The 54,837-nt window shown below is 64.1% G+C and carries 55 protein-coding genes and 1 riboswitch; of the genes, 37 read left to right on the top strand and 18 right to left on the bottom strand.

Annotation, left to right across the window (positions count from 1 at the left end):
• Positions 1 to 12 precede the first annotated feature (12 nt).
• Positions 13 to 810 carry an IclR family transcriptional regulator gene (locus APH33_RS13240; RefSeq protein ID WP_054885585.1) on the top strand — a complete coding sequence of 266 codons (798 nt, stop codon included), beginning with the start codon at positions 13 to 15 and terminating at the stop codon, positions 808 to 810.
• 255 nt (positions 811 to 1,065) lie between these two features.
• On the opposite strand, the gene APH33_RS13235 is transcribed toward APH33_RS13240, so the two are convergent.
• A complete protein-coding gene (locus tag APH33_RS13235; protein ID WP_054885584.1) occupies positions 1,066 to 2,316 on the bottom strand; it encodes a ribonucleotide-diphosphate reductase subunit beta in 1,251 nt (416 codons plus the stop codon).
• A gap of 586 nt (positions 2,317 to 2,902) precedes the next feature.
• On the bottom strand, positions 2,903 to 5,782 hold the full coding sequence (locus APH33_RS13230; RefSeq protein ID WP_054885583.1) for a ribonucleoside-diphosphate reductase subunit alpha: 2,880 nt from the start codon (positions 5,780 to 5,782) through the stop codon (positions 2,903 to 2,905).
• A gap of 662 nt (positions 5,783 to 6,444) precedes the next feature.
• Here APH33_RS13230 and APH33_RS13225 point away from each other — a divergent pair.
• Together APH33_RS13225 and APH33_RS13220 are read left to right on the top strand one after the other, a co-directional pair.
• Positions 6,445 to 7,143, top strand: coding sequence for a response regulator transcription factor (locus APH33_RS13225; protein ID WP_054885582.1), 699 nt, complete (start codon positions 6,445 to 6,447; stop codon positions 7,141 to 7,143).
• Positions 7,140 to 8,741 (top strand): ATP-binding protein, encoded by a 1,602-nt coding sequence (locus tag APH33_RS13220; RefSeq protein WP_054885581.1) that lies wholly within the window; start codon positions 7,140 to 7,142, stop codon positions 8,739 to 8,741. The genes APH33_RS13225 and APH33_RS13220 overlap by 4 nt, the downstream gene beginning before the upstream one ends.
• Before the next feature lie 3 nt (positions 8,742 to 8,744).
• On the opposite strand, the gene APH33_RS13215 is transcribed toward APH33_RS13220, so the two are convergent.
• On the bottom strand, positions 8,745 to 9,446 hold the full coding sequence (locus APH33_RS13215) for a 4'-phosphopantetheinyl transferase (protein WP_054885580.1): 702 nt from the start codon (positions 9,444 to 9,446) through the stop codon (positions 8,745 to 8,747).
• Between the two features lie 66 nt (positions 9,447 to 9,512).
• On the bottom strand, positions 9,513 to 10,307 hold the full coding sequence (locus APH33_RS13210) for a dienelactone hydrolase family protein (protein ID WP_054885579.1): 795 nt from the start codon (positions 10,305 to 10,307) through the stop codon (positions 9,513 to 9,515).
• A 128-nt stretch (positions 10,308 to 10,435) separates the two neighbouring features.
• On the opposite strand from APH33_RS13210, the gene APH33_RS13205 reads away from it, so the two are divergent.
• The 4 genes from APH33_RS13205 (at position 10,436) to APH33_RS13190 (ending at position 14,948) form a co-directional block, all read left to right on the top strand.
• Positions 10,436 to 11,041: an outer membrane protein gene (locus tag APH33_RS13205; protein WP_054885578.1), complete on the top strand. Its 606-nt coding sequence runs from the start codon at positions 10,436 to 10,438 to the stop codon at positions 11,039 to 11,041.
• Between the two features lie 150 nt (positions 11,042 to 11,191).
• Complete coding sequence (locus tag APH33_RS13200; RefSeq protein ID WP_054885577.1) at positions 11,192 to 11,869, top strand: response regulator; 678 nt, start codon at positions 11,192 to 11,194, stop codon at positions 11,867 to 11,869.
• Positions 11,866 to 13,212: an ATP-binding protein gene (locus tag APH33_RS13195; protein ID WP_054885576.1), complete on the top strand. Its 1,347-nt coding sequence runs from the start codon at positions 11,866 to 11,868 to the stop codon at positions 13,210 to 13,212. The genes APH33_RS13200 and APH33_RS13195 overlap by 4 nt, the downstream gene beginning before the upstream one ends.
• Positions 13,213 to 13,625: 413 nt before the next feature.
• Positions 13,626 to 14,948, top strand: coding sequence for a dicarboxylate/amino acid:cation symporter (locus tag APH33_RS13190; RefSeq protein ID WP_054885575.1), 1,323 nt, complete (start codon positions 13,626 to 13,628; stop codon positions 14,946 to 14,948).
• A 53-nt stretch (positions 14,949 to 15,001) separates the two neighbouring features.
• Here APH33_RS13190 and APH33_RS13185 read toward each other — a convergent pair whose 3' ends face one another.
• Together APH33_RS13185 and APH33_RS13180 are read right to left on the bottom strand one after the other, a co-directional pair.
• On the bottom strand, positions 15,002 to 15,496 hold the full coding sequence (locus tag APH33_RS13185; RefSeq protein WP_054885574.1) for a SprT family zinc-dependent metalloprotease: 495 nt from the start codon (positions 15,494 to 15,496) through the stop codon (positions 15,002 to 15,004).
• Positions 15,497 to 15,641: 145 nt separating this feature from the next.
• A complete protein-coding gene (locus APH33_RS13180; protein WP_054885573.1) occupies positions 15,642 to 16,241 on the bottom strand; it encodes a Yip1 family protein in 600 nt (199 codons plus the stop codon).
• Positions 16,242 to 16,504: 263 nt separating this feature from the next.
• Between APH33_RS13180 and ttcA the strand changes: the two genes are divergently transcribed.
• Together ttcA and APH33_RS13170 are read left to right on the top strand one after the other, a co-directional pair.
• Positions 16,505 to 17,329, top strand: coding sequence for a tRNA 2-thiocytidine(32) synthetase TtcA (ttcA, locus tag APH33_RS13175; protein ID WP_054885572.1), 825 nt, complete (start codon positions 16,505 to 16,507; stop codon positions 17,327 to 17,329).
• 4 nt (positions 17,330 to 17,333) lie between these two features.
• Positions 17,334 to 18,005 (top strand): DNA-3-methyladenine glycosylase I, encoded by a 672-nt coding sequence (locus APH33_RS13170; protein ID WP_054885571.1) that lies wholly within the window; start codon positions 17,334 to 17,336, stop codon positions 18,003 to 18,005.
• An 84-nt stretch (positions 18,006 to 18,089) separates the two neighbouring features.
• Here APH33_RS13170 and APH33_RS13165 read toward each other — a convergent pair whose 3' ends face one another.
• From APH33_RS13165 to arsC, 3 genes are read right to left on the bottom strand one after another with little or no spacing between them, the layout of a single operon-like run.
• Positions 18,090 to 18,503: a DUF2069 domain-containing protein gene (locus APH33_RS13165; protein ID WP_054885570.1), complete on the bottom strand. Its 414-nt coding sequence runs from the start codon at positions 18,501 to 18,503 to the stop codon at positions 18,090 to 18,092.
• Positions 18,496 to 19,101 carry an NAD(P)H:quinone oxidoreductase gene (wrbA, locus tag APH33_RS13160; RefSeq protein ID WP_054885569.1) on the bottom strand — a complete coding sequence of 202 codons (606 nt, stop codon included), beginning with the start codon at positions 19,099 to 19,101 and terminating at the stop codon, positions 18,496 to 18,498. The genes APH33_RS13165 and wrbA overlap by 8 nt, the downstream gene beginning before the upstream one ends.
• Complete coding sequence (gene arsC / locus APH33_RS13155; protein WP_054885568.1) at positions 19,098 to 19,451, bottom strand: arsenate reductase (glutaredoxin); 354 nt, start codon at positions 19,449 to 19,451, stop codon at positions 19,098 to 19,100. Before arsC ends, wrbA begins: the two co-directional genes overlap by 4 nt.
• 85 nt (positions 19,452 to 19,536) lie before the next feature.
• On the opposite strand from arsC, the gene APH33_RS13150 reads away from it, so the two are divergent.
• Positions 19,537 to 20,001 carry a TlpA disulfide reductase family protein gene (locus APH33_RS13150; protein WP_054885567.1) on the top strand — a complete coding sequence of 155 codons (465 nt, stop codon included), beginning with the start codon at positions 19,537 to 19,539 and terminating at the stop codon, positions 19,999 to 20,001.
• Between the two features lie 117 nt (positions 20,002 to 20,118).
• Here the strand turns inward: APH33_RS13150 and APH33_RS13145 are convergent, their stop codons facing one another.
• The 4 genes from APH33_RS13145 to APH33_RS13130 form a co-directional block, all read right to left on the bottom strand.
• Entirely contained in the window at positions 20,119 to 20,523 is a 405-nt protein-coding gene (locus APH33_RS13145) for an META domain-containing protein (RefSeq protein WP_054885566.1), read from the bottom strand.
• Positions 20,520 to 20,957 (bottom strand): hypothetical protein, encoded by a 438-nt coding sequence (locus APH33_RS13140; protein WP_054885565.1) that lies wholly within the window; start codon positions 20,955 to 20,957, stop codon positions 20,520 to 20,522. Before APH33_RS13140 ends, APH33_RS13145 begins: the two co-directional genes overlap by 4 nt.
• Positions 20,958 to 20,988: 31 nt before the next feature.
• On the bottom strand, positions 20,989 to 21,978 hold the full coding sequence (locus tag APH33_RS13135) for a 2-hydroxyacid dehydrogenase (RefSeq protein WP_054885564.1): 990 nt from the start codon (positions 21,976 to 21,978) through the stop codon (positions 20,989 to 20,991).
• 71 nt (positions 21,979 to 22,049) lie between these two features.
• Positions 22,050 to 24,809 (bottom strand): response regulator, encoded by a 2,760-nt coding sequence (locus APH33_RS13130; RefSeq protein ID WP_054885563.1) that lies wholly within the window; start codon positions 24,807 to 24,809, stop codon positions 22,050 to 22,052.
• 191 nt (positions 24,810 to 25,000) lie between these two features.
• Between APH33_RS13130 and APH33_RS13125 the strand changes: the two genes are divergently transcribed.
• From APH33_RS13125 to APH33_RS13095, 7 genes are all read left to right on the top strand, one after another.
• Positions 25,001 to 25,717 carry a response regulator transcription factor gene (locus APH33_RS13125; protein ID WP_054885562.1) on the top strand — a complete coding sequence of 239 codons (717 nt, stop codon included), beginning with the start codon at positions 25,001 to 25,003 and terminating at the stop codon, positions 25,715 to 25,717.
• Between the two features lie 3 nt (positions 25,718 to 25,720).
• A complete protein-coding gene (locus APH33_RS13120) occupies positions 25,721 to 27,088 on the top strand; it encodes a sensor histidine kinase (protein ID WP_054885561.1) in 1,368 nt (455 codons plus the stop codon).
• Between the two features lie 94 nt (positions 27,089 to 27,182).
• The gene (gene cysM, locus APH33_RS13115) at positions 27,183 to 28,082 is read left to right on the top strand and encodes a cysteine synthase CysM (RefSeq protein WP_054885560.1); all 900 of its coding nucleotides are present in this window, start codon (positions 27,183 to 27,185) and stop codon (positions 28,080 to 28,082) included.
• Complete coding sequence (gene rlmD / locus APH33_RS13110; RefSeq protein ID WP_054885559.1) at positions 28,083 to 29,441, top strand: 23S rRNA (uracil(1939)-C(5))-methyltransferase RlmD; 1,359 nt, start codon at positions 28,083 to 28,085, stop codon at positions 29,439 to 29,441.
• A 96-nt stretch (positions 29,442 to 29,537) separates the two neighbouring features.
• Entirely contained in the window at positions 29,538 to 31,778 is a 2,241-nt protein-coding gene (relA, locus tag APH33_RS13105; protein WP_054885558.1) for a GTP diphosphokinase, read from the top strand.
• Positions 31,779 to 31,903: 125 nt separating this feature from the next.
• Positions 31,904 to 32,737, top strand: coding sequence for a nucleoside triphosphate pyrophosphohydrolase (mazG, locus tag APH33_RS13100; protein WP_054885557.1), 834 nt, complete (start codon positions 31,904 to 31,906; stop codon positions 32,735 to 32,737).
• A 26-nt stretch (positions 32,738 to 32,763) separates the two neighbouring features.
• Entirely contained in the window at positions 32,764 to 33,303 is a 540-nt protein-coding gene (locus tag APH33_RS13095; protein ID WP_054885556.1) for a DUF2058 domain-containing protein, read from the top strand.
• 45 nt (positions 33,304 to 33,348) lie between these two features.
• Here APH33_RS13095 and APH33_RS13090 read toward each other — a convergent pair whose 3' ends face one another.
• From APH33_RS13090 to purM, 4 genes are all read right to left on the bottom strand, one after another.
• Positions 33,349 to 33,531, bottom strand: coding sequence for a hypothetical protein (locus APH33_RS13090; RefSeq protein WP_054885555.1), 183 nt, complete (start codon positions 33,529 to 33,531; stop codon positions 33,349 to 33,351).
• 169 nt (positions 33,532 to 33,700) lie between these two features.
• Positions 33,701 to 34,411, bottom strand: coding sequence for a DUF3108 domain-containing protein (locus tag APH33_RS13085; RefSeq protein WP_054885554.1), 711 nt, complete (start codon positions 34,409 to 34,411; stop codon positions 33,701 to 33,703).
• Between the two features lie 8 nt (positions 34,412 to 34,419).
• Positions 34,420 to 35,073: a phosphoribosylglycinamide formyltransferase gene (purN, locus tag APH33_RS13080; protein ID WP_054885553.1), complete on the bottom strand. Its 654-nt coding sequence runs from the start codon at positions 35,071 to 35,073 to the stop codon at positions 34,420 to 34,422.
• Positions 35,073 to 36,131 carry a phosphoribosylformylglycinamidine cyclo-ligase gene (gene purM, locus APH33_RS13075; RefSeq protein ID WP_054885552.1) on the bottom strand — a complete coding sequence of 353 codons (1,059 nt, stop codon included), beginning with the start codon at positions 36,129 to 36,131 and terminating at the stop codon, positions 35,073 to 35,075. The genes purN and purM overlap by 1 nt, the downstream gene beginning before the upstream one ends.
• A 255-nt stretch (positions 36,132 to 36,386) precedes the next feature.
• Between purM and APH33_RS13070 the strand changes: the two genes are divergently transcribed.
• The 5 genes from APH33_RS13070 to APH33_RS13050 all read left to right on the top strand — a co-directional run bounded on the left by APH33_RS13070 (position 36,387) and on the right by APH33_RS13050 (position 40,840).
• On the top strand, positions 36,387 to 37,457 hold the full coding sequence (locus tag APH33_RS13070; protein WP_054885551.1) for a DUF2066 domain-containing protein: 1,071 nt from the start codon (positions 36,387 to 36,389) through the stop codon (positions 37,455 to 37,457).
• A 12-nt stretch (positions 37,458 to 37,469) separates the two neighbouring features.
• Entirely contained in the window at positions 37,470 to 38,543 is a 1,074-nt protein-coding gene (locus APH33_RS13065) for an AI-2E family transporter (protein WP_054885550.1), read from the top strand.
• Between the two features lie 153 nt (positions 38,544 to 38,696).
• On the top strand, positions 38,697 to 39,404 hold the full coding sequence (gene hda, locus APH33_RS13060; protein ID WP_008092169.1) for a DnaA regulatory inactivator Hda: 708 nt from the start codon (positions 38,697 to 38,699) through the stop codon (positions 39,402 to 39,404).
• A 127-nt stretch (positions 39,405 to 39,531) separates the two neighbouring features.
• Positions 39,532 to 40,170 carry a C40 family peptidase gene (locus APH33_RS13055; RefSeq protein ID WP_054885549.1) on the top strand — a complete coding sequence of 213 codons (639 nt, stop codon included), beginning with the start codon at positions 39,532 to 39,534 and terminating at the stop codon, positions 40,168 to 40,170.
• A gap of 136 nt (positions 40,171 to 40,306) precedes the next feature.
• The gene (locus APH33_RS13050; RefSeq protein WP_054885548.1) at positions 40,307 to 40,840 is read left to right on the top strand and encodes a C40 family peptidase; all 534 of its coding nucleotides are present in this window, start codon (positions 40,307 to 40,309) and stop codon (positions 40,838 to 40,840) included.
• Positions 40,841 to 40,879: 39 nt separating this feature from the next.
• On the opposite strand, the gene APH33_RS13045 is transcribed toward APH33_RS13050, so the two are convergent.
• The gene (locus APH33_RS13045) at positions 40,880 to 41,458 is read right to left on the bottom strand and encodes a hypothetical protein (RefSeq protein WP_054885547.1); all 579 of its coding nucleotides are present in this window, start codon (positions 41,456 to 41,458) and stop codon (positions 40,880 to 40,882) included.
• 166 nt (positions 41,459 to 41,624) lie between these two features.
• Positions 41,625 to 41,844, top strand: a riboswitch (cobalamin riboswitch).
• A gap of 117 nt (positions 41,845 to 41,961) precedes the next feature.
• On the opposite strand from APH33_RS13045, the gene cobO reads away from it, so the two are divergent.
• The 15 genes from cobO (at position 41,962) to APH33_RS12975 (ending at position 54,467) form a co-directional block, all read left to right on the top strand.
• Positions 41,962 to 42,573 carry a cob(I)yrinic acid a,c-diamide adenosyltransferase gene (gene cobO / locus APH33_RS13040; RefSeq protein WP_054885546.1) on the top strand — a complete coding sequence of 204 codons (612 nt, stop codon included), beginning with the start codon at positions 41,962 to 41,964 and terminating at the stop codon, positions 42,571 to 42,573.
• A complete protein-coding gene (locus APH33_RS13035) occupies positions 42,570 to 43,865 on the top strand; it encodes a cobyrinate a,c-diamide synthase (protein ID WP_054885545.1) in 1,296 nt (431 codons plus the stop codon). The genes cobO and APH33_RS13035 overlap by 4 nt, the downstream gene beginning before the upstream one ends.
• Positions 43,862 to 44,512 (top strand): 5,6-dimethylbenzimidazole synthase, encoded by a 651-nt coding sequence (gene bluB / locus APH33_RS13030; RefSeq protein WP_054885544.1) that lies wholly within the window; start codon positions 43,862 to 43,864, stop codon positions 44,510 to 44,512. The genes APH33_RS13035 and bluB overlap by 4 nt, the downstream gene beginning before the upstream one ends.
• The gene (gene cbiB, locus APH33_RS13025; protein ID WP_054885543.1) at positions 44,509 to 45,417 is read left to right on the top strand and encodes an adenosylcobinamide-phosphate synthase CbiB; all 909 of its coding nucleotides are present in this window, start codon (positions 44,509 to 44,511) and stop codon (positions 45,415 to 45,417) included. The genes bluB and cbiB overlap by 4 nt, the downstream gene beginning before the upstream one ends.
• Positions 45,410 to 46,402: a threonine-phosphate decarboxylase CobD gene (gene cobD / locus APH33_RS13020; RefSeq protein WP_054885542.1), complete on the top strand. Its 993-nt coding sequence runs from the start codon at positions 45,410 to 45,412 to the stop codon at positions 46,400 to 46,402. Before cbiB ends, cobD begins: the two co-directional genes overlap by 8 nt.
• The gene (locus APH33_RS13015; protein WP_054885541.1) at positions 46,399 to 47,853 is read left to right on the top strand and encodes a cobyric acid synthase; all 1,455 of its coding nucleotides are present in this window, start codon (positions 46,399 to 46,401) and stop codon (positions 47,851 to 47,853) included. The genes cobD and APH33_RS13015 overlap by 4 nt, the downstream gene beginning before the upstream one ends.
• 1 nt (position 47,854) lies before the next feature.
• Positions 47,855 to 48,376 carry a bifunctional adenosylcobinamide kinase/adenosylcobinamide-phosphate guanylyltransferase gene (gene cobU / locus APH33_RS13010; RefSeq protein ID WP_054885540.1) on the top strand — a complete coding sequence of 174 codons (522 nt, stop codon included), beginning with the start codon at positions 47,855 to 47,857 and terminating at the stop codon, positions 48,374 to 48,376.
• Positions 48,373 to 49,428 (top strand): nicotinate-nucleotide--dimethylbenzimidazole phosphoribosyltransferase, encoded by a 1,056-nt coding sequence (gene cobT, locus APH33_RS13005; protein ID WP_054885539.1) that lies wholly within the window; start codon positions 48,373 to 48,375, stop codon positions 49,426 to 49,428. Before cobU ends, cobT begins: the two co-directional genes overlap by 4 nt.
• A complete protein-coding gene (locus APH33_RS13000) occupies positions 49,425 to 49,982 on the top strand; it encodes a histidine phosphatase family protein (RefSeq protein ID WP_054885538.1) in 558 nt (185 codons plus the stop codon). Before cobT ends, APH33_RS13000 begins: the two co-directional genes overlap by 4 nt.
• Before the next feature lies 1 nt (position 49,983).
• Entirely contained in the window at positions 49,984 to 50,712 is a 729-nt protein-coding gene (locus APH33_RS12995; protein ID WP_054885537.1) for an adenosylcobinamide-GDP ribazoletransferase, read from the top strand.
• Between the two features lie 212 nt (positions 50,713 to 50,924).
• Complete coding sequence (locus APH33_RS12990; RefSeq protein ID WP_256218652.1) at positions 50,925 to 52,037, top strand: glycoside hydrolase family 5 protein; 1,113 nt, start codon at positions 50,925 to 50,927, stop codon at positions 52,035 to 52,037.
• A gap of 42 nt (positions 52,038 to 52,079) precedes the next feature.
• Positions 52,080 to 52,484 carry a MarR family winged helix-turn-helix transcriptional regulator gene (locus tag APH33_RS12985; RefSeq protein WP_054885535.1) on the top strand — a complete coding sequence of 135 codons (405 nt, stop codon included), beginning with the start codon at positions 52,080 to 52,082 and terminating at the stop codon, positions 52,482 to 52,484.
• Between the two features lie 63 nt (positions 52,485 to 52,547).
• Positions 52,548 to 53,750 carry an MFS transporter gene (locus APH33_RS12980; RefSeq protein WP_054885534.1) on the top strand — a complete coding sequence of 401 codons (1,203 nt, stop codon included), beginning with the start codon at positions 52,548 to 52,550 and terminating at the stop codon, positions 53,748 to 53,750.
• Positions 53,747 to 53,869: a hypothetical protein gene (locus APH33_RS27655; protein ID WP_256218651.1), complete on the top strand. Its 123-nt coding sequence runs from the start codon at positions 53,747 to 53,749 to the stop codon at positions 53,867 to 53,869. Before APH33_RS12980 ends, APH33_RS27655 begins: the two co-directional genes overlap by 4 nt.
• A 46-nt stretch (positions 53,870 to 53,915) precedes the next feature.
• A complete protein-coding gene (locus APH33_RS12975) occupies positions 53,916 to 54,467 on the top strand; it encodes a glutathione peroxidase (protein ID WP_054885533.1) in 552 nt (183 codons plus the stop codon).
• Positions 54,468 to 54,837 lie beyond the last annotated feature (370 nt).

Raw genomic sequence — 54,837 nt, 5'->3', positions numbered from 1 at the left:
TAAAGGCAGCACATGCTGGAAGACCCCGCAAAAACCGCCCCCACCGGCACCCAGACCCTGCTGCGCGGCCTGGCCGTGGTGCAGGCCGTGGCCGCCGGCGCGCGCGACCTCAAGGACATCGCCCAACACATCGGCACCACCCGCAGCACCACCCACCGGCTGGTCAGCTGCCTGGTGGACGAACGCTACCTGCGCGTGGTGCCTCAGGTTGGTTATCTGCTCGGCCCCAAGCTGATCGAACTGGGCTTTCAGGCCCGCGAAGAGCTGCCCCTGGTGACCCTGGCCGGTCCTTATCTGGATGAGCTGTCGGCGCTGACCGGCGACACCATCCACCTGGCGATCCGCGAAGGCGACGAGGTGCTGTACTTGCACAAGACCCCGGGGCGCAACGGCCCGGAGATGCGCTCGCGGGTCGGCCACCGCATGCCGCTTGCCCGCACCGGCATCGGCAAGGCGCTGATGCTCGACGACACCCCGGCCGAATGGCAGCGCCTGTATGAAACCAGCCTGCCGACGGGTGGCAAGAGCGCGTTCTGGCCGCACCACAGCGAGCAGACCTGGGCGCAGTTCGAGCAGCGCATGGTCGAGTATGTGGAGGGCGGGTATGCCTTCGACCTGGAGGACAACGAACCGTCGATCCGCTGCGTGGCGGCGCCGGTGCGCGATGCCAGCCGCCGGATCGTGGCGGGGATCAGTGTGGCGAGTACGGTGCCGTACATGCCTGAGCAAAAGATGCGTGAGCTGGTGCCGGTCATGAAGGATGTGACGGCTAGGCTGTCCGCCGAGCTCGGCCTGAAGCAACGCGTGTAGGAAGATTCCCCGTACGGTCGTGGTTTGGCGACTTCAGAATAGAACCAATGGCATCCTTCTGGTCACCGTGCTCTCGCGCAACCAGGCGCTCGCCCCAGCCATCAGGGGCCGCATCCCACCTGCCCATCACGCAGCACCGTCACCACCTCGTGGGTCAGCCACCAGCCGTAGTTTGTAGGACACTTCCTGTTCTGATTTCGTAGGCAATAAAAAAGGCTGCCGTTCGGCAGCCTTCTCGATATTCAGCCCGGACGATCAGTCCCAGCTCAGCGCCCCACCAGTCTGATACTCGATCACGCGAGTCTCAAAGAAGTTCTTCTCCTTCTTCAAGTCCATGATCTCGCTCATCCATGGGAACGGGTTGGTAGTCCCCGGGTACTCTTCCTTCAGGCCAATCTGGGTCAGGCGACGGTTGGCGATGAACTTGAGGTAGTCCTCCATCATCGCCGCGTTCATGCCCAGCACGCCGCGTGGCATGGTGTCACGGGCGTATTCGATTTCCAGCTGGGTCCCTTGCAGGATCATCTGGGTCGCTTCTTCCTTCATCGCCGCGTCCCACAGGTGTGGGTTCTCGATCTTGATCTGGTTGATCACGTCGATACCGAAGTTCAGGTGCATCGACTCGTCACGCAGGATGTACTGGAACTGCTCGGCAACACCGGTCATCTTGTTGCGGCGGCCCATCGACAGGATCTGGGTGAAGCCGCAGTAGAAGAAGATGCCTTCCAGTACGCAGTAGTAGGCGATCAGGTTGCGCAGCAGCTCTTTGTCGGTTTCGACGGTACCGGTGTTGAATTCCGGGTCGGAGATGGCGCGGGTGTACTTCAGGCCCCAGGCGGCTTTCTTCGCGACCGACGGGATCTCGTGGTACATGTTGAAGATCTCGCCTTCATCCATGCCCAGCGATTCGATGCAGTACTGGTAGGCATGGGTGTGGATCGCCTCTTCGAAGGCCTGGCGCAGGATGTACTGGCGGCACTCCGGGTTGGTGATCAGGCGGTACACGGCCAGGGCCAGGTTGTTGGCAACCAGGGAGTCGGCGGTGGAGAAGAAGCCGAGGTTGCGCATGACGATGCGGCGCTCGTCTTCGGTCAGGCCGTCCATGCTCTTCCACAGGGCGATGTCGGCGGTCATGTTGACCTCCTGCGGCATCCAGTGGTTGGCGCAGCCGTCGAGGTACTTCTGCCAGGCCCAGTCATACTTGAACGGTACCAGCTGGTTGAGGTCGGCGCGGCAGTTGATCATACGTTTTTCGTCAACGGCGACGCGGGCCGAGGAGCCTTCCAGCTCGGCCAGGCCTTCGGCGATGTCGAGGGCGTCGAGGGCGGCCTTGGCACGCTTCACGGCGTCGGAGTCCGAGGCGGTGGCGGCACGGGCTTCCAGGGCGGCGGCACCGCCGGCGCTGTCGAGCTTGTCGAGGGTGGCGGCGGCAGTGGCCTGCGCAGGGGTGTTGCCTTTGGCGGCTACTTCGCCGTCTTCCTTGTCGAATTCGTCCCAGCTCAGCATGGTGATTGGCTCCTGCTTGAGGGTTGCCCTGGGGCAACCGGTTGGATTTTAAGAATGTGATGCCTGACGCAAGGCCGTTACGGCGAATGGACAGCTCGAGAGGCTGACTCTCGTTACATCGGGTTCGTGCCTGGCCAGGCCTTGGGGAGGGGCCAGGGACGTGAATGGGTGCCCTTTTCAGAGGGGGCGCAGTATAACGGAATTCGCTTTCGATCGGGGCGCGTGTCTTGCGGGCGAGGGTAAATTTTCGACCGGTTTTGTGCGCGTCCGTTCAGGGAATCTCGTGTCGTCTTTTCCGGGGAAGGAGTTTAGCCGCAAACGGCGCGAGGCACTACATGTTGTGGGTTTTTATTTTTACATCACAAGATGATGGGTTGCAGAAACCCTTGTGGGAGCGGCCTTGTGTCGCGAAAGGGCCGCGCAGCGGCCCCGGCAATCTCGCACTGGAGCAGAGATCCCGGGGCCGCTGCGCAGCCCTTTCGCGACACAAGGCCGCTCCCACAAGGACAGCATTCCTGTGGGCCATTCTGCGGATACAAAAATGCCGCGAGGGGCACCCATGGGGCACCCCGCGCGGCATCAGGCCTTACTGGCAGGCTTCGCAGTCAGGCTCGTCGATCGCGCAGGCCTTCGGCACTGGCGCTGGGCCGGCGGCCTGGACCGGGGCGCTGTCGCCGCCGCTGGAAACGGCGTTGAGCTTGCCGGTGTTGATGGTCGACTTCTCGGTGCTGGTCGCGGCCAGGGCACGGAGGTAGTAAGTGGTCTTCAGACCACGGTACCAGGCCATGCGGTAGGTCACGTCCAGTTTCTTGCCCGAGGCGCCGGCGATGTACAGGTTCAGCGACTGGGCCTGGTCGATCCACTTCTGGCGACGGGAGGCGGCGTCGACGATCCACTTGGTCTCGACTTCGAACGCGGTGGCGTACAAGTCCTTCAGCTCTTGCGGGATACGCTCGATCTGCTGCACCGAACCGTCGTAGTACTTCAGGTCGTTGATCATCACCGAGTCCCACAGACCGCGGGCCTTCAGATCGCGGACCAGGTACGGGTTGATCACGGTGAATTCGCCCGACAGGTTCGATTTCACGTACAGGTTCTGGTAGGTCGGCTCGATCGACTGCGACACGCCGGTGATGTTGGCGATGGTCGCGGTTGGCGCGATGGCCATGATGTTCGAGTTACGAATGCCTTTCTGCACGCGGGCACGGACCGGCGCCCAGTCCAGCGACTCTTCCAGGTTGACGTCGATGTACTTCTGGCCACGGGCTTCGATCAGGATCTGTTGCGAATCCAGCGGCAGGATGCCCTTGGACCACAGCGAACCCTGGAACGTCTCGTAGGCGCCACGTTCGTCGGCCAGGTCGCAGGAAGCCTGGATCGCATAGTAGCTGACCGCTTCCATCGACTTGTCGGCGAACTCGACGGCAGCGTCGGAGCCGTACGGGATGTGCTGCAGGTACAGCGCGTCCTGGAAGCCCATGATGCCGAGGCCGACCGGGCGGTGCTTGAAGTTCGAGTTACGCGCTTGCGGCACCGAGTAGTAGTTGATGTCGATCACGTTGTCGAGCATGCGCACGGCGGTGTTCACGGTGCGTTGCAGCTTGGCGGTGTCCAGCTTGCCGTCGACGATGTGGTTCGGCAGGTTGATCGAGCCCAGGTTGCAGACCGCGATCTCGTCCTTGTTGGTGTTCAGGGTGATCTCGGTGCACAGGTTCGAGCTGTGGACCACGCCCACGTGCTGCTGCGGCGAACGCAGGTTGCACGGGTCCTTGAAGGTCAGCCACGGGTGGCCGGTCTCGAACAGCATCGACAGCATCTTGCGCCACAGGTCTTTGGCCTGGATGGTCTTGAACACCTTGATCTTGTTGTACTCGGTCAGGGCTTCGTAGTACTCGTAGCGCTCTTCGAAGGCCTTGCCGGTCAGGTCGTGCAGATCAGGCACTTCCGATGGCGAGAACAGGGTCCACTTGCCGTCATCGAAGACGCGCTTCATGAACAGGTCAGGGATCCAGTTGGCGGTGTTCATGTCGTGGGTACGACGGCGGTCATCACCGGTGTTCTTGCGCAGCTCGATGAATTCTTCGATATCGAGGTGCCAGGTTTCCAGGTAGGCACACACGGCGCCTTTGCGCTTGCCACCCTGGTTCACGGCGACGGCGGTGTCGTTGACCACTTTCAGGAACGGCACGACGCCCTGGGATTTGCCGTTGGTGCCCTTGATGTAGGAGCCCAGTGCACGCACAGGGGTCCAGTCGTTGCCCAGGCCACCGGCGAATTTCGACAGCATGGCGTTGTCATGGATCGCGTGGTAGATGCCCGACAGGTCGTCCGGCACGGTGGTCAGGTAGCAGCTCGACAGCTGTGGACGCAGGGTACCGGCGTTGAACAGGGTCGGGGTCGACGCCATGTAGTCGAACGACGAGAGCAGGTTGTAGAACTCGATCGCACGGGCTTCTTTGTCTTTCTCTTCCAGCGCCAGGCCCATGGCCACACGCATGAAGAACACCTGAGGCAGCTCGAAGCGCACGCCATCCTTGTGGATGAAGTAACGGTCGTACAGGGTCTGCAGGCCCAGGTAAGTGAACTGCTGGTCGCGCTCGTGGTTGATCGCCTTGCCCAGTTTTTCCAGGTCGAAGTCGGCCAGTGCCGGGTTCAGCAGCTCGAACTCGATACCTTTGGCGACATAGGCCGGCAGGGCCTTGGCGTACAGGTCGGCCATCTCGTGGTGGGTGGCGCTGTCGGCAACGTTGAGGAAGCCCAGGCCTTCGGCGCGCAGGGTGTCCATCAGCAGGCGGGCGGTGACGAACGAGTAGTTCGGCTCACGCTCGACCAGGGTACGGGCGGTCATCACCAGGGCGGTGTTGACGTCCTTGATGGCTACGCCGTCGTACAGGTTCTTCAGGGTTTCGCGCTGGATCAGGTCGCCATCGACTTCGGCCAGGCCTTCGCAGGCTTCGCTGATGATGGTGTTCAGGCGCGCCATGTCCAGCGGCGCCAGGCTGCCGTCGGCCAGGGTGATGCGGATGCTTGGGTGCGGCTCGACCACAGCGTCGGTGTGGGCGCGGGTGGCACGCTCCTTGGCGCGCTGGTCGCGGTAGATCACGTAGTCACGGGCGACTTTCTGCTCGCCGGCACGCATCAGGGCCAGTTCGACCTGATCCTGGATTTCTTCGATGTGGATGGTGCCACCCGATGGCATGCGACGCTTGAACGTGGCAGTGACCTGCTCGGTCAGGCGCGCGACGGTGTCGTGGATGCGCGACGAGGCAGCGGCGGTGCCGCCTTCAACTGCGAGGAACGCCTTGGTGATGGCCACGGTGATCTTGTCGTCGGTGTAGGGGACGACAGTGCCGTTGCGCTTGATCACGCGCAGTTGGCCCGGAGCGGTGGCGGCCAGATCCTGGTTGGAATCGGCGGCCTGCGGCGCCAAAGCCTGCGGGTTCTCGCGAGTTGTGTCGGTTTGCATGGGTGGGTGTCTCCACAGTTTCTATAGTGTTCAGGCGCCTTTTGGGCGCCCACCGTTCCGTCCACTTGCTCGATGGCCTTGGCGAGGATGCGTCATGCACGCGCATCCACCCGCTCGGGCGTACCGACTTCGGGACAGATCAGGAATAAGGGGCAATAACCTGCCGCTCCCTGGCCGAAGTCAAATGCTCAACGGGATGACCCCGAAGGCTGTTGCTCTCAATGCTTCCGCTGGAGCGGTTTGGCTGATGAAACCACGTAAAGTTCTGCCAGAAATATCGCTTGAATTTCTGCGCTGACTGGTGTTGGTGACGAAAGGTCAACCCCAACATCTAGTGGTTCGTTGCGATAGGGATACAAGATAATGCGGTCTTGGGGGCTTTGCAAGGCAATCGCCTGTGGATAAGTTGTGCGTACTTTGTGAGTGAATAGTGGGTATTCCCTGTAGGCCTTGTGCCAAGAGGTTTGCACTATTTTTCACAGGGCTGCTGCCCGCAGCCACAATTTTTCGGGCGCGCACCCTACCACAAAAAACGGTTCAGTCGAGGCTACCGGCGGGCAGGTTGGCAGTACTGGCGGGCGGCACGTAGTATCCGGGGGTGATGTTGCCTTTTGGTTAAAGGCCGGTACCGACAGAAAAACAATAATCCAAAGGCAGGGGCCATGGACCAACCCAGCAATCGCATCCTCATCGTCGAAGACGACCAGCGCCTGGCCGAACTCACCGCCGAATACCTGCAGGCCAACGGTTACGAGGTTGCCGTCGAGGGCGATGGCGCCCGCGCCGCGCGCCGCATCGTCGACAGCCAACCAGACCTGGTGATCCTCGACCTGATGCTGCCCGGCGAAGACGGGCTGAGCATCTGCCGTCGCGTACGTGGCCAGTACCCCGGCCCGATCCTGATGCTGACGGCCCGCAGCGACGAACTCGATCAGGTCCAGGGGCTGGATCTGGGGGCTGACGACTACGTGTGCAAGCCGGTGCGTCCGCGTTTGCTGCTGGCACGGATCCAGGCCCTGCTGCGGCGCAGTGAAAGCCCAGAGTCCAAGCGCCATGACCTGGCTTTCGGTGCGCTGCGCATCGACAATCGCCTGCGCGAGGCCTGGCTCGGCGCGCAGCAGATCGACCTCACCGGCGCTGAATTCGACCTGCTATGGCTGTTGGCCAGCAACGCCGGGCGGGTGCTGTCGCGTGAACAGATCTTCACCGCCTTGCGCGGGGTCGGCTACGACGGCCAGGACCGTTCCATCGACGTGCGCATTTCCAGGATTCGCCCCAAGATCGGCGACGACCCGATCCACCCGCGGCTGATCAAGACGCTGCGCAGCAAGGGCTACCTGTTCGTCGGCGATGCCCCATGAACCGCTCGATTTTCCTGCGCATCTACGGCGGCATGCTCGCGGTGCTGGTGCTGGTGGCGCTGCTCGGCGCGCTCAGCCTGCACTGGGTCAACGAAGTGCGCGCGGCCCAGCACCGCGAACGCCTGGCCCAGGGCACGTTCAGCCTGATGGCCGACAACCTGGCGCAGCAGAACGACACCGAGCGCAAGCGCTCGCTGTTGATGTGGGAGCGCTTGCTGGGCGTGCCGCTGGCGCTGCAGCCGATGTCGGCGCGGACCCTCGATGGCGGCCAGCGCGCTCGCCTGAACCGTGGCCTGGTGATGGTGGAAAAGACCGGGCCACACGCCGCCCAGGTACTGCGCAAGGTCGGCCAGGAGGACCTGATGCTGGTGGCTCAGGTCAAGCAGGTCAGCGAGCAGCTGGCGCGTGCCACGCTTTATCTGCTGGCCGATGAGCTGGTGCGCTATCCGGTGACCGAGCAGCAGCAGCGCCTGGCGGACATCACCCAGAGCAAGGGCTTCGGCTTCGGCGTCGCCCTGCAGCGCATCGAGCGGGTCGGCCTGGACGACGACCAGCGGCGCCGGGTGGAGGAGGGGGATACGGTGATGGCGCTGGGGCGCGATGGTGACTCCATCCGTGTGTTCGCCGGGCTGCCAGGTTCGCCGCTGGTGCTGGAGATCGGTCCGCTCTATCAACTCAACCCTTATCCGCCGCAGTTGCTGATCCTGATTGCCTTTCTTGGCCTTTGCCTCATCGGCCTGGTGGTGTACCTGCTGGTGCGCCAGCTGGAGCGGCGCGTGTCAGGCATGGAAATCGCCGCCACGCGTATCGCCCAAGGCAGCCTGGACACCCGCGTGCCGGCCGGTGATGCCGATTCGGTGGGGCGCCTGGCTGCGGCATTCAATGGCATGGCCGAGCACCTGCAACGTTCGCTGAACATGCAGCGCGAACTGGTGCGTGCGGTGTCGCATGAACTGCGCACCCCGGTGGCACGCCTGCGCTTTGGCCTGGAGATGATCGAAAGTGCGCCCACCGAGCAGGCCCGCGCCAAGCACCTGGCCGGCATGGATGGTGATATCCAGGACCTGGACCAGCTGGTCGACGAAATGCTCACCTATGCGCGGCTGGAGCAGGGCGCCCCGGCGCTGAAGTTCCAGCGGGTCGAACTGGATGCCTTGCTCGATCGGGTGATTGAAGAACTGGCGCCGCTCAACAGCAAGGTCCGTTTGCTGCGCGGGGCCTGCCAGGCCAGCGACAGCTGCTGGGTCGAGGCCGAACCGCGCTACCTGCATCGTGCGCTGCAGAATCTGGTGAGCAATGCCTTGCGCCACGCCAGCAGTGAAGTGCGCCTGAGCTACCAGTTGGGCCAGCAGCGTTGCCGCATCGATGTCGAAGACGATGGCCCGGGGATCCCCGAGGGTGTATGGGATCGCATCTTCACCCCCTTCACCCGGCTCGATGACAGTCGCACCCGCGCTTCCGGCGGGCATGGCCTGGGCCTGTCGATCGTACGGCGGATCATCTACTGGCACGCCGGCCGGGCCACGGTGGGGCGCAGCGAGGCGCTGGGCGGGGCCTGCTTCAGCCTCAGCTGGCCGCGTGAACAGGCTCCGCAGTAAGGCTCAGACGCTGATCAGGCTGAGCAGGTGGCCGTCCTGCAAGCAGAACTGGCCTTCGACTTCGGCGCCGTGTCGCCACTGCGGCGACAGGTCAGTAAGCAGCCGTAAACGCGCCAGGCCATCGGCGGACCACGCCAGCACTTCGGCATGTTCGAAATAGAAGCGCTGCCGGGTCAGCGGGTAGAGGGCCTTGAACAGGCTTTCCTTGAGCGAGAAGGTCAGGGTGACCGTGAGGCCCAGCTGGCCAGGAGCCAGCCGTTCGCGTTCGGCGGGCGTCAGGATCTCGCCCATGAGCCGCTCGGCGCGCTGGTCATCCAGCAGCGCTTCCTGGTCCAGGCCCAGGCCACGGCAGGCGCCCTCGGCAGCGACCACCGCAGCGGCCCAGCCTTTGCCATGGGTGATCGATCCGTGGATACCCGTGGGCCAGATCGGCGAGCGGTCCTCATGGGTGCCGGGCACGTAGTCGCGGCCATCCAGGCGCTGCAGTGCAGCGCGCGCGCAAACGCGGCCGGCCAGGTACTCGGCCTGGCGCTTGGCCACCGAACGCTGCAGGCTGGGACTGGGCACGATGCCGACGCGCTGGAAGTCATCGGCGGCAAGGTGGGCCGGGTCGAAGGCACAGCTGACCAGCACTGCGCCGGGCAGTGGGCGGGGCAGGGGCCAGTGGTGCTGGAGCGGGGCGCAGCAGGCAGGGAGTGTGTTCATGGCGGGTATTGTGCCAGCCGCGAGGCTTGCGTGGGAGCTGGGGCCGCACGGCGGCCCCAGCGAGCTTTACTTGAACACTTGCTTGAAGAACGCCTGCATGTCGGCCCAGGACCGCTTGTCTGCCGCCTCGTTGTAGCCGATGTCAGGCCCGCCATGATCGCCATGGCTCAGGCGGTCTGCATCCGGGTTGGTGAACCCATGCTTGGCCCCCGGGATGCTGACGAACTGGTAGTTGACCTTCGCCGCGTCCATCTCCTTCTTGAAGGCATCCACCTGCTGCGGGGTGACCATGCTGTCAGCCTCCCCGTGCTCGACCAGCAGGTAGGCGCGTACCACACCAGGCTGGGTGACCGGTGTCTGGGTGGCCAGTGCACCATGGAAGCTCACCACGCCATCCAGTCGTGCGCCCCGGCGCGCGGCATCCAGCACCACCTTGCCACCGAAGCAGTAACCGACCGCGCCGAGCTTGTGTCTGTCGGTATAGGGCTGTTTCTTCAGCAGGTCCAAGCCGGCGTCAAAGCGCTTGGCCGATGCCGACGGGTCCTTCATCGCCTCGGCCATGAACGCCTGGGCGTCCTGCGGGTGCTCGGTGTGCTTGCCTTCGCCATACATATCGATGGCCAACGCGCTGTAGCCCAGCGCGGCGAGCTCGCGAGCACGGCGTTTGGCGTAGTCGTTCAGCCCCCACCACTCGTGCACCACCAGCACGCCCGGGCGTTCGCCCTTGACGGCGTCGTCGTAAGCGTAGTAGCCGATCAGCGCAGTGCCGTCGGCGTCCTGGTAACGAATCTCGCGGGTCTGCACCGCCGCTTGGGCGAGGGCGGTGCTGCACATCAGAATCAGGGCCAGCAGGGCGCGCATGTTGACTACTCCTTGTTTGCACACGAATCGTTCAGCCGCGGTTCAGTCAGGGTTCAGCCGCGGTTCAGGGCACCCTGCTTACTCTAGCTTCCAGACCGCAACAGCGCATTCAACTGGAGTAAGAAGTCATGAAAACCTTCAACACCCTGCTCGCTGCCATGGCCGTGTGCGCCGCTGGCATGACCACTGCCCAGGCCGCCGATGACACCTTCGCCAGCCTCACCTACGGCCAGACCAGCGACAAAGTGCGCAAGTCCGGCCTGCTGCAGAGCAACACCGACCACCTGAACGCCGACGGCATCATCGGCAAGGACGATACCTGGGGTGTGCGACTGGGCAAGATCAATGATCAGGCCCGCTACTACATGACCTATGACAACGTTTCCGGCGACCACAGCGGCTACAAGCTGCGCCAGGAAAACCTGCTCGGCAGCTATGACTTGCTGCTGCCGGTGGGGGACACCACCAAGCTGTTCGGCGGTGGCAGCCTGGGCATGACCAAGCTGACTCAGGATTCGCCGGGCGCCAGCCGGGATACCGACTACGGCTATGCTGTCGGCTTGCAGGCCGGTGTGATCCAGGAAATCACCGACAATGCGTCGATGGAGCTGGGGTATCGCTACCTGCGCACCAATGCTGCTACCGAAGTGGGCGCCAGTGGCGGGCCGAAGGAGGGCACCTTGCGTCTGACCAGCAGTGCTCAGACGTATCTGGCTGCAACCTACAAGTTCTGACCGGCGAGCCGGGTTATCCTGTACCGGCCTCTTCGCAGGGAACCCGCTCCCACAGGGATCGCACAGCTTTCACTACCTGTGCAGTCCCTGTGGGAGCGGGTTTACCCGCGAGAGGGCCGTTACAGGCAGTACATTAATGAGGAGCGTTGAATGAAACTGCTGGTGGTCGAGGACGAAGCCCTGCTGCGGCACCACCTCCATACACGTCTGGGTGAAAGCGGCCATGTGGTCGAAGCCGTGGCCAATGCCGAAGAGGCGCTTTACCAGGCCGAACACTTTCACTTCGACCTGGCCATCGTCGACCTTGGCCTGCCGGGCATCAGCGGGCTTGAGCTGATCGGCCGCCTGCGCAGCCAGGGCAAGGCCTTCCCCATCCTTATTCTCACCGCCCGTGGCAACTGGCAGGACAAGGTCGAAGGCCTGGCTGCCGGTGCCGACGACTATCTGGTCAAGCCGTTCCAGTTCGAGGAACTCGAGGCACGCCTGAACGCCTTGCTGCGCCGTTCCAGCGGGTTCACCCAATCGACCATCGCCGCCGGCCCCCTGGTGCTTGACCTCAACCGCAAGCAGGCGACCCTGGATGAACAGCCGCTGGCACTGACGGCCTATGAGTACCGCATCCTCGAGTACCTCATGCGTCATCACCAGCAGGTGGTGGCCAAGGAGCGCCTCATGGAGCAACTCTATCCCGGCGACGAGGAGCGCGACCCCAACGTCATCGAGGTGCTGGTCGGCCGCCTGCGCCGCAAGCTCGAGGGCGAGAACGGTTTCAAGCCAATCGACACGGTGCGCGGCCTGGGTTACCTGTTCACCGAGCGCTGCCGATGATCCGCTCGCTGCGGGTACGCCTGATGCTGGCGGCCGCGGTGCTGGCGCTGCTGTTCATGCTGGCCTTGTTGCCCGCCTTGCAGAAGGCTTTCAGCCTGGCCCTGCAGGAGTCGATCGAGCAGCGCCTGGCTTCGGACGTGACCACGCTGATTTCTGCAGCGCGCATCGAGCATGGCCAGTTACAGATGCCCGACTTGCTCCCGGATGAGCGCTACAACCTGCCCTATACCGGCCTGCTCGGCTACATCTTCGACCGTGACGGCAACCTGGTCTGGCGCTCGCGTGCCACCAGCGACCGGCATATCAACTACCGCCCGCGCTACGACGGGCGCGGCAACGAGTTTGCCCGCATCCACCAGGACGATGGCGAAGAGTTCTTCGTCTATGACGTCGAGATCAAGCTGCTCGGCGGCCAGAGCGCGGCATACAGCATCGTGGCGCTGCAACCGGTGAGTGAATACAGGGCCACGCTCGATGGCCTGCGCAAAAAGCTCTACCTGGGCTTTGGCGCGGCCTTGCTGGTCTTGCTGGCGCTGCTCTGGGCCGGCCTGACCTGGGGGTTGCGTTCGTTGCGCCGGTTGAGTATCGAGCTTGATGAGGTGGAGTCTGGCGCACGTGATGGCCTCAGTGGCGAGCACCCACGTGAACTGCTGCGCCTGACCCGCTCGCTGAACCGCTTGCTGAGCAGCGAACGCGAGCAGCGCACCCGTTACCGCGATTCATTGGGCGATCTGGCCCACAGCCTGAAAACCCCGCTGGCAGTGTTGCAGGGTGTGGGCGAGAGCATGCAGCAGCGTGCCGGCGAGCGCGAACAGGCGCGGGTGCTGCAGAGCCAGATCGAGCGCATGAGCCAGCAGATCGATTACCAGCTGCAGCGCGCCAGCCTGCGCAAGAGCGGCCTGGTGCGCCACAACGTGCTGTTGTGGCCGGTGCTGGAGAGCTTGTGCAGCACCTTGGCCAAGGTCTATCGCGACAAGCGCGTCGAGGTCGAGCTGGATGTACCGGCACAGTCGCACGTGCCGATGGAGCAGGGGGCCTTGCTGGAACTGCTGGGCAATCTGCTGGAGAACGCCTACCGGCTCAGCCTGGGGCACGTGCGGGTGAGCCTGCAGGAAGCACCTGGCACGCTGAGGTTGTGCATCGAGGACGATGGCCCCGGGGTGCCGGCCGACCAGCGTAAGAGGATTCTCGAGCGCGGTGAACGGCTGGACCGGCAGCACCCGGGGCAGGGTATTGGTCTGGCGGTGGTCAAGGACATCGTCGACAGCTATGGCGCCGGGCTGACCCTGGATGAATCCGCGCTGGGCGGGGCCGCCTTCTGCATCACCTTGCACCTTGATTGATGGGTTGCTGTGCCGGCCCTTTCGCGGCTGAAGCCGCTCGCACAGGGACCGCGCCGCATTTGAGGCTGCTGCTGCTGCTGTGGGAGCGGCTTTAGCCGCGAAAGGGCCAGCACAGGCATTACCCGTTCGGGCGGATTCCCGCCATATACCCTGTACATTTCCCGCCATCGGGCGGAAATCCGCCACCATTGCTCAGAAAAATCGCCCCGTCGTTGGGCGTTTACAGCCCGTAAACAGTAGCGCTGCACCCAAGATGGGCATTTTGGCATCGCCCTTGCTATCTCACTTGGCAGAGGCCTGCCCAGGCAGCTCGAACACAACGACAAATCCCTCCAGGTGCAGGAGGGTTAGCGATTCAGGTGCCCGAACACCCTGGGAAGGGTGAAGCCGGCACACTTGAGGAAAAATGAGCCATGACGACACGTCAGCCGCTGTACAAATCCCTGTATGTCCAGGTGTTGGTCGCCATCACCATCGGCATCCTGCTCGGCCACTTCTACCCCGAAACCGGCGTCGCCCTGAAGCCTTTGGGCGATGGTTTCGTCAAACTGATCAAGATGGTCATCGCGCCCATCATCTTCTGTACCGTGGTCAGCGGCATCGCCGGCATGCAGAGCATGAAGTCGGTCGGCAAGACCGGCGGCTACGCGCTGCTGTACTTTGAGATCGTCTCCACCATCGCCCTGATCATCGGTCTCGTGGTCGTCAACGTGGTCCAGCCGGGCGCTGGCATGCACATCGACGTCAGCACCCTGAACGCCAGCAGCGTGGCCGCCTACGCCGCCGCCGGCGCGCAGCAGACCACTGTCGGCTTCCTGCTCAACATCATCCCCAGCACCGTAGTGGGCGCCTTCGCCAACGGCGACATCCTGCAGGTGCTGATGTTCTCGGTGATCTTCGGCTTCGCCCTGCACCGCCTGGGCAGCTACGGCAAGCCGGTGCTGGACCTGATCGACCGCTTCGCCCACGTGATGTTCAACATCATCAACATGATCATGAAGCTGGCCCCGGTCGGTGCCTTCGGCGCCATGGCCTTCACCATCGGCCAGTACGGCGTGGGCTCGCTGGTGCAGCTGGGCTACCTGATGGCGTGCTTCTACATCACCTGCCTGCTGTTCGTGCTGGTGGTGCTGGGTGGTATCTGCCGCGCCCACGGCTTCAGTGTCCTCAAGCTGATCCGCTACATCCGTGAAGAGCTGATGATCGTGCTGGGCACATCCTCCTCGGAATCGGCCCTGCCACGCATGCTGGCCAAGATGGAGCGCCTGGGTGCCAAGAAATCGGTCGTCGGCCTGGTGATCCCGACTGGCTACTCGTTCAACCTCGACGGTACCTCGATCTACCTGACCATGGCTGCGGTGTTCATCGCCCAGGCCACCGACACCCACATGGACATCACCCACCAGATCACCCTGCTGCTGGTGCTGCTGGTCGCGTCCAAAGGTGCTGCCGGCGTGACCGGTTCGGGCTTCATCGTGCTGGCTGCCACCCTGTCGGCCGTCGGCCACCTGCCGGTTGCCGGCCTGGCGCTGATCCTCGGTATCGACCGCTTCATGTCCGAAGCCCGCGCACTGACCAACCTGGTCGGCAACGCCGTGGCCACCGTGGTCGTGGCCAAGTGGGTGAAGGAGATGGACGACGACAAGCTGGCCTCCGAGCTGGCTTCCGGTGGCGCACCGCTGGAGTTGTCGGTACCTACCGATGACCTGGGCGTGGCAGAAACCCCGGTACGCTGATCCTCAGGCGGTAAAAAAGAAGGCGACCCTCGGGTCGCCTTTCTTGTGCCTGGCTATTCGAGGCGGGTTTCACCGCTGAACACCAGAGTCGCGCGGCAGCGCCGGCACAAGTAGCGGCGCCCTTGGCGCACCAGCTTGTGCCGCTGTGCGGTAAACGGGAAATCACTCTCCGGGCATGGGCAGCGGTAGATGTAGCGGGTTACCACGCGCCGCTGCACTGCATAATTGTGGCAACGGTTCGGCGGCAGTTCATACACCCCACGCATGATCAGCTGCCACTCCTCACCATGGGCCTGGATGCGGTCACCGAACAGCTGATGGGCCACCAGGTGCGCCACTTCATGAGCCACGGTCTGGCGCAGGAAGTCGTCCTGGTTCTCGCGATACAGTTGCAGGTTGAAGCGCAGCAGGTTCTCGTGCAGGTGAGCGACGCCGGCTTTCTGGCCGCGTAGCTTGAAGCTGACTTCCGGGCGCGGGAAGGGGCGTTTGAAGAAGGCTTCGGCTTGCTGGTAACAGGTTTCGACGCGTTGTTTGAGCAGCTCGGGCATGGCGGGGTGGTTCTCCTGACCGGGCATTATGCCGCATGCCAGTCGCGCTTGCCGAGCCACCGGTCAGCAAGCAGCCATAGGTACAAAGGCAGAGGCCGCCTTTGCGGCGGCCTCTGCTTGATGCCCTATGTTGGCTGGATCTGATCTAGTTGGTGTATACCGGCCCCACGCCCAAGCCCCAGATGATCACGGTTGCGGCCATGATCGCCACCAGCACCACAAGGCCCACGGCCAGCACTGAGCTTGAGAACAGGAAGCCTTCATCCGACGGTATGTTCATGAACGTCGGCAAGCCGACATACAGCAGGTACACGGTGTAGCAAATGGCAGCGGTCCCCACCAGCATGCCCAACCACAGGTGCGGATAGAGCGCCGCCAGGCCGCCGAGGAACAGCGGAGTGGCGGTGTAGGTGGCAAAGGCGATGCATTGCGCCATGGACGGGTTGGCGTCGTAGGTGCGGGCCATCCAGTGAATGAACGCCCCCATCACCGCAACCCCGGCGAGCATCGCCACGTATGACATGATGCTCATCCAGATCGCGCTATCCATGGTCAGCATCACCGCTGGCCGGCCACCGATCACCCAGCCCACCTGGGTTGTGCCGATAAAGGCGGAAATGGCGGGAATCGCCGCCAGGATGAGGGTATGGGTCAGGTACATGTGGCTGATGCTTTCTTCTTCGCCACGAATCTCCCGCCATTCCTGGTCGGGATGGGTAAACAGCCCCACAACGTGATGAATCATGCCGGTCACTCCTCTCAATGTTGCCAATCGCCCCCCACGTGGAGCGCAAGCGGCCCGAGGCCAAGGCACCGAAGCAGAACGGTAATGTGGCCTTATGTCGCAGTATAGGAAGTCAATCCCTGCTCAAACCCTGCTTTTTAGAGCAAATTGCGCTGTCGAGGCCGCTGTTGATTACCTTGAAGTCTTTATCGGAATCCCTACAGGTGCGCGTGGTTTGTGCGTAAAATAGCCGGCTTTTGTCACACCTCGCGGATCCAAGCGCTATGGGCACCCTCTCGGTCAACCAGAACAAACTGCAAAAACGCCTGCGTCGCCTCGCCGGCGAAGCCATCACCGACTACAACATGATCGAAGATGGCGACAAGGTCATGGTCTGCCTGTCTGGCGGCAAGGACAGCTACACCATGCTCGACGTTCTGTTGCACCTGCAGAAGGTGGCACCGATCAAGTTCGAGATCGTCGCGGTGAACATGGACCAGAAGCAGCCAGGCTTCCCCGAGCATGTGCTGCCGGCGTACCTCAAGGAGTTGGGCGTCGAGTACCACATCGTCGAGAAGGACACCTACTCGGTGGTCAAGGAACTGGTCCCCGAGGGCAAGACCACCTGCTCGCTGTGCTCGCGCCTGCGCCGTGGCACGCTGTATACCTTCGCCGATGAGATCGGGGCGACCAAGATGGCCTTGGGGCACCACCGCGACGACATCGTCGAAACCTTCTTCCTCAATATGTTCTTCAACGGCGCGCTCAAGGGCATGCCGCCGAAGCTGCGTGCCGACGACGGCCGCAACGTGGTGATCCGCCCGCTGGCCTACTGCAGCGAGAAGGACATCCAGGCCTACTCCGACATGAAGCAATTCCCGATCATTCCGTGCAACCTCTGCGGCTCGCAAGAGAACCTGCAGCGTCAGGTGGTCAAGGACATGCTGGTGGAGTGGGAGCGCAAGCACCCGGGCCGGACCGAGAGCATCTTCCGCGCCCTGCAGAACGTGGCGCCGTCGCAGCTGGCCGACCGTAACCTGTTCGACTTCACCAGCCTGAAGATCGACGAGAACGCCACCCCGCGTTTCCTCGACGTGGTGAACATCTGAAGCCATGCGCGATTACCAGTGGCTGCACGAGTACTGCCTGAACCGCTTCGGCTCGGCCCAGGCGCTGGAGGCCTACCTGCCGCAGCCGCGCACGCCTGCGCAGTTGCGCGACATCGCTGACGACCGCTACCTGTCGACCCTGGCCCTGCGCGTGTTCCGTGCCGGGCTCAAGCACAGCCTGGTGGATGCCAAGTGGCCAGCGTTCGAGCAGGTGTTCTTCGGCTTCGACCCGGAAAAGGTGGTGCTCATGGGCGCCGAGCACCTGGAGCGACTGATGCACGACGAACGCATCATCCGCCACCTGGGCAAGCTCAAGAGCGTGCCACGCAATGCGCAGATGATCCTCGATGTGGCAAAGGAGAAGGGCAGCTTCGGCGCGTTCATCGCCGAATGGCCAGAAACCGACATCATCGGGCTGTGGAAGTACCTGGCCAGGCACGGTAACCAGTTGGGCGGGTTGTCGGCGCCGCGCTTCCTGCGCATGGTCGGCAAGGACACCTTTATCCCCACCGACGACATGTCGGCGGCGCTGATCGCGCAGAAAGTTATCGACAAGCAGCCGACCAGTCAGCGCGATCTGGCCCTGGTGCAGCAAGCGTTCAATCAATGGCACGCAGAGAGCGGGCGACCGCTGTGCCAGTTGTCGGTAATGCTGGCGCATACCGTCAACCATTGAGTTTTGTGTAGCCTTCTTCGCGGGCACGCCCGCTCCCACAAGGTCAGCGCGGTCCCTGTGGGAGCGGGCGTGCCCGCGAAGAAGCTAACGCCCTTCGCCCGCCAGGCGCCGTTCGAACTGAAACTTCCAGCGCACATACAAAAGCCCGGCCACGAACAGACTCAGACTTACCAGTACCTCGACCCAGCCAAACACCGCCCGTGCCGGGTCGAACGCCGCCAGCACGCCCTTGATGAAGTAGATATTCACCACGAAGCAGGTCCAGGCATGCGCCCGGGCACTGCCCATCAGCATGCCCGGCAGCAGCAGTAACAGCGGCACCAGTTCGATTGCCAGGATCACTTCGACCCGCGCCCCATGCAGGTTGGCGAACCACAAGTTGTTCACCACCAGCAGCGCCATCAGGCCGAAGAACGACGCGAGGCTCAACGCCCGCGTCAGGCGCAGGCGCGGCGCCAGCCACTCGAGCGGCGGCAACACCTTGGGCTTTCTAGCCACGCGCGGCCTCCAGGGCCTTGGCCGTGGTCGCCAGGCGTTGGCCAAGGGCACGGCACAAGGCGATCTCGTGTGGGTCCAGTTCACGTTTGCCATCGGCGCCGGCGTGGTGGCTGGCCCCATAAGGCGTGCCGCCACCGCGGGTCTCCAGCAGCGCCGACTCGCTGTACGGCAGGCCCATCACCAGCATGCCGTGGTGCATCAGTGGCAGCATCATCGACAGCAAGGTGGTTTCCTGGCCGCCGTGCAAACTGGCGGTGGAGGTGAACACACCGGCCGGCTTGCCGACCAGCTCGCCACCCAGCCACAGGCTGCTGGTGCCATCGAGGAAGTACTTCAGCGGTGCGGCCATGTTGCCGAAGCGGGTCGGGCTGCCCAGCACCAGGCCAGCGCAGTGGCGCAGGTCGTCGAGGGTGGCGTACAGCGCGCCGCTGGCAGGGATGTCCGGGGCTACCGCTTCGCATTCGGTGGAAATCGCCGGCACAGTGCGCAGGCGTGCTTCCATGCCGGCCAGCTCGATGCCGCGGGCGATGTGCCGGGCCATCTCACTGGTCGAGCCGTGGCGGCTGTAATACAGCACCAGGATGTACGGCGCACTCACGGCAGGATCTCCAGGACTTTCTCCGGCGGTCGGCCGATCACTGCCTTGTCACCGGCGACCAGGATCGGGCGTTCGATCAGCTTGGGGTGATTGACCATGGCGTCGATCAGCTGCGCGTCGCTCAGTGCCGGGTTTGCCAGGTCGAGGGATTTGTATTCGTCTTCACCGCTGCGCAGCAACTGACGTGGGGCGATGCCCAGCTTGCCGAGCAGGGCCTTGAGGGTGGCGGCATCGGGCGGGGTTTCCAGGTAGCGCACGATGGTCGGTGCCAGGCCGCGTTGTTCAAGCAGTTCCAGCGCGCCGCGGGATTTCGAGCAGCGCGGGTTATGATAGAGCGTCAAGTCAGTCATGTCGGGTCGCATCCAGCTGGGTGTGGCAGCTATTCTAACCGCAGCGACTGACCTATTTGCTTGAAACTTCGAGAAGGATTGACCCATGGCAAGGCGTCTGGCAGCAGTACTGGCCATCACCGCGAGCCTTTTGCTCGGTGGTTGCGGTGCCGATTATGGCGTGGACCAAGATGGCAAGACGGTAAAGGCGGAACAGATCGACGGGCACTGGGTAGTGCTCAATTACTGGGCCGAATGGTGTGGCCCGTGCCGAACCGAGGTACCTGAACTGAACCAGGCGGCCAAGCAGTGGGCTGCTGATGGCATCAAGGTGGTCGGGGTGAATTTCGATGGCCTGCAAGGGCCTGAGCTGAAGCAGGCAGCCGAGGCCTTGGGCATCGGCTTCACCGTGCTGGCCCAGGACCCGGCCGAGCGATATGACCTGCCACGCAGCGAGGCGCTGCCGGTGACCTACATCATCGATGACAAGGGCAAGGTGCGTGAACAACTGATGGGCGAGCAGACCCTGGAAGGGCTGCAGGCCAAGATCAAGGCCCTGAAAGGCGCCTGATGCCCTGGGGCCGCTTTGCGGCCCTATCGCGACACAAGGCCGCTGCCACAGGCGGTCGCGTTACTTGTAGGAGCGGCCTTGTGTCGCGAAAGGGCTGCAAAGCAGCCGCGGCAATCTTCAGCCTTCCTCGGGCCAGAAGCGCAGGGGTTTGCCTTCTTCAGGCCAGAAGCGCAACTGCTCGATAGGCGACACATCCCAGCGCTGTACCGTCTCCAGCGCCTGCAGGAAGCGCTTTTCCTGCTCCATCAACGCCGGGGCACACAGTTTGCGGGTCTTGCCGACCTTGCCGAAGCTCAGGTGCTCACCGTCCAGCGTGTACGGCGCAAACCAGTGGTTGCAGCCGGCATTGCCGTAGGCGCGGCCATCGCTGGCCAGGGTCAGGGTCAGGTGGCTGTAGTCGATCAGCGGACGTTCGCCGATCCACTCCAGCACGTAGCTGCGCTCCTGCTGCAGCTTCGAAGGTTCGGCAGCACAGCCGAGCAGGCCGGTGGCAATCAGCACGCCGGTCAGCAGATTCTTCACTCGGCGCTCTCCTGGCAACGCGGGCACAGGTGCTTGTCGCCACGGCTGGCCCAGCCCAGCTCGGCAACACGGGCGCTGGCAGCCGGCTGACGGGCCGCCTTGCCGAGTTTGGCGTCGACGGCGAACTCGAAGTCCAGCACCGCGTCGCAGCTGTCGCACTCGACCTTCCAGGTGAGGATTTCCAGCTCGTTGAACACCGGGCCGCTGGCCACGGCGACCCATTGGCCACGTGGGTTGATCAGGTGGCGCACGCTCTCGACGGTAAGGCGCATGGCCAGGTCCTTGCTGCCCTTGAGGGTCACGATCAGGACGTCGCCTTTGTGCATCGAGCCACCGTTGCCGGTCACCTGATAGCGGCCCGGAACCAGGGCGCGGCACTCGATCAGGGTGTGTTGCGGGTTGAAAAGGGTATAGCGGAAATCGTGCTCGACCATGGGTCCTCCAGAAATGCCGCGTATCCTAGCATCAACCGCTGACCAGATTCTGCGGATTACCCGCCGCCCAGCGGATGATGTTGTCCAGGGTGGTGGCGGCGATCGCGTCCAGGGCCTCGCGGGTCAGGAATGCCTGGTGCGCGGTGATGATCACGTTGGGGAAGGTCAGCAGCCGTGCCAGCACATCATCCTGCAGCGGCAGGTCGGAGCGGTCCTCGAAGAACAGCTGGGCTTCCTCTTCGTAGACGTCCAGGCCCAGGTAGCCGAGCTGGCCGCTTTTCAGGGCGTCGATCAGTGCCGGTGTGTCGACCAGCGCGCCACGCCCGGTGTTGATCAGCATGGCGCCCGGCTGCAGCTGGCCCAGGCTTTGCGCATTGATCAGGTGCCGGGTGTGCTCGGTCAGCGGGCAGTGCAGGCTGATGACCTGCGCCTCGCGCAGCAGGTCGGGCAATGCCATGTAGCGCGCGCCAAGGGCCAGCAGTTCCGGGTTGGGGTAGGGGTCATACGCCAGTAACTGGCAGCCGAAACCGGCCATGATGCGGGCAAAGGCGCTGCCGATCTGGCCAGTGCCGACAACACCGACGGTCTTGCCATGCAGGTCGAAGCCGGTCAGCCCGTGCAGGGTGAAGTCACCTTCGCGGGTGCGGTTGTAGGCCCGGTGCAGGCGGCGGTTGAGCGCCAGGATCAAGGCCACGGCATGCTCGGCCACGGCATGTGGCGAATAGGCCGGCACGCGCACCACGGCCAGGCCAAGGCGCTGCGCCGCGGCCAGGTCGACGTGGTTGTAGCCGGCCGAGCGCAGGGCGATCAGCCGCGTACCACCCGCGGCCAGGCGCTGCAGCACCTGGGCGTCGAGCTCGTCGTTGATGAAGGCGCAGACGACCTCGTAGCCCTGGGCCAGCGGGGCGGTGTCGAGGGTCAGGCGGGTGGGCTGGAAGTGCAGGTCCAGGGCGCTGTCACGGACGGCCTGGGTGAAGCTTTCCTGGTCGTAGTGCTGGCTGCTGAACAACAGAACGCGCATGGTATGGGTCCTTTGCAGTGTATGTCTTGGGTTTTGTGGCGCCTGGGAGACCGAGCGCCGACTCTATCCAGTCAGGCACTAAGGCGCGCCTGCGCCACCAACCGATTGATCGCCGCGTCCAGCTCATCCAGCGCCTGCTGGGCCTGCGGGCTGTCCTGCTTGAGCAGTGTCTCGCTGCGCTGACACGCCGCCCGCAACTGCGGCACACCGCAGTAACGCGAGGCACCATTGAGCCGGTGCACCTGCTCGATCAGCGTCGTGCTGTCAGCTGCCTCGCGAGCGGAGCGAATCGCCTGGCGGTCGGTTTCCAGCGACGCCAGCAGCATGGCCAGCATGTCGGCTGCCAGGTCTGGCTTGCCGGCAGCCAGGCGCAAGCCTTCGTCCGGGTCCAGCACAGGTAGCTCATGGCCGTCACCCAGTGGCTCGCTGGCATGCTCCAGTGGCGACGCACCGAGGCTCAGCCCGGTCCACTTCAGCACTACCTGGGCCAACTGCCGCTCGCTGATCGGCTTGGTCAGGTAATCGTCCATGCCGCTGTGCAACAGAGCGCGTTTCTCGTTGGCCATGGCATGCGCGGTCAGGGCGACGATCGGCAGCGGGTTGCCGCTCTGGGTCTTTTCCCACAGACGGATCTGCTCGGTGCAGGCGCGGCCGTCCATGCCGGGCATCTGCACGTCCATCAGCACCAGGTCGAAAGGCTCAGCCTGGACCGCCTGCACGGCGGCAAGGCCGTTGTCTACCGCCAGCACTTCAGCGCCCAGGTCCTCGAGCAGCGTCTGTACCAGCAACAGATTGGCGGCATTGTCGTCGACGCACAGAATCTTCGCCCGGCGCTGGCCGCTGCCGGGCAACCCCGGTTCGGCCTGCAGCCGTCGCGGTTGTACCAATTCCAGCAACAGGCGGCGTAACTTGCGCGTGCAGGTCGGCTTGGACAGCAGTTGGCCATGGCCGTTGGGCAGGAAGGGGTGATACAGCGCTTGCTCGGTGGTCGGGCACAGCACCACGCACTGGCAGCGCAGGCGCTCCAGTTGCTGGTTGTACTGGCCGAGCTGTTCCGGTGAAAGCGTACCGAGGTTGGCACCGAGCACCGCGAACTCGAAGGGCATGCCGGCCTGGAAGCCGGCCTTCACGCCTTGCAGCAGCTGGTCGTAGGACGCGAACAGGCTGACGCTCAGGCCGCAATCCTCGAGCTGGTGCTCCAGGGCCTGGCGCGCCAGCTCATGGCCGTCGACGATGGCCACTCTGCGTCCCAGCAGCGGTTGCAGCGGCTGCTCCTCGATGTCGTCGTGTGCCTTGGGCAGGCTCAGGCTGATCCAGAACTGCGAACCCTCGCCCGGCGTGCTGTCGACACCGATTTCGCCGCCCATCTGCTCGATCAGGCGCTTGGAAATCACCAGCCCCAGGCCGGTACCGCCGGGTTGACGAGCCAGTGAATTGTCGGCCTGGCTGAAGGCCTGAAACAGCGTGCGCACGTCCTGTGGTGACAGGCCGATGCCGGTGTCCTGCACGCTGATGCGCAGCTGGGCGCTGTCTTCGTGTTCGTCGTCGAGCATCGCCCGGACGACGATGGTGCCTTCGCGGGTGAACTTGATCGCGTTGCTCACCAGGTTGGTGAGGATCTGTTTCAGCCGCAAGGGGTCGCCGATCAGCGAAATCGGCGTATCGCGGTAGATCAGGCTGAGCAGTTCGAGCTGCTTGGCGTGGGCGGCAGGGGCGAGGATCGTCAAGGTGTCCTGGACCAGGTCGCGCAGGTTGAACGGGATGCTGTCGAGCACCAGCTTGCCCGCTTCGATCTTGGAGAAGTCGAGGATCTCGTTGATGATCCCCAGCAGGTTGTCAGCGGACTTTTCGATGGTGTTCAGGTAGTCCAGCTGCCGCGGGGTCATCTCGCTCTTCTGCAGCAGGTGGGTGAAGCCCAGGATGCCATTGAGCGGGGTGCGGATTTCGTGGCTCATGTTGGCCAGGAATTCCGATTTGATGCGGCTGGCCTCCAGGGCCTCCTTGCGCGCCATGTCCAGCTCGATGTTCTGGATCTCGATGGTTTCCAGGTTCTGACGTACGTCCTCGGTCGCCTGGTCGATGCTGTGCTGCAGCTCTTCGTGGGCGCCGTGCAAGGTCTCGGCCATGCGGTTGATGCCGCGGGCCAGTTCGTCCAGCTCATGGCTGCCCATGGCCGGCAGGCGTTCGTCGAGGTGGCCGTCCTTGAGCAGGTTGACCGTCTGCTTGATGCGTGCGATCGGGTCATTGATGGTACGGCTCATGCGCATCGCCAGCAGGCCACTGAGGGCCAGGCAGGCGAGGATCAGCAGCACACTGGTGAACAGGTTGCGGTAGCCACGCAGCAGCGTGCCGTCGTGGGACAGCTCGATCTCGACCCAGCCGAGCAGGCGCTCGGCTTCGGCCGGTACGGCATCGGTGGCCAGATCGCGGTGGTGGCCGAACACCGGCATCAGGTAACGGGTGGCGTCGTTGCCGGTACGCTGCAGCAACTGCGTGCCGGTACCGCCGCTGGGCGCCTGGTTGATCATGCTCGGGCCGGCATGGGCCAGGCGGCTGCGGTCGGGGGCGAGGAAGGCCACGGCACGTACGTCGGCCTGCTCCAGGGTCTGCGCGGCAATGCGCTCCAGCTGGGCAGGCGCCTGGCGTGCCAGGGCCGGTGCGGCCAGCGGGGCCAGTTGCTCGGCGAGCATCTTGCCGCGCTGCAGCAACTGGGTGCGCAACTGGTCTTGCTGCAGCCAGGTGAAATAACTGCCCAGCACCAGTGCCATCAGGCTGGCAGGCAGCAATGCCAGCAGCAGCACCCGGCTTCTGATTCCCAAACGATCGAGCACACTCGCCTCCTGTGATGTGCCTGGATGCCGTCGTCGCTGCGACGGCACAAAGCGGAAAGTTACTCCGCTGGCTGCGCTATTGCACTCTTTGAATGTCATTTCGTGGCGGGCCAAGGCACTGGTCGCAGGCAGTTGCCTGAAAGGAGAGCATGCACAATAATCGCGCAATTGAGAATGTATGGCAGTTGCCAATGAATCCTGTAACTAATTGCGCCTCGCGCATCCTGGCGATCGAGGACGATCCTGTGCTGGGGGCGTACCTGCACGAAGAACTGCAGCGTGGCGGCTTCCAGGTCACCTGGTGCCGCAATGGCCTGGATGGCCTGGAAGCAGCCGACCGCCAAGCGTTCGACGTGGTCCTGCTGGACATCCTGCTGCCCGGCCTCAATGGCCTGGATGCCCTTGCCCGGCTGCGCCAGCGCAGCGCCACGCCGGTGATCCTGATGTCGGCACTGGGCGCCGAGGCCGACCGCATCAGCGGTTTCCAGCGCGGCGCCGACGACTACTTGCCCAAGCCCTTCAGCATCGCCGAACTGCAGGTGCGGATCGAGGCGATCCTGCGCCGGGTCGCTCTTGAGCGGCGTCATCAGCCGCAGCAGGCGGTGGCCGCAAGCGAGTTGTACTTCGACGAAAGCCGGTGTGATGTCAGCCTGAATGGCCAGCACGCCGGCATGACGCCGAGCGAATACCGCCTGCTCGATATCCTTCATCGCAATGTCGATGAAGTACTGAGCAAGCCCTTCCTTTACCAGCAGGTGCTCCAGCGCGGCTACTCGCGGCACGACCGTAGCCTCGACATGCATATCAGCCAGATCCGCCGCAAACTCAAGGGTATCGATTACCACGCCTGGCAGATCCGCACGGTGTGGGGCAAGGGCTACGTGCTCAGTGCCGGCGAAGCGGACTAAGTCATGCTTGATCGTCATTCACTGTTCTGGAAGCTGGCCATCCTGCTGGTGGGCTTCTGCCTGTTGATGATCGGCCTCAGTTACACCTGGGGCCGTCATATGGAAACCCGCAACGCCTTTCTCGACCCGCCGGCCCGCCAGGTGCTGCGCGACTATGCCAGCGACGCCGAAAGGGCCTGGCGCACCGGGGGACGTGAAGGGCTGGACCGCTGGGTGGCGGCGATGCACCAGCGTGAGCATGGCTGGATCGGTGTGCTCGACCTGAACCTGCGCCCCCTGGACAGCGCCATTCCTGGCCCTGAGATCATGCAGCGGCTGACCCGCCTGCGTGGGGTCGACTGGCCCATGAGCCGGCGCAGCGTCGACCAACCCTGGTTGCGCATTCCGTTCCCCGGTGCGCCGCAGCAGGGCATGCTGGTGATCGAGCTGCCGCAACGTTTCAACCCCGGCCAGTACCGCGTGTTCTGGCAGGTCGTCACCAACGGCATCATCCCTGGCCTGTTCACCTTGCTGCTGTGTGTCGGCTTGTACCGCATGCTGATCGTCCCGCTCAACCAGTTGCGCGAGCAGGCCAATGCCTGGCGTGCCGACCAGCTTTCGGCACGGCTGGATTCACGCACCACGGCCCGCCACGACGAACTGGGTGAACTGGCCCGAGCCTTTGATCAGATGGCCGAGCGCCTGCAAGGTACCGTGGCGATGCAGCAGCAACTGCTGCGCGACCTTTCCCACGAAATGCGCACCCCGCTGAGCCGCCTGCGCGTCGCCTGCGATGGCGAGACTGACTTCGCGCGCCTGCGTGAGCGCCTGGGCCGTGAAGTCGACTGCATGCAGCAGTTGGTCGAGAACACGCTGCAACTGGCCTGGCAGGATGCCGAACGTGCGCCGATGAACCTTGAGCCGATCCAGGTCCAGGCGCTCTGGGAGCTGCTGGCCGAGGACGCCAGCTACGAAAGCGGCTGGTCGCCCGGGCGCTTGCGCTGTGAACTGCCGGGCAATTGCTGGGTGCAGGGTAACCTCAACCACTTGGCCCAGGCCTTGGAGAACATGCTGCGCAATGCCATCCGCCATTCGCCGGAAAACGGCTTGGTACGGTTGGGCGGGCAGCGCGAAGGTGGCTACTGGCGTCTGTGGCTGGAAGATGAAGGCGGCGGTGTCGCCGATGAGGATCTGGAGCGCATCTTTGCGCCGTTTTCCCGGCTCGATGGTTCGCGGCCTGGGGACGGCGGTTTCGGCCTGGGGTTGAGCATTGCCCGCAGTGCCATTCAGCGCCAGGGTGGGACCTTGTGGGCCGAAAATGGCACGTCAGGGCTCCGGCTGTGCATGCGGCTGCCGTTTCATGCGCCGGCCTCTTCGGTGGCGCCGTTATAGCTGGTAGCTATAGCGTCCACAGATTGCGTGATATGGCCGGGAAGGGTTTGCCGGTATGATAGGCACCCCTGCCGTCCGGATTGTGAAATACACCATGACCTTGCAGTACCCAACCATCGCCGATTGCGTCGGCAATACGCCCCTGGTTCGCCTGCAGCGTATCGCTGGCGAAACCAGCAATACCCTCCTGCTCAAGCTCGAAGGTAACAATCCCGCCGGCTCGGTGAAGGACCGCCCGGCACTGTCGATGATCACCCGCGCCGAACTGCGCGGCCAGATCAAGCCAGGCGACACCCTGATCGAAGCCACCTCCGGCAATACCGGCATCGCCCTGGCGATGGCGGCGGCGATCAAGGGTTACAAGATGATCCTGATCATGCCCGACAATTCCACCGCCGAACGCAAGGCCGCCATGACCGCTTACGGCGCCGAGCTGATCCTGGTGACCAAGGAAGAGGGCATGGAAGGCGCCCGCGACCTCGCCGAGAAGTTGCAGGCCGAAGGCCGCGGCCTGGTCCTCGACCAGTTTGCCAACGGCGACAACCCGATCGCCCATTACACCAGCACCGGCCCGGAGATCTGGCAGCAGACCCAGGGCAGCATCACCCATTTCGTCAGCTCCATGGGTACCACCGGTACCATCATGGGATGCTCTCAGTACCTCAAGGAACAGAACCCCAACGTGCAGATCGTCGGCTTGCAGCCGATGGAAGGCTCGGCCATTCCGGGTATCCGCCGCTGGCCCGAGGAGTACCTGCCGAAGATTTTCGATGCCACCCGCGTCGACCGCGTGATGGACATGTCCCAGCAGGAGGCCGAGGACACCACTCGCCGCCTCGCGCGCGAAGAGGGCATTTTCTGCGGCGTGTCTTCCGGTGGTGCGGTGGCAGCCATGCTGCGCCTGTCCCGCGAAGTGGAAAACGCCGTGATGGTCGCGATCATCTGTGACCGCGGCGACCGTTACCTGTCCACCGGCCTGTTCGACCCGAGCTAAATGTCCAAGAAAAAAAGCAACAGCGGCCTGCGCTTCCAGCCAGCCGGCGGCAACCGCACGCCCCAGGTCCCCGTGGGCAAGAAGCAGCGCCTGGCTATCGAGCGCCTGGCCGGTGACGGCCGCGGCATCGCCTTCCTGGAAGGGCGTACCTGGTTCGTCAGCGGCGCACTGGCCGGTGAAACGGTCGAAGCGCGGGTGCTCAACGCCCGCGGCAAGGTCGTCGAGGCGCGCCTGGAGCGTGTGCTGCAAGCCAGCCCACAACGCCGCCAGGCGCCCTGCCGCCACTACCAGCGTTGCGGCGGTTGCAACCTGCAACATCTGCCCCACGATGCACAGCTGGCGCTCAAGCAGCGCACCTTGGCCGAACAACTGCAACGGGTGGCCGGCGTGCAGCCCGAAGAATGGGCCGCGCCCCTGAGCGGGCCGGAATTCGGCTACCGCCGCCGCGCGCGAGTAGCCGTGCGCTGGGACGTGAAGGCCAAGCACCTGGATGTCGGTTTCCGCGCCGAGGCCAGCCAGGAAATTGTCTCCATCGATGACTGCGCCGTGCTGGTACAGCCTTTGCAATCTATTCTTCGCCACTTGCCGACCGTATTGCGCTCGCTGGGCAAGCCGCAGGCGATCGGCCATGTGGAACTGTTCAGCGGTACCGCCGAGGCCGTGCTGGTGCGTCACGTGGCGCCGTTGCCTGCGGACGACCTGGCGCGCCTGCAGGCATTCTGTGATGAGGCCAAGGCGCAGCTGTGGCTGCAGGGTGAAGGCGAGCCGGCAGCGGTGGATGCCGAGGCGAAACTGGGCTTTGCCCTGGAGCCCTGGCAGCTGGAACTGGCCTGGCGCCCGGGCGATTTTGTCCAGGTCAACGCCCAGGTCAACACGGCGATGATCGAGCAGGCCATGGCCTGGCTCGCTCCGCGGGCTGACGAGCGTGTGCTGGACCTGTTCTGCGGCCTCGGCAACTTTGCCCTGCCGCTGGCGCGCCAGGCACATGAAGTGGTGGCCGTTGAAGGTGTACAGGCCATGGTCGATCGGGCCGCGGCCAATGCCCGGAACAACGATGTGCATAACGCCGCGTTTTTTCAGGCCGATTTATCGCAGCCTTTGGCAGGCGCCGAATGGGCCGCCGAGGGCTTTTCTGCGGTACTCTTGGATCCACCGCGCGACGGTGCATACGAGGTGGTGCAAGACATCGCCCGCCTCAAGGCCAAGCGCTTGGTGTATGTATCGTGCAACCCGGCCACGCTGGCGAGAGACGCCCAGGTGCTGGTCGGCCAGGGGTACCGGTTAAAAAGGGCCGGGATTATCGACATGTTTCCTCAGACGGCGCATGTCGAAGCCATGGCGTTATTCGAAGCGGGCTAGCGAGCTGGCCCCTTGGTGCGGCTTCCACGGAAGCGAAGCTGCACGGTGATAGCCAGTGCACCCGTGTGGTGCGCTGTATGGAAAGGTAAAACAAAGATGGTACAGGTGAGAGTGCACCAGCCGGTCAACACAGACGGCAGTATCAATCTCGAAGCATGGCTGGATCATGTGGTGAGCGTCGATTCGGCTCTGGATCGCGTGGCGCTTAAAGAAGCCTGCGAGTTCGCCCAGGAAATCGAAAAGAAGGGCAACCCGGCCAAGCATTCGTGGGCCGATGGTACGTCCAGTTATCAGGCTGGCCTGGAAATCGCTGAAATCCTTGCCGACCTCAAGCTCGATCAGGATTCGTTGGTCGCGGCGGTGATCTATCGCTCGGTTCGTGAAGGCAAGGTGACCTTGGCCGAAGTCGGCCAGCGCTTTGGCCCGGTGGTGTCCAAGCTGATCGACGGCGTGCTGCGCATGGCCGCCATCAGTGCCAGCCTCAGCCCGCGCCAGTCGCTGGTGCTGGGGTCGCAGGCGCAGGTCGAGAACCTGCGCAAGATGCTCGTGGCCATGGTCGACGACGTGCGCGTGGCGCTGATCAAGCTGGCCGAGCGTACCTGCGCGATCCGTGCGGTGAAGTCCGCCGATGACGAAAAACGCCTGCGCGTGGCGCGCGAGGTGTTCGACATCTATGCGCCACTGGCCCACCGCCTGGGCATCGGCCACATCAAATGGGAGCTGGAAGACCTGTCCTTCCGCTACCTGGAGCCCGACCAGTACAAGCAGATCGCCAAGCTGTTGCACGAGCGCCGGCTGGACCGGGAGCGCTTCATCAGCGATGTGATGAACCAGCTGCAGAACGAGCTGTTGGCGACCGGTGTCAAGGCTGATATCAGCGGCCGGGCAAAACACATCTATTCGATCTGGCGCAAGATGCAGCGCAAGGGCCTCGAGTTCAGCCAGATCTACGACGTGCGTGCGGTCCGCGTGCTGGTGCCGGAGGTGCGCGATTGCTACACCGCGTTGGGTATCGTGCACACCCTGTGGCGGCATATTCCCAAGGAATTCGACGACTACATCGCCAACCCCAAGGAAAACGGCTATCGCTCGCTGCACACTGCGGTGATCGGCCCCGAGGGCAAGGTGCTGGAAGTGCAGATCCGTACCCACGGCATGCACGAAGAAGCCGAACTCGGCGTCTGCGCCCACTGGCGCTACAAGGGCACCGACGTCAAGCCGAGCTCCAACCACTACGAAGAGAAGATTTCCTGGCTGCGCCAGGTGCTCGAATGGCATGAAGAGCTGGGCGATATCGGTGGCCTGGCCGAGCAGCTGCGGGTCGATATCGAGCCTGACCGGGTCTACGTGTTCACCCCGGATGGCCACGCCATCGACCTGCCGAAGGGGGCCACCCCGCTGGACTTCGCCTACCGGGTGCACACCGAGATCGGCCACAACTGCCGTGGCGCCAAGATCAACGGGCGCATCGTGCCGCTCAACTACAGCCTGCAGACCGGCGAGCAGGTGGAGATCATCACCAGCAAGCACGGCAACCCGAGCCGCGACTGGCTGAACTCCAACCTGGGCTACGTCACCACCTCGCGGGCGCGGGCCAAGATCGTCCACTGGTTCAAGCTGCAGGCGCGTGACCAGAACGTCGCTGCCGGCAAGACCTTGCTCGAACGCGAGCTCAGCCGCCTGGGCCTGCCGCAGGTGGACTTCGAGCGCCTGGCCGAGAAGACCAACGTCAAGACCGCCGAAGACATGTTCGCCTCGCTGGGGGCCGGCGACCTGCGCCTGGCGCACCTGGTCAACGCCGCCCAGCAATTGCTCGAGCCCGAGCGCATCGAGCAGATCGAGCTGGTGCCGCGCAAGCCCACCGGGCCGCGTACCGGCAAGCGTGGCGATATCCAGATCCAGGGCGTCGGCAACTTGCTCACGCAGATGGCCGGCTGCTGCCAGCCGCTGCCGGGCGACGCCATCGTCGGTTATATCACCCAGGGCCGCGGCGTCAGCATCCACCGCCAGGACTGCGCCTCGGCGCTGCAACTGGCCGGGCGCGAGCCGGAGCGGATGATCCAGGTAAGCTGGGGGCCGATCCCGGTGCAAACCTATCCGGTCGACATCGTCATCCGCGCCTATGACCGCCCAGGCTTGTTGCGCGACGTGTCGCAGGTACTGCTGAACGAGAAGATCAACGTGCTGGCGGTCAACACCCGCTCGAACAAGGAAGACAACACCGCGCTGATGTCGCTGACCATCGAGATTCCGGGCCTGGATGCGCTTGGGCGCCTCCTGGGCAGGATTTCGCAGTTGCCGAACATCATCGAGACGCGGCGTAATCGTACCCCTTGAGACCGCGGCGCCTGCTTCGCGGGCACGCCCGCTCCCACAGGTAGGGTGCACATCTTGGAAATTGCACAATACCCTGTGGCAGCGGGCTTGCCCGCGAAGAAGTTGCCACTGAAGGACCTGCTTGAATGACCTACACCCTCGAAGACCTGCTGCACCTCATGGCCCGCCTGCGCGACCCGCAGTACGGCTGCCCATGGGACCTGAAGCAGAACTATGCGAGCATCGTGCAGCACACCATCGAAGAGGCCTACGAAGTCGCCGACACCATCGAGCGCGGCGATTTCGAACACCTGCAGGGCGAGCTCGGCGACCTGTTGTTCCAAGTGGTGTACTACAGCCAGCTGGCCCGGGAGGAGGGGCGTTTCGAGTTCGATGGCGTGGTCGATAGCATCACCCGCAAGCTGATCCGTCGTCACCCGCACGTCTTCCCGACCGGCGAACTGTACGCACCGCTCGACACCCCCAGCCTTGACGAGGCCCAGGTCAAGTCACGCTGGGAAGAGATCAAGGCCGAGGAACGCGCCGAGAAAAGCACCCCTGAACAACTGTCGCTGCTCGATGACGTACCAACGGCATTGCCGGCGCTGTCGCGGGCGGCCAAACTGCAGAAACGCGCTGCCACTGTCGGTTTCGACTGGCCAGCGGCATTGCCGGTGCTGGACAAGGTGCGCGAGGAGCTCGATGAAGTGTTGCAGGCCATGGCCGACAACGACGCCGATGCCCTCGAGGATGAGGTCGGCGACCTGCTGTTTGCCGCCGTGAACCTGGCCCGGCACCTCAAGCAAGACCCGGAAAACGCCCTGCGCCGCGCCAACCGCAAGTTCGAGCGGCGTTTCCGCTTTATCGAACAGGCATTGCGCGACAGCGGTCGGCCGATTGAACATTGTAACCTTGACGAGCTGGATGCCCTCTGGGGTGAAGCCAAACGTCAGGAAAAGAACCTGCCCAGCTGCGGCTGAGCTGTTGCATAAGTGAGTGAACATTCATGAGCCTTTCCCTTCGCGACCAATTGCTCAAAGCCGGTCTGGTCAACCAGAAACAGGTCTCACAGACCAACAAAGCCGAAAAGAAACAGAAGCGCATGGAGCACAAGGGCCAGGTCGAAGTCGACGACAGCCAGCAGCGTATGGCCAAGGAAGCCATGGCCGAGAAGGCCAGGCGTGACCAGGAACTCAATCGCCAGCAACAGGAAAAGGCCGAGCAGAAGGCCCGTGTGGCGCAGATCAAGCAATTGATCGAAGCCACCCGTCTGCCCAAGCTGACCACCGAGGACTACTACAACTTCGTCGACGACAAGAAGGTCAAGCGCATTGCCGTCAACGCCCTGATGCGCACCCGCCTGAGTAACGGTGCCCTGGCCATCGTGTCGCATGCCGGTGGCTATGAAGTGATCCCGCGCGAGGCGGCGGTGAAGATTCAGGAGCGCGACGCGAGCCGCATCCTGCTGCTCAATACCCATGTCGAGGAGGCGGACGAAGACGATCCGTACGCGGCCTACAAGATCCCGGATGATCTGATGTGGTGATGCGAAAAACCCCGCCGTGGCGGGGTTTTTTATTGGAAGACTGGGTCATTGCGTGGTGCGCTGGTTTTCCAGGGCTTCGAGCTCGGCCCGATACTGGTGAGCTTCATGTTCCTGGTGGAACATGCCTACCAGCTGGCCTTGCTGGTGCACATCCCAGATCCGCACGCCAGCGGCCAGGCCTTCGTGGGACATTTTCGATTCGTCGCGTTCGGTTACTTGGACTGTCATCGGTAAACTCCACTGCTTGAGTTGGCTGCGACACTGTGTCGCACAACCCCTTTATAGAGTTTGTTAGCAGGCTAAGTAAATAAAACGGGCATGAAACAAGTTTCATGAAAGCCAGGCAAAAAGGAGCCCCGCACAAGGCGGGGCTCCGGATGCTGCGGGCTGTGGCGGATCAGTTACCCTTCACCGTCTTGCCATCGACCGTGCCATCCTGCAGCACGATCACGTACTCCTTGCCATCGGTCTCGACCTGGCGCAGTTGTACCAGCAGGTAATCCCAATCCTTGGCGAACCACAGCTCGGTGATGCGCTTGCTCTGGCTGGGGTCGCGCACGCGCTCGACTTTTACCGCCTCGACCTGGCCAGTCTTGGTGGTGACCTTCTCGGTGCCGAGTACGCGGAAGTCATAAGCGTCGATCTCGTCGCCATCGACCACCTGGTAGGTCATGCTCTTCTTGCCGGCAGCCACATCGTGCTGCAGGGCCAGTTGATAGGACGACTTGTCCAGCACGCCGCGGTTGAGCGGCAGGTTGATGGCGTCCTTGCGGTCGGTACCGGTGATTTTCTTGGCGTTCCAGTCGAAGGTCAGGTCGACGGTCTTGGCCTTGCCCAGGCCGCCGCGCTCGAAGTGGTACTTTTGCGGCAGCAGGGTGTCGTTGTCCAGGCGCAGGGTACTTTGCTCGGTCAGGCTGGCGATCATCATGGAGGCCTTGAAATCAAGGTCCCAGCTGCCGTCCTTGTTCTTGACCAGGCTGCGCTCGGCGGTGCCGCTCATGGGCAGTTGCTTCCAGTCGGCGGTGTAGCTTGCCGAGAACGGCTTCAGGTCAGCTGCCTGGAGGGGCAGGGCGAGCACGGCGAGAGCCAATAGCAGGGCGCGACGCATAAATTCTCCTAGGGTCGGATCAAGTGACCACTGGCCGGCAGCGGTTGGTCATCCAGTAAGGCACCCTGTTCACCCAGGCGCAAGCGCCCTTGGGCAAACCAGTGCACCGCCAGCGGGTAGATCTGGTGTTCCTGATGGTGAACCCTTTGGGCCAGGCTTTCCACCGTGTCATCAGGCAGAACCGGTACTACAGCCTGTACGACCAGAGGCCCGCCATCGAGTTCCTCGGTGACGAAGTGTACGCTGCAGCCATGTTCGGCGTCGCCTGCTTCCAGTGCCCGACGGTGAGTATGCAGGCCCTTGTAGCGGGGCAGCAGCGACGGGTGGATGTTGAGCAGGCGACCGTGGTAGTGGCGCACGAAGCCGCCACTGAGGATGCGCATGAAGCCAGCCAGCACCACCAGGTCCGGGGTGAAACCGTCGATGTGCGCCATCAGCGCGGCATCGAAGGCTTCACGGCCGTCGAACTGGGTGTGGTCGAGCACCACGGTGTCGATACCGACTGCCTGGGCCCGCTGCAAACCATAGGCATCGGCACGGTTGGAGACCACCGCGGCGATGCGTACCTGGCTGTCCTGCGCGCGGCAACTGTCGATCAAGGCTTGCAGGTTGCTGCCGGAACCCGACAGCAGTACCACTACATTGCAGGGCTTGCTCGGCATCAGTGTGCCTTGAGGTTCTGCAGTTCGACCTGAGCGGCGCCTTCGGTGGCCTCGGCGATATGGCCGATGACCCAAGGCTGTTCACCGGCGGCCCGCAGTTCGTTCAGGGCTGCGTCGACCTGATCCTGGGCCACGCAGATGACCATGCCGACGCCGCAGTTCAGGACGCGGTGCATTTCGTGCTCGTCGACGTTGCCTTTTTCCTGCAGGAAGTCGAACACTGCCGGGCGCTGCCAGCTGGCCACGTCAACCACGGCCTGGGCGTTCTTCGGCAGTACACGCGGGATGTTGTCGAGCAGGCCGCCACCGGTGATGTGGGCCATGGCCTTGACTGCGCCGGTGTTCTTGATCAGCTGCAGCAGTGGTTTGACGTAGATGCGGGTCGGCGCCATCAGCAGGTCGGTCAGCGGCTTGCCGTCGAGCTGGGTGTTTTCGATGTCGGTGCCGGACACTTCGAGGATCTTGCGGATCAACGAATAGCCGTTGGAGTGTGGGCCGGAGGACGGCAGGGCGATCAGCGCGTCGCCGGTGGCAACCTTGGAACCGTCGATGATCTCGGCCTTTTCCACCACGCCGACACAGAAGCCTGCCAGGTCGTAGTCTTCGCCTTCGTACATGCCCGGCATTTCGGCGGTTTCGCCGCCGACCAGCGAGCAGCCAGCCAGTTCACAGCCGGCGCCGATGCCGGTGACCACGGTGGCGGCCACGTCGACGTTCAGCTTGCCGGTGGCATAGTAGTCGAGGAAGAACAGCGGCTCGGCGCCGCAGACCACCAGGTCGTTGACGCACATGGCGACCAGGTCCTGGCCGATGCTGTCGTGCTTGTTCAGGTTCAGTGCCAGGCGCAGCTTGGTGCCGACGCCGTCGGTGCCGGAGACCAGCACCGGCTGCTTGTAGCCGGCCGGGATCTCGCAGAGGGCGCCGAAGCCGCCCAGGCCACCCATGACTTCAGGGCGTGCGGTGCGTTTTGCCACGCCCTTGATGCGTTCGACCAGTGCTTCGCCGGCGTCGATGTCTACACCGGCGTCCTTGTAGCTCAGGGAGGGTTGCTTGCTCATTGATCCAGGCCTTTAAGAGGGAGGGATTCGTAGAAACGACCATGACGGCCAAGGCCGGCTGGGAAGCGGCGGCTGCCTGAAACGTCTGTGGTCTGTGAAGGCGCGCGATTTTATCAGGGTTGCCGGGCAGCGGCCATCCTCAGGCCGACGGGCAGGGCGGTAAATTGCTGAAAAAGGTCTGCGGGTGGTTGATGAGCCACCTTCTGTATAAGCTGCAAGCCACAAGCTTCAAGCGCAATCGGACAGGAATCCCCCATGCGACTATTCAATTATCTGGCAGCAGGGTGCCTTGCACTGGCCTGCATCACTGCGCAGGCTGAAACTGTCTCCGGGCTCTATCAGGTGCGCGAGCCGCTCGAAGGGCAGGGCGCCGAAGCGCGCAGCGCCGCCACTGGCAAGGCCTTCGATACCTTGGTGCTGCGCCTGACCGGCGACGCCAAGGCGGTGCAGAGCCCGGCGCTGGCCGCGTTGCGCAAGGATCCGCAACAGATCATCAACCAGGTCGGTACCGAGGCCGGGCCGCCAGAATCGGTGTTGGTCGAGTTCGACCCCGGCAGCACCGAACGGGCCTTGCGCAAGGCCGGGCTGGCGCTGTGGGGCAGTAACCGGCCCTCCATCCTCGGCTGGTGGCTCAACGACAGTGCCGAAGGCAGCAACCTGGTCGGCGACGGCCAGGCCAGTGCCCAGCCGCTGCGCCGGGCAGCCCAGCACCGCGGCCTGCCGCTGCGGCTGCCGCTGGCCGATCTGCAAGAGCAGCTGGTGGCCAATGCCCAGCAGCTCGAAGGCACTGATCCGGCCCCGCTGCGACAAGCCTCCGAGCGCTACGGCGCCGATGCCATGTTGGCGGTGCATGCCCACGAGGCCGATGGCAAATGGCAAGGTAAATGGCAGCTGTGGCTGGGCGACCAGCGTGAGCAGGGCAATGTCGAGGGCGCTGACCAGGCGGCCCTGGCGGACGCTGTCATGCTGGCGGTGAGCAGCCACCTGGCGCCGCGCTATGTGGTCAAGCCCGGCGCCAGCAGCCAGTTGCAGCTGCAGGTGCAAGGCATGAACCTGCAACGCTATGCCGAGCTGAGCCGTGTCCTCGAGCCATATGGCCCGCGCCTGCAGCTGGCCGAAGGCGGTACCTTGACCTATGCGGTCAGCGGTAACCGTGAGCAGCTGCGTGCCCAGCTGGGCCTGGCCAGGTTGCAGGAGGTGCCACCCGAGCAGGCACCGCCGACCCCGGTCACACCGGCGCCGACTCCGGGCGCGGCACCTGGCCAGCCAGGCACGCCCGCAGCCGTCCCTGCCAAGCCGTTCGACGGCCTGCGATTCCGTTGGTAAGGGGCGCTATCGATGACTGACGTGCGTCGCTGGATCGGTTGGGGTGCTGCGCTACTGATCGCCGTGCTTCTATATAGCCTGCACAACATTCTCACACCGTTTCTGGTTGGCATCTTGCTGGCCTACCTGGCCGATCCTCTGGTCGACCGCCTGGAGCGCGTGGGCCTGTCGCGTACCTGGGGGGTGGTGGTGGTGTTCGGCCTCTTCACCTTGCTGCTGATGGCCTTGCTGCTGGTGCTGGTGCCGCTGCTGGCCAAACAGCTGCTGCGCCTGTACGAGCTGGCGCCGCAGATGCTCGATTGGCTCGAACATGTGGCGCTGCCCTGGGTGCAGGGCCGCCTGGGCCTGGCCGACGGTTTCTGGAAGTTCGACAAGATCAAGGCCGCCATCGGCGCGCACATGGGCCAGACCACCGATATCGTCGGTATGCTGCTGTCCCATGCCACCGCGTCGAGCCTGGCGCTGATCGCCTGGTTGGCCAACATGGTGCTGATCCCGGTGGTGGGCTTCTACCTTTTGCGCGACTGGGACCTGATGATGGCCAAGCTGCGCGGCCTGCTGCCGCGTCAACGCGAGCCGCAGGTGGTCAGCCTGGCCGGTGAATGCCATGAGGTACTGGGTGCCTTCGTTCGTGGGCAGTTGATGGTGATGCTCGCGCTTGGCGTCATCTACTCGGCCGGCCTGATGCTGGTTGGGCTGGAACTGGGCCTGCTGATCGGCATGCTCGCGGGGCTGGCGGCCATCGTGCCTTACATGGGCTTCATCATTGGCATCGGCGCAGCGTTGGTGGCCGGTGTGTTCCAGTTTGGCGGTGACCTGTATCCGATGCTTGGCATCGTCGCCGTGTTCATGGTCGGGCAAGCCCTCGAAGGCATGGTACTCACGCCACTGCTGGTCGGTGACCGTATCGGCCTGCACCCGGTGGCGGTGATCTTCGCCATCCTTGCCGGTGGCGAACTGTTCGGTTTCACCGGCGTGTTGCTGGCGTTGCCAGTGGCGGCGGTGATCATGGTCCTGCTCCGCCATGTGCACGACTTGTACAAGGAATCTGACATGTACGCCGGCGATGTCGACCCGGATCTATGACCGCCAGCCTTGGTTGCGTCGCCCCGAAGTGGCGCAACTCGTTGATTTTGCTTGTGCAATCCGCCTGCACGATTGTGCGCTCTGCAATGCGGGTATAGACTTTGCAGATTGTTCACCAAAGGCCCCCCGCGGTCCTGCCGACCGCCCGCGAGCATGAAACCACCGATCCAGTTGCCCCTGGGTGTGCGCCTGCGCGATGACGCCACCTTCATCAACTACTATCCGGGCGCCAATGCTGCGGCGTTAGGCTATGTCGAGCGGCTGTGCGAAGCCGACGCCGGCTGGACCGAAAGCCTCATCTACCTGTGGGGCAAGCAGGGCGTCGGGCGCAGCCACCTGTTGCAGGCAGCCACCCATCGCTTCCAGCAACGCGGCGAACCGGCGGTATACCTGCCACTGGCGCAATTGCTCGATCGCGGCGTTGAACTGCTCGATTACCTGGCCCAGTACGAACTGGTGTGCATCGACGACCTGCATGTGATCGCCGGCAAGGCGGACTGGGAAGAAGCGATGTTCCACCTGTTCAACCGCCTGCGTGACAGCGGCCGCCGCCTGCTGCTGGCGGCCTCGGCTTCGCCCCGTGAACTGCCGATCAAGCTGCCAGACCTCAAGTCTCGCCTGACCCTCGCGCTGGTCTTCCAGATGCGTGGCCTGTCCGATGAAGACAAACTGCGTGCCCTGCAATTGCGCGCCTCGCGCCGTGGTTTGCACCTGACCGACGAGGTCGGCCATTTCATTCTCACGCGCGGTACGCGCAGCATGAGCGCGCTGTTCGACCTGCTCGAACGTCTCGACCAGGCCTCCCTGCAGGCCCAGCGCAAGCTGACGATCCCTTTCCTGAAGGAAACCCTCGGCTGGTAACGCCCGTAAACACTGGGCTCCGAGGCGCAAAACGAAAAAGTCACATCTTTTTCGATAAAATTTGCAAATGGCCATGATAGAGGGCATAGTTTCACCCTTCTAAAGGATTACAGACACGGTCGTGCCCATGCTCAAGCGCTTCGCACCCCTCGTGCCACTCGCACTCGTGACCCTGTTGTTTGGCTGCGCGGCCCACGGCCCGGCTTCCCAGCCCCAGGATCACACCCCGATTGCCTCGCAATCGGTCAACAATGCCAAAGCTTCGCCTTCGTCCGTTTTCGGCGAAGAAGAGCAGGCCACTGAAGATGACCTGGAGGCCTTCTCCAGCAGCAAGCCCTATCAGCTCCCGGTGCTGGCCGACAGCATCCTCGAGCGCGGCATGTCGCTGATCGGCACCCGCTACCGTTTCGGCGGTACCTCGGAAGCCTCCGGTTTCGACTGCAGCGGCTTCATCGGCTACCTGTTCCGCGAAGAGGCCGGCATGAACCTGCCGCGCTCGACCCGCGAAATGATCAACGTCGATGCGCCAAAGGTGGCTCGCAACAAGCTCAAGCCAGGCGACCTGCTGTTCTTCAGCACCAATGGCCGTGGCCGTGTCAGCCACGCCGGCATCTACCTGGGTGACAACCAGTTCATCCACTCCAGCAGCCGCCGCAGCGGTGGTGTGCGCATCGATAGCCTCGGTGATCGCTACTGGAGCAAGACCTTCATCGAAGCCAAGCGTGCCTTGGCCATGGCGCCGACCACCAATATCGCGCGCAATTGATATCAAAATGATATATCCTGCCACGGCGGCGTAGCTTAAAAAGCTCGCCGCCGTGCGCATTTACAGAAAGCGTCTAATCTAATTTCTCAACTCTTTTCGGCTGCGGCCGTTCGGTTTCAGACAGGAAGTTCTGGCCATGGCGATGATGGCGCGCTTCGCACTCCTTTCCCTGGTGGCACTGCTGGCCGCCTGCTCCAGCCGTGCCCCGGCACCGGCCCCTGTGGTGCAGCCACAGATCACCTACAACCAGCCCGAAGCCTCGCCGCTCGCCGACGACGTGTTGATGCGTGCGATCGGCCTGGTGGGTACACCGTATCGGTGGGGCGGCAACACACCGGATTCCGGGTTCGACTGCAGCGGCCTGATCGGTTATGTGTACCGCGATGCGGCGGGCATCAGCCTGCCACGTTCGACGCGCGAAATGCTCGTCATGCGCGCGCCCACCGTGGATATCAACTCGCTGCAGTCTGGTGACCTGGTGTTCTTCGCCACCGGTGGTGGTTCGCAGGTCAGCCATGCGGGTATCTACGTGGGCGAGGGGCGCTTCGTGCACGCGCCTCGCACGGGCGGTACGGTACGCCTGGATTACCTGTCCAACAGCTACTGGTCGAAGGCTTATTTGCAGGCCAAGCGGGTCATTGCGCAAGGTAACCTGGCGCAAAACCGTTGAGGCGAGCCGGGCATCCCTGCACCGGCTGCACCATCAGGCTCAGGCTTGCTTGAGCAGCAAGGCCACCCCTGGGTAGTACTGGCCCAGTTCGTTGTGCAACTTGCGATAGGCATACGGGAAGTACCAGGCGATGGCGCAGGCCGTATGCTTTTGCAGGTCATCGACCAGGTCCTGCAGTTGCTCCGGGCTGGCGTGTTGGCCTGCCTTCCAGGGCGTGACGAACAGCGCCCCGGCTTTCAGTTGGCTGGGGTAGGCCACGTGGCGGGCGAGGCTGGCGGCTTGCTGCAGGGCCGCTGCCATGTCCAGCTGGGCGATGCTTGGCCAGCGCTGGCTCACGCTCAGGTAGAGCACCTCGTCGGCGCTGCAGATCGACAGGTCGCAGCGCCCTTCCTGTTCACCTTCGTCACGCTGTTTCTTGCTGGCAAACTGTGGCAGCGCTGCCAGTTCCGCCTGCCAGGCGGCTGCGGCAAGCATGCCGATATTGGCCTGCGTACCATGCCAGTACGGCGCTTCGGCATCGCCGTTGAACTGGTTGAAGCGGTCGATGCAGTCGACCCAGCGTTCCAGAACCGGGCGGAGGAATTCCAGGCGCGGATTGTTGATGATCTGGCCTTGCATGCTGCGCACTCCTGTTGTCGTTGTAATGGCGTTCGGCGCGAAGTAGTGGCTATGTGATATCACCGCCTTCAGTGTGGCACAACCTGGCGGATCGGCCATTGACCCAGGCCAGTTTGCCAACGCCAATCGACGGCGTTCGATTGACGCTCCCAGTGCAACCCTCTAACCTTCGCGGCGTGTTTCAGGTGCCCTGCCAGCCTCGACTGGGCAGGGTGAAACTGGGAAGCCGGTGGTCGCCAGCATGGCGCGATTCCGGCGCTGCCCCCGCAACGGTAGGTGAGTAGCGGCCGCGCAGGGCCACTGGGTACGAACCCGGGAAGGCGCGCAGGCCAGGGCCGATTGCCCGCTCACGAGCCCGGAGACCGGCCTGAAACTGCCAACGGCATCACGGAGGGTGATGCGCGGTGCACCGTGGCTGCGGCCATGGCCCCTGCGCGTTCTCCGTTTGCCCGCCTATTACCTGTCGTCGCTTTCCTGCGGCGACAGCCTGCGGAGAACCCTTCATGAGCGAATCCACCGAACGCGACGAACGCCACCTGGCGCGCATGCAGCGCAAGAAGGCGGTCATCGACGAGCGTATTGCCAACTCCCCTAATGAATGCGGCCTGCTGCTGGTGCTCACCGGCAACGGCAAGGGCAAGAGCAGCTCGGCGTTCGGCATGCTCGCGCGCGCGCTGGGCCATGGCATGCAGTGCGGCGTGGTGCAGTTCATCAAGGGCCGCAACAGCACCGGTGAGGAACTGTTCTTCCGCCGCTTCCCCGAGCAGGTGCGTTACCACGTGATGGGCGAGGGCTTCACCTGGGAGACCCAGGACCGCCAGCGCGACATCGCTGCTGCCGAAGCCGCGTGGGCGGTTTCGCGTCAACTGCTGCAAGACCCGGGTGTGCAGTTCGTGGTGCTCGATGAGCTGAACATCGCCCTCAAGCACGGCTACCTCGACCTCGACCAGGTGCTGAGTGACATTCAGGCTCGGCCGCCGATGCAGCATGTGATTGTCACCGGCCGTGCGGCCAAGCCCGAAATGATCGAACTGGCCGATACGGTTACCGAGATGGGCATGCTCAAGCATGCGTTCCAGGCCGGTATTCGCGCGCAGAAGGGCGTCGAACTGTGAGTGCAACGCGCAGCTGCCCGGCGGTGCTGATCGCAGCACCTGCCTCCGGTCAGGGCAAGACCACCGTGACGGCAGCCCTGGCCCGCCTGCACCGCAACCTTGGGCGAAAGGTCAGGGTGTTCAAGTGCGGCCCGGATTTCCTCGACCCGATGATCCTGGAGCGGGCCAGTGGCGCGCCGGTGTACCAGCTCGACCTGTGGATGATCGGTGCCGAAGAAAGCCGTCGCCTGTTGTGGCAAGCCGCAGAAGAGGCCGACCTGATTCTGATCGAAGGGGTGATGGGCCTGTTCGACGGCACGCCGTCAAGTGCCGATCTGGCTCGCCACTTCGGCGTGCCGGTACTGGCGGTGATCGACGGCACGGCCATGGCCCAGACGTTTGGCGCCCTGGCGCTGGGCCTGGCACGTTATCAGGCCGACCTGCCGTTCGCCGGTGTGCTGGCCAACCGGGTCGGTAGCTTGCGCCATGCGCAACTGCTCGAAGGCAGCCTGACCGAGGGCCTGCGCTGGTATGGCGGCCTGTCGCGGGAGCGCGGCATCGAGCTGCCCAGCCGCCACTTGGGACTGGTCCAGGCCAGCGAACTGAACGATTTGGATGCCCGCCTGGATGCGGCTGCCGAAGCGCTCGGCGCCAGCTGCGATGCTGCTTTGCCGCCGCCCGTGGTGTTTGCCGCGCCTGCATCGCAGCCGTGCGCCGGCTCGCTGAGTGGCGTGCGCATCGGCGTGGCGCGTGACGAAGCGTTCGCCTTCACCTATGGCGCCAACCTCGATCTGTTGCGCGACCTGGGCGCGCAGCTGTCGTTTTTCTCGCCCTTGCACGATCGTGAACTGCCGGCAGTGGACAGCCTGTACCTGCCCGGGGGGTATCCGGAGCTGCATCACCACGCGCTGGCCGCCAATGCGCCGATGTGCGAGGCGATCCGTGCCCATCACGCCCAAGGCAAACCCTTGCTGGCCGAGTGTGGCGGCATGCTGTATCTGCTCGAGGCGCTGACCGATGTCGCTGGCGAGCGTGCCGAGCTGCTCGGCCTGCTGCCCGGCGAGGCGACCATGCAGAAGCGCTTGGCGGCCCTGGCCCTGCAGGCCGTGGAACTGCCGGAAGGCACCCTGCGCGGGCACACCTATCACCACTCGCTGACCAGCACCGGGCTGGAGCCAATTGCCCGCGGCCTGAGCCCCAACGGCGGGCGCGGCAACGAAGCGGTGTATCGGCTGGGCCGGCTGACCGCCTCCTACGTGCACTTCTACTTCCCGTCCAACCCTGACGCGGCGGCGGCGCTGTTGCGACCATGACTGATCACGCCTACAGCGCCGCCGAGCGCGCCGCGATCTACCGGGCGATCGGTGAACGCCGCGACATGCGCCACTTTGCCGGTGGCTCGGTCGCGCCTGAGCTGCTCGGCCGTCTGCTGGCCGCTGCGCACCGGGCGCCCAGTGTCGGCCTGATGCAGCCTTGGCGGTTCATCCGCATCAGCCAACGCGAGCTGCGCGGGCGCATTCAGGGCCTGGTCGAAGAGGAGCGGGTGCGTACTGCCCAAGCCTTGGGCCAACGCTCCGATGATTTCATGAAGCTCAAGGTCGAGGGCATCAGCGACTGTGCCGAAGTGCTGGTGGCGGCCTTGATGGATAACCGTGAGCCGCACATTTTCGGCCGCCGTACCCTGCCGGAAATGGACCTGGCCTCACTGGCCTGCGCGATCCAGAACCTGTGGCTGGCCGCCCGCGCCGAGGGCCTGGGGTTGGGTTGGGTGTCCCTGTTCGACCCGCAAGCCCTGGCCGCACTGCTGGGCATGCCCGCAGGCGCCAAGCCGGTGGCCGTGTTGTGCCTGGGGCCGGTCAGCGAATTCTACGCACAGCCCATGTTGGTCCAGGAAAACTGGGCCGAGGAACGCCCTTTGAGTGAAATGCTGTTCGAGAACCAATGGGGAGAACGCCCATGAGCGTGGCCTTGCTGACGGTGGCCGCCGTGGCCCTCGATGCACTGCTGGGCGAGCCCAAGCGCCGGCACCCACTGGTGGGCTTCGGTAACCTGGCGTCGAGCCTGGAGCGCCGCCTGAATGCCGGCGGACGCGGCTGGCGCAGCCACGGCGTGAGCGCCTGGTTCCTGGCCGTGGTGCCCTTGACCCTGGTGGCGCTGATCCTGTCCTGGCTGCCCTGTATCGGTTGGCTGGTGGATGTGCTGGCGCTGTATTGCGCCCTCGGCTTGCGCAGCCTCGGCGAGCATGTATTGCCGGTGGCCAATGCCTTGCGCCAAGGTGATCTGGAAGAGGCGCGGCGTCGTGTCGGCTATCTGGTCAGTCGGGAAACCCGCGAGCTTGATGAGCCCGCCGTGGCGCGCGCGGCCACCGAGTCGGTGCTGGAAAACGGCAGCGATGCGGTGTTCGCCGCGCTGTTCTGGTTTGTCGTCGCCGGTGCGCCGGGGGTAGTGCTGTACCGCTTGAGCAATACCCTGGATGCGATGTGGGGGTACCGCAATGAGCGCTTCGAGCGTTTCGGCTGGTGCGCCGCGCGCATCGACGATGTGCTGAACTACATTCCCGCCAGGTTGGTGGCGCTGACCTACGCACTGCTGGGCAGGACGCGCCTGGCCCTGGCCTGCTGGCGCAAGCAGGCGCCGCTGTGGGACAGCCCCAATGCCGGGCCGGTGATGGCCTCGGGTGCCGGTGCGCTGGGTGTGGAACTGGGTGGCCCGGCGGTGTACCACGGCGAACTGCACGAGCGCCCGCGCCTGGGTGAAGGGCCCATGGCCGATGCCGATGCCATCGAGCGCGGCTGGAGCCTGGTGCAGCGTGGCGTCTGGTTGTGGGTACTGCTGATTTGCCTGGGAGCCTATCTGAATGCTTGAACACGGTGGCCGCCTGCTGCGGGCAGTGCGGCAATACGGGATTGCCCGCGAGGACTGGCTCGACCTGTCCAGCGGCATTGCCCCTTGGTCTTACCCGATTCCCGCCATTGCGCCAGAAGCCTGGGCACGCCTGCCGGAGACCGACGACGGTCTGGAGGATGCTGCGCGGCACTACTACGGTGTGCGGCAACTGCTGCCCGTGGCAGGCTCCCAGGCAGCAATCCAGGCCTTGCCCCTGCTGCGTCCGCTGGGGCGCGTTGGTGTGCTGACGCCGTGCTACGCCGAGCATCCGCATGCCTGGCAGCGAGCCGGGCATCAGCTGATCGAGCTGGAGGAAAGCCAGGTCGAGGCGCAACTCGATCAGCTCGACGTGCTGGTGCTGGTCAACCCGAACAACCCGACCGGGCGGCTCGTGCCGCGCGAACGGCTGCTGGCCTGGCATGCGCGTCTTGCCGAGCGCGGTGGCTGGCTGCTGGTGGACGAAGCGTTCATGGACAACTCACCGCCACACAGCGTGGCGGATTGCGCCGAGCGCCCGGGCCTGATCGTGCTGCGTTCGTTCGGCAAGTTCTTCGGCCTGGCCGGTGTGCGGCTGGGCTGTGTAGTGGCTGAACCCTCCTTGTTGCGGCGCCTTGACGAATGGCTCGGGCCGTGGACCGTCAGCGGCCCGACCCGGGTGCTGGCGCAAGCCTGCTTTGCCGACCACGCGGCGCATCGGGCCCAGCTCGAACGCTGCGCCCTGGCCAGCCAGCGCCTGGCTGCACTGCTGCAGGGCTGCGGCCTGGCGCCCAGCGGCGGCTGCGACCTGTTTCAGTACGTACGCAGCACGCGAGCAGCCCAGTTGCATGACTTTCTCGCCCGCCGCGGCATCCTCGTGCGCCTGTTCGAGCAGCCCGCTGCCGTACGCCTTGGCCTGCCGGCAACTGCCGCCGACGAGCAGCGCCTGGCCCAGGCCCTGACTGATTACCAGAAGGAAACGGCATGACCACTCTCATGGTGCAAGGCACCACTTCCGATGCCGGCAAGAGCACGCTGGTCACCGCCTTGTGCCGTTGGCTGTTGCGCCAGGGCGTCGGCGTGGTGCCGTTCAAGCCGCAGAACATGGCGCTCAACAGCGCGGTGACCGCCGACGGCGGCGAAATCGGCCGCGCCCAGGCGGTGCAGGCCCAGGCCTGCCGACTGGCACCGCACACCGACATGAACCCGGTGCTGCTCAAGCCCAACAGCGACACGGGCGCCCAGGTGATCATCCATGGTCGTGCGGTCACCAGCATGAACGCGGTGGCCTATCACGACTACAAGGCCATCGCCATGCAGGCGGTGCTGGCCTCGCACCAACGCCTCAGTGCGGCCTACCCGGTGGTGATGGTCGAGGGGGCGGGGTCGCCGGCCGAGATCAACCTGCGCGCCGGTGACATTGCCAACATGGGCTTTGCCGAGGCGGTCGATTGCCCGGTGATCCTGGTGGCCGACATCAATCGTGGCGGGGTATTCGCTCACCTGGTCGGCACCCTCGAACTGCTGTCGGCGAGCGAGCAGGCGCGGGTCAAGGGCTTCGTCATCAACCGCTTCCGCGGCGACATTGCGTTGCTGCAGCCGGGCCTGGACTGGCTGGAGAAACGTACCGGCAAACCGGTACTGGGCGTGCTGCCCTATGTCACCGACCTGCACCTGGAAGCCGAGGATGGCATCGACATCCGCCAGGGTGCCAAGCAGGACCGTGTGCTCAAGGTGATCGTCCCGGTGTTGCCGCGCATCAGCAACCACACCGATTTCGACCCGCTGCGCCTGCACCCGCAGGTCGACCTGCAGTTCATTGGCCCGGGCCAGCCGATTCCGGCCGCCGACCTGATCATCCTGCCTGGCTCGAAGAGCGTGCGTGGCGACCTGGTGCAACTGCGCGAGCGCGGTTGGGACAAGGCCATCGAGCGGCACCTGCGCTATGGCGGCAAACTGATCGGGATCTGTGGTGGCTTGCAGATGCTCGGCCGCCAAGTTCACGACCGGCTTGGCCTCGAGGGTGCCGCCGGCTCCAGTCCCGGGCTTGGCCTGTTCGATTACGAGACAGTGCTCGAAGCCGACAAGCAGCTGCGCAACGTTGCCGGGACCCTGAACCTGGAAGCCGCGCCGGTCGCCGGCTATGAAATCCATGCTGGCGTCACCGCAGGGCCGGCCTTGGAACAGCCCGCCGTGCAGCTCGCCGATGGCCGTTGTGACGGTGCCGTGAGTGCCGATGGCCAGATCCTCGCCACCTACCTGCATGGCCTGTTCGAGGGCAGCCAGTCGTGTGCCGCGCTGCTGCGCTGGGCGGGGCTGGAGCATGTGCAGACCATCGACTACGAGGCCCTGCGCGAACGTGACATCGAGCGCCTGGCCGATCTGGTTGAACAGCACCTGGATACCGCTCACCTGCGAACGCTTTGTGGAGTCGCCTGACATGCGCAACCTGATTCTCGGCGGCGCCCGCTCGGGCAAGAGCCGCCTGGCCGAGCAACTGGCCAGCAACTGCGGCCTGCCGGTTACCTACATCGCCACCAGCGAGCCGCTCGATGGCGAAATGAACGAGCGCGTGCGCCTGCACCGCCAGCGCCGGCCTGATGACTGGGGGCTGATCGAAGAACCCTTGGCCCTGGCTGCCGTGCTGCGCGCAGAAGCCGCCGCAGGCCGATGCCTGCTGGTGGACTGCCTGACCTTGTGGCTGACCAACCTGCTGATGCTCGAAGATCCGCAGCGGCTGGCCGCGGAGCGCGATGCGCTGCTCGACTGCCTGGAGCAGTTGCCTGGCACAATCATTCTGGTCAGCAACGAAACCGGCCTGGGCGTGGTGCCCATGGGCGAGCTGACCCGCCGTTACGTCGACCTGGCCGGCTGGCTGCACCAGGCCGTTGCCGAACGCTGCCAACGCGTGGTGCTGACCGTGGCCGGCCTACCTCTCATGCTCAAAGGACCCGCTCTATGAACCAAGCCTGGTGGCGTGATGCCTGCCAACCTCTCGACAATGCCGCCATGGACCAGGCCCGCGCCCGCCAGCAGCAGCTGACCAAACCTGCCGGCTCGCTCGGCCAGCTGGAGGGCTTGGCCGTGCAATTGGCTGGCCTGCAAGGCTGCGAGCGGCCTGTCCTGGATCAGGTCGCCATCAGCCTTTTTGCGGGCGACCACGGCGTGGTCGAAGAGGGCATTTCGGCCTACCCACAGGCAGTCACCGGGCAGATGCTGCGCAACTTCGTGGAGGGGGGCGCGGCGATCAGCGTGCTGGCCCGCCAACTGCAGGCCAGCCTTGACGTGGTCGACCTGGGCACGATCGATCCTGAGCTGGAACTGCCAGGGGTGCTGCACCTGCGCCTGGGCGCCGGCACCGCCAACTTCGCCCGCCAGCCGGCGATGACCGATGCCCAGCTGCAGGCTGCTTTGCAGGCAGGTCGTGACAGCGCCTTGCGTGCAGCGGCCAAGGGCGCACAGTTGTTCATCGGCGGCGAGATGGGCATTGGCAACACCTCTGCCGCAGCCGCCCTGGCCAGCACGTTGCTGGCCTGCCCGGCACATGAGTTGAGCGGGCCGGGTACCGGCCTGGACAGCGCTGGTGTTCGCCATAAGGCCGACGTGATCGAGCGCGCCTTGGCGCTGCACGGCCTGCGCGCCGACGAGCCGCTGCGGGCGCTGGCCTGTGTCGGTGGCTTCGAGATCGCTGCGCTGACCGGTGCCTACCTGGCCTGCGCCCAGCAAGGTATCGCCGTGCTGGTGGATGGCTTCATCTGCAGCGTCGCGGCATTGCTGGCGGTGCGCCTCAATCCGCAGAGCCGTGACTGGTTGCTGTTTGCGCACCAAGGTGCCGAACCTGGGCACCAGGCCTTGCTCGCGGCGCTGCAGGCCCAGCCATTGCTGGCGCTGGGCCTGCGCCTGGGCGAGGGCAGTGGCGCCGCCCTGGCAGTGCCACTGATGCGCCTGGCCTGCGCCCTGCACGGGCAGATGGCGACCTTCGCCGAAGCGGCGGTGGCGGACCGCCCGGCATGATCCTCGACCTGCTGCGCCACGGTGAAACCGAACAGGGCGGCGGCCTGCGTGGCAGTCTGGACGATGCCTTGACCGATAAAGGCTGGGGCCAGATGCGCGCAGCGCTGGCAGGCGCTGGCCCCTGGGATGTGCTGGTCAGTTCGCCATTGCAGCGCTGTGCGCGGTTTGCCGAGCAACTGGGCATGCCGGTTCAGCTCGAAGCCGATTTGCAAGAGCTGCATTTCGGCGAGTGGGAAGGGCGCAGTGCTTTGCAGATCATGCAAACGCAGGCCGACGAGCTTGGCCGTTTCTGGGCCGACCCGTACAGCTACACGCCGCCTGCAGGGGAGCCCGTTGCGGCCTTTGCCGAGCGTGTGCTGGCTGCGGTCGGGCGCCTGCATCAACAGCATGCCGGCAAGCGCGTGCTGCTGGTCACCCATGGTGGCGTCATGCGGCTGCTGTTGGCGCGTGCCCGTGGGCTGCCGAGGGCGCAATTGCTGCAGGTCGAGGTGGGTCATGGCGCTCTGATGCGTCTGGCGGTGGATGAACATGGCGCGATGCTCGAGGTGCTTTGACATGTTGCCGTTCTGGATTGCCCTGCAGTTTCTCAGCAGCTTGCCAGTGCGTTTGCCGGGGATGCCCGAACCGCGAGAAATGGGCCGTTCGTTGTTGTATTACCCGCTCGTAGGGTTGCTGTTCGGCCTGTTGCTGTGGCTGGCCAGCCATCTGCTGCAAGGTGCTGCGGCGCCGTTGCACGCGGCGCTGTTGCTGACGCTGTGGGTGGCGCTCAGTGGCGCGCTGCACCTGGATGGCCTGGCTGACAGCGCCGATGCCTGGCTGGGTGGCTTTGGTGACCGGGAGCGCACGCTGCAGATCATGAAAGATCCGCGCAGCGGGCCGATGGCCGTGGTCACGCTGGTGCTGGTATTGCTGCTGAAATTCTGTGCCCTCTGGGTACTGGTGGAGCAGGGCGCGGGCATGGCATTGCTGCTGGCGCCGATTGTGGGGCGGGCGGCGATGCTCGGATTGTTCCTCGGCACACCTTACGTGCGTCGCGGGGGCCTGGGGCAGGCACTCGCCGAGCACTTGCCGCGGCGTACGGCCGTGTGGGTTCTGCTGGCCAGTCTGCTGTCGTGTTTGCTGGTGGGGGGCACGCGTGTGATCTTGCCGATGCTGGTGGCGATCGCAGCATTCATCGCATTGCGCCGGCTGATGTGCAAGCGGCTGGGTGGGACCACGGGTGATACCGCAGGCGCCCTGTTGGAGGTTCTTGAATTGACTGTATTGCTGGGCTTGGCAATTTGAGAACAGTCCTGCAGATATCAGGGATATTTCTTACGGATAAAACGTGCCGTCATTTTTCGGAAAACTGCTGAAAAAATTCAGGAAATGACGCTTTTTATGCGGCTATCTATCCTCGCGGTTTCTCTTCCGCTGCGAAGGCATGGACAATGCGACGACTCCTGCTGGCCTTGATACTGGTCACCGCTAGCGCCCCCGTTATGGCGGCCGACCTGATCGACTTCTGGAATACCCCGCGCCACGGCGGCAACAGCTTCAATCGCTTGCCGCCGGATCAGGCCTATTTCGATGCACTGCGTGCGTACGGCGCGAGCTGGGTACGGCTGTCCTACGACAAGTGGAAGCCGGCGCAGCGTGACTTCCTCCTGGGCAATGCGGACCGGTACGAGCAGCTGCCTGCCGCCGATCTCAAGCAACTGCGCGATACCCTGGATCGCGCGCACCGGGCGGGGCTCAAGGTGGTCATTGCACCGCTGTCGCTGCCTGGAATGCGCTGGTCACAGAATAACCAGGGGCAGTTCGATGACCGTCTTTGGCAAGGCAACGGTTACGCCCGGCAAGCGGTCAGTTTCTGGCGGGACCTGGCCCGGGCCCTTGAAGACCATCCTGCCATCGCCGCCTACAACCTGGTCAACGAGCCTGCCCCAGAGAAATTTGGCGGCCTGGCGGAGCACGCTTCGGCTGAGCGCATGCAGCAATGGTATGCCCAGGCACGGAGTGGGGCGCGTGACCTGCCTGCGCTCTACACGCAGTTGATAGCGGCTATACGCGAAGTGGATGCCAAGACCCCGATAATGGTCGACGCGGGCTGGTACGCCAGCGCCGACGCTTTTGGTTACTGGCAAGTGCCCCTGCAAGATGATCGCGTGCTCTACAGCGTGCACATGTATGAGCCCTATTCGGCCACCAGTGCGCCGAACCTGTCGCGCAAGGTCCCAATCGATTACCCCGGCTTGGCGCCGTTCGCGGGTGAAATCCAGCAATGGGATGCCGAACGGGTTCGTCAGTATCTGGAGCTGCCGTTGGCCTGGATGGAGCGCATGAAGCTGCCACGTTCCCGGCTGGTCGTGGGGGAGTTCGGCTGCATGCGCCGGCTGCCCGGTTGCAGTGAGTATCTGGAAGATGTCCTCTCGGTCATGGACCGGCATCGGTTGCACTGGGCGTTCTACAGCTTCCGCGAAGACAACTGGGATGGCATGGACTACGAACTGGGATCGGCAAAGGTGCCGTGGCGGTATTGGCAAGCGATCGAGCAAGGTGCTCCCGACCCGTTGCCACGCAAGGCCACAGTGGAGTTCGAGCCGATTCGGCGGCGTTTGGCAAACTGAAACTTCTTGCAACAACCCTGGTGCGGGTATATACACCTATTCATGTTGACCAGTGAATGCATCTGCACCCATCTGCGTCGCGCCGCCCGCGGGGTGAGCCGGCATTACGACGAAGCCCTTGCTGGCTTCGGCATCAATGTCGCCCAGTTTTCCCTGTTGCGTCACTTACAGCGCCTTGATCGCCCCAGTATCACCACGCTGGCCGAGGCCATGGGCCTGGAGCGCAGTACCTTGGGCCGTAACCTGCGCGTGCTGGAGGCCGAAGGCTTGGTAGCCCTCGCCGATGGCGATGACCAGCGCAACCGCATGGTGTTGCTGACCGAGGCGGGGGCTGCACGTTTACAAGCGGCCCATCCTGCCTGGGAGCGGGCGCAATCGATGCTGGTCGGGCAGTTGGGTGAGGGGCAGCGTGACGAGCTGATACGTTTGCTGGAGCTGCTTGCCTGATTCATCACGATTAGAAGCGGGTATATACCCGTACAACCTTGCGATGTGCTGGAGATAACGACAATGACTTCGGTGTGGCGAACCAGCGGGTGGGTACTTGCGGGGGCGGCCTTTATCCTGGCGCTGTCCTTGGGTGTGCGGCACGGTTTCGGCCTGTTCCTGGCGCCGATGAGCGGCGAATTTGGCTGGGGCCGCGGGGTATTCGCCTTTGCCATTGCCTTGCAGAACCTGGTCTGGGGCCTGGCGCAGCCGTTTGCCGGTGCGTTGGCCGACCGCCTGGGTGCGGCGCGGGTCGTCATCATAGGGGGCATCCTCTATGCCGCTGGCCTGTTGTTGATGAGTACTGCCGATTCGGCCTGGTCGCTGTCGCTCAGCGCGGGCCTGCTGATCGGTATCGGCCTGTCTGGCACCTCTTTCTCGGTGATCCTCGGTGTGGTCGGCCGCGCCGTTCCAGCGGAAAAACGCAGCATGGCCATGGGCATTGCCAGTGCTGCCGGTTCCTTTGGCCAGTTCGCCATGCTCCCCGGTACCCTTGGCCTGATCGAATGGCTGGGTTGGTCGTCGGCGCTGCTGGTGCTTGGCTTGCTGGTGGCACTGATCGTGCCCTTTGTCGGCCTGCTGCGTGATCGCCCGCTGGCCAGTCAGGGTGCGGAGCAGACATTGAGCGAGGCCCTGCGCGAGGCGTGTTCGCACTCCGGCTTCTGGCTGCTTGCGCTGGGCTTCTTCGTCTGTGGCTTCCAGGTGGTCTTCATTGGCGTACACCTGCCGGCCTACCTGGTAGACCAGCACCTGCCGGCAACCACCGGCACCACGGTGCTGGCACTGGTCGGGTTGTTCAATATCGTGGGTACCTACACCGCTGGCTGGCTGGGTGGGCGCATGTCCAAGCCACGCTTGCTGACGGCTTTGTATTTGCTGCGTGCCGTGGTGATTGCGCTGTTCCTTTGGGTGCCGGTGACTCAGTTCAGTGCCTACCTGTTCGGTATCGCCATGGGCCTGCTTTGGCTGTCCACGGTGCCGTTGACCAATGGCACCGTGGCCACTGTATTTGGCGTGCGCAACCTGTCGATGCTTGGCGGCATCGTCTTCCTGTTCCACCAGATGGGCGCGTTCCTTGGTGGCTGGCTGGGGGGCGTCGTCTACGACCAGACCGGCAACTATGACGTGGTGTGGCAGATTTCGATTCTGCTCAGTGTGCTAGCTGCGGGGCTCAACTGGCCGGTGCGAGAGCGGCCGGTCGCCCGCCTGCAGGTGCAGGCGGTATGAGCCGTTATCTGGCCCGCGGGCTGTTGCTGGCGGCGGCTGCGCTGCTGCTGGCGCTGGTGTGGTGGGGCTGGCAGCGGGGCGGAATGGCATTGATGCAGTTGGGCATGAGCGTTTGTTAAGCGCTACCCTGCAAGTTCAAGGATTGTCTTGCAGGAGGAATGAATCATGCGTGCCCAATGGTTGACGATGCCGCTGCTAGCTTTGCTGGCAGCCAGTTCCAGCTGGGCTGCCGATTGCCCGGCGCTGTTGCAGGGGAGTTTGCCTGAGTTGCGTGGCAAGGGGCAGGTCGACCTGTGCCAGCGCTTCGGCGGCAAGCCGCTGGTGGTGGTCAATACGGCCAGTTACTGCGGGTTTGCGCCGCAGTTCGAAGGGCTGGAGGCGACCTACAAGGAGTACCACGAGCAGGGCCTGGAAATGCTTGGTGTGCCGTCCAATGACTTCAAGCAGGAAGACGCCGATAGCGAGAAGACGGCCAAGGTCTGTTACGCCAACTACGGTGTGACCTTTACCATGACCAAGACCCAGGCGGTTCGCGGTCAGGATGCGATACCGCTGTTTGCCGAGCTGGCGAGCCAGAGTAGCGCGCCGAAGTGGAATTTCTACAAGTACGTGGTGGATCGTCAGGGCAAGGTGATCGGCAACTTCTCGAGCTTGACCAAGCCCGATGATCCCGCCTTCAGGGCCGCGATCGAGAAGGCGATAGCCTCGCATCCCTAAGTGATGCTTTGTAAGGGGGAGGTGTTCGCGTGGAGGCTGGCAGGGGGTCGCCGATAATCATGCAGCGCCTGTGAGATCGAGCGCCGCCCGCGCGGCGCATCGCGGGCAAGCCCGCTCCCACATTTGTTTCGGGCCAATCACTCCTGTGCCGCCAACAGGGACCGCCTTGTTGGCATGGCGATGCAGCTCGGTGGAAGCTGACAGGGTCTGGCGATCCATCTCGGTGGAAGCTGACAGGGTTGGCGATGCATCTCGGTGGAAGCTGACAGGGTCTGGCGATGCATCTCGGTGGGCGCTGATGCGACACAACCTGTCTCATGCACCAAGGCGGTCCCTGTTGGCTTCACAGGAGTGACTGGCCCGAAACAGA

Origin of the sequence: Pseudomonas sp. NBRC 111130 (assembly GCF_001320485.1) — a bacterium.
In the GTDB taxonomy this organism is placed as follows: Bacteria; Pseudomonadota; Gammaproteobacteria; order Pseudomonadales; family Pseudomonadaceae; genus Aquipseudomonas; species Aquipseudomonas vlassakiae.
Note: the sequence above shows the minus strand (reverse complement) of the source record. Positions and strands in the feature narration are given on the sequence as shown.

Excerpts from the sequence above, each read along its gene's own strand:
- APH33_RS13240 (WP_054885585.1), top strand. The coding sequence starts at position 13 with ATGCTGGAAGACCCCGCAAAAACCGCCCCCACCGGCACCCAGACCCTG.
- APH33_RS13235 (WP_054885584.1), bottom strand. The coding sequence starts at position 2,316 with ATGCTGAGCTGGGACGAATTCGACAAGGAAGACGGCGAAGTAGCCGCC.
- APH33_RS13230 (WP_054885583.1), bottom strand. The coding sequence starts at position 5,782 with ATGCAAACCGACACAACTCGCGAGAACCCGCAGGCTTTGGCGCCGCAG.
- APH33_RS13225 (WP_054885582.1), top strand. The coding sequence starts at position 6,445 with ATGGACCAACCCAGCAATCGCATCCTCATCGTCGAAGACGACCAGCGC.
- APH33_RS13220 (WP_054885581.1), top strand. The coding sequence starts at position 7,140 with ATGAACCGCTCGATTTTCCTGCGCATCTACGGCGGCATGCTCGCGGTG.
- APH33_RS13215 (WP_054885580.1), bottom strand. The coding sequence starts at position 9,446 with ATGAACACACTCCCTGCCTGCTGCGCCCCGCTCCAGCACCACTGGCCC.
- APH33_RS13210 (WP_054885579.1), bottom strand. The coding sequence starts at position 10,307 with ATGCGCGCCCTGCTGGCCCTGATTCTGATGTGCAGCACCGCCCTCGCC.
- APH33_RS13205 (WP_054885578.1), top strand. The coding sequence starts at position 10,436 with ATGAAAACCTTCAACACCCTGCTCGCTGCCATGGCCGTGTGCGCCGCT.
- APH33_RS13200 (WP_054885577.1), top strand. The coding sequence starts at position 11,192 with ATGAAACTGCTGGTGGTCGAGGACGAAGCCCTGCTGCGGCACCACCTC.
- APH33_RS13195 (WP_054885576.1), top strand. The coding sequence starts at position 11,866 with ATGATCCGCTCGCTGCGGGTACGCCTGATGCTGGCGGCCGCGGTGCTG.
- APH33_RS13190 (WP_054885575.1), top strand. The coding sequence starts at position 13,626 with ATGACGACACGTCAGCCGCTGTACAAATCCCTGTATGTCCAGGTGTTG.
- APH33_RS13185 (WP_054885574.1), bottom strand. The coding sequence starts at position 15,496 with ATGCCCGAGCTGCTCAAACAACGCGTCGAAACCTGTTACCAGCAAGCC.
- APH33_RS13180 (WP_054885573.1), bottom strand. The coding sequence starts at position 16,241 with ATGATTCATCACGTTGTGGGGCTGTTTACCCATCCCGACCAGGAATGG.
- ttcA (WP_054885572.1), top strand. The coding sequence starts at position 16,505 with ATGGGCACCCTCTCGGTCAACCAGAACAAACTGCAAAAACGCCTGCGT.
- APH33_RS13170 (WP_054885571.1), top strand. The coding sequence starts at position 17,334 with ATGCGCGATTACCAGTGGCTGCACGAGTACTGCCTGAACCGCTTCGGC.
- arsC (WP_054885568.1), bottom strand. The coding sequence starts at position 19,451 with ATGACTGACTTGACGCTCTATCATAACCCGCGCTGCTCGAAATCCCGC.
- APH33_RS13150 (WP_054885567.1), top strand. The coding sequence starts at position 19,537 with ATGGCAAGGCGTCTGGCAGCAGTACTGGCCATCACCGCGAGCCTTTTG.
- APH33_RS13140 (WP_054885565.1), bottom strand. The coding sequence starts at position 20,957 with ATGGTCGAGCACGATTTCCGCTATACCCTTTTCAACCCGCAACACACC.
- APH33_RS13135 (WP_054885564.1), bottom strand. The coding sequence starts at position 21,978 with ATGCGCGTTCTGTTGTTCAGCAGCCAGCACTACGACCAGGAAAGCTTC.
- APH33_RS13125 (WP_054885562.1), top strand. The coding sequence starts at position 25,001 with ATGAATCCTGTAACTAATTGCGCCTCGCGCATCCTGGCGATCGAGGAC.
- APH33_RS13120 (WP_054885561.1), top strand. The coding sequence starts at position 25,721 with ATGCTTGATCGTCATTCACTGTTCTGGAAGCTGGCCATCCTGCTGGTG.
- cysM (WP_054885560.1), top strand. The coding sequence starts at position 27,183 with ATGACCTTGCAGTACCCAACCATCGCCGATTGCGTCGGCAATACGCCC.
- rlmD (WP_054885559.1), top strand. The coding sequence starts at position 28,083 with ATGTCCAAGAAAAAAAGCAACAGCGGCCTGCGCTTCCAGCCAGCCGGC.
- relA (WP_054885558.1), top strand. The coding sequence starts at position 29,538 with ATGGTACAGGTGAGAGTGCACCAGCCGGTCAACACAGACGGCAGTATC.
- mazG (WP_054885557.1), top strand. The coding sequence starts at position 31,904 with ATGACCTACACCCTCGAAGACCTGCTGCACCTCATGGCCCGCCTGCGC.
- APH33_RS13095 (WP_054885556.1), top strand. The coding sequence starts at position 32,764 with ATGAGCCTTTCCCTTCGCGACCAATTGCTCAAAGCCGGTCTGGTCAAC.
- APH33_RS13090 (WP_054885555.1), bottom strand. The coding sequence starts at position 33,531 with ATGACAGTCCAAGTAACCGAACGCGACGAATCGAAAATGTCCCACGAA.
- APH33_RS13085 (WP_054885554.1), bottom strand. The coding sequence starts at position 34,411 with ATGCGTCGCGCCCTGCTATTGGCTCTCGCCGTGCTCGCCCTGCCCCTC.
- purN (WP_054885553.1), bottom strand. The coding sequence starts at position 35,073 with ATGCCGAGCAAGCCCTGCAATGTAGTGGTACTGCTGTCGGGTTCCGGC.
- purM (WP_054885552.1), bottom strand. The coding sequence starts at position 36,131 with ATGAGCAAGCAACCCTCCCTGAGCTACAAGGACGCCGGTGTAGACATC.
- APH33_RS13070 (WP_054885551.1), top strand. The coding sequence starts at position 36,387 with ATGCGACTATTCAATTATCTGGCAGCAGGGTGCCTTGCACTGGCCTGC.
- APH33_RS13065 (WP_054885550.1), top strand. The coding sequence starts at position 37,470 with ATGACTGACGTGCGTCGCTGGATCGGTTGGGGTGCTGCGCTACTGATC.
- hda (WP_008092169.1), top strand. The coding sequence starts at position 38,697 with ATGAAACCACCGATCCAGTTGCCCCTGGGTGTGCGCCTGCGCGATGAC.
- APH33_RS13055 (WP_054885549.1), top strand. The coding sequence starts at position 39,532 with ATGCTCAAGCGCTTCGCACCCCTCGTGCCACTCGCACTCGTGACCCTG.
- APH33_RS13050 (WP_054885548.1), top strand. The coding sequence starts at position 40,307 with ATGGCGATGATGGCGCGCTTCGCACTCCTTTCCCTGGTGGCACTGCTG.
- APH33_RS13045 (WP_054885547.1), bottom strand. The coding sequence starts at position 41,458 with ATGCAAGGCCAGATCATCAACAATCCGCGCCTGGAATTCCTCCGCCCG.
- cobO (WP_054885546.1), top strand. The coding sequence starts at position 41,962 with ATGAGCGAATCCACCGAACGCGACGAACGCCACCTGGCGCGCATGCAG.
- bluB (WP_054885544.1), top strand. The coding sequence starts at position 43,862 with ATGACTGATCACGCCTACAGCGCCGCCGAGCGCGCCGCGATCTACCGG.
- cbiB (WP_054885543.1), top strand. The coding sequence starts at position 44,509 with ATGAGCGTGGCCTTGCTGACGGTGGCCGCCGTGGCCCTCGATGCACTG.
- cobD (WP_054885542.1), top strand. The coding sequence starts at position 45,410 with ATGCTTGAACACGGTGGCCGCCTGCTGCGGGCAGTGCGGCAATACGGG.
- APH33_RS13015 (WP_054885541.1), top strand. The coding sequence starts at position 46,399 with ATGACCACTCTCATGGTGCAAGGCACCACTTCCGATGCCGGCAAGAGC.
- cobU (WP_054885540.1), top strand. The coding sequence starts at position 47,855 with ATGCGCAACCTGATTCTCGGCGGCGCCCGCTCGGGCAAGAGCCGCCTG.
- cobT (WP_054885539.1), top strand. The coding sequence starts at position 48,373 with ATGAACCAAGCCTGGTGGCGTGATGCCTGCCAACCTCTCGACAATGCC.
- APH33_RS13000 (WP_054885538.1), top strand. The coding sequence starts at position 49,425 with ATGATCCTCGACCTGCTGCGCCACGGTGAAACCGAACAGGGCGGCGGC.
- APH33_RS12995 (WP_054885537.1), top strand. The coding sequence starts at position 49,984 with ATGTTGCCGTTCTGGATTGCCCTGCAGTTTCTCAGCAGCTTGCCAGTG.
- APH33_RS12985 (WP_054885535.1), top strand. The coding sequence starts at position 52,080 with ATGTTGACCAGTGAATGCATCTGCACCCATCTGCGTCGCGCCGCCCGC.
- APH33_RS12980 (WP_054885534.1), top strand. The coding sequence starts at position 52,548 with ATGACTTCGGTGTGGCGAACCAGCGGGTGGGTACTTGCGGGGGCGGCC.
- APH33_RS27655 (WP_256218651.1), top strand. The coding sequence starts at position 53,747 with ATGAGCCGTTATCTGGCCCGCGGGCTGTTGCTGGCGGCGGCTGCGCTG.
- APH33_RS12975 (WP_054885533.1), top strand. The coding sequence starts at position 53,916 with ATGCGTGCCCAATGGTTGACGATGCCGCTGCTAGCTTTGCTGGCAGCC.